This window comes from Paenibacillus sp. TCA20, assembly GCF_000732325.1.
Classification (GTDB): domain Bacteria; phylum Bacillota; class Bacilli; order Paenibacillales; family Paenibacillaceae; genus Paenibacillus; species Paenibacillus urinalis.
The window spans coordinates 115344-173014 of record NZ_BBIW01000006.1 but is presented as its reverse complement, the minus strand read 5'-3'; the positions used below and the strand labels follow the sequence as shown (position 1 = coordinate 173014).

50 protein-coding genes, 6 tRNA genes, 3 pseudogenes and 2 riboswitches (1 of these 61 only partly in view) are annotated in these 57671 nt (G+C 46.6%); of the genes and pseudogenes, 40 read left to right on the top strand and 19 right to left on the bottom strand.

The window, feature by feature from the left end; all coding sequences use genetic code 11:
* On the bottom strand, positions 1–1782 hold the 5' portion of the coding sequence (locus TCA2_RS13690; protein ID WP_152557744.1) for an RICIN domain-containing protein. Its footprint begins 231 nt before the window's first position; the window shows 1782 of its 2013 coding nt (coding positions 1–1782); it begins with the start codon at positions 1780–1782; its stop codon lies beyond the left edge, outside the window.
* 215 nt (positions 1783–1997) lie between these two features.
* On the opposite strand from TCA2_RS13690, the gene TCA2_RS13685 reads away from it, so the two are divergent.
* Positions 1998–2768 carry a hypothetical protein gene (locus TCA2_RS13685; protein WP_047912162.1) on the top strand — a complete coding sequence of 257 codons (771 nt, stop codon included), beginning with the start codon at positions 1998–2000 and terminating at the stop codon, positions 2766–2768.
* 209 nt (positions 2769–2977) lie between these two features.
* Here TCA2_RS13685 and TCA2_RS13680 read toward each other — a convergent pair whose 3' ends face one another.
* Positions 2978–3868 (bottom strand): AraC family transcriptional regulator, encoded by an 891-nt coding sequence (locus TCA2_RS13680; protein WP_047912161.1) that lies wholly within the window; start codon positions 3866–3868, stop codon positions 2978–2980.
* Positions 3869–4161: 293 nt separating this feature from the next.
* Between TCA2_RS13680 and TCA2_RS13675 the strand changes: the two genes are divergently transcribed.
* From TCA2_RS13675 to TCA2_RS13605, 15 genes are all read left to right on the top strand, one after another.
* Positions 4162–5820, top strand: a complete 1659-nt coding sequence (locus TCA2_RS13675) for a family 43 glycosylhydrolase (protein WP_047912160.1) — start codon at positions 4162–4164, stop codon at positions 5818–5820.
* A gap of 22 nt (positions 5821–5842) precedes the next feature.
* Positions 5843–7081 (top strand): MFS transporter, encoded by a 1239-nt coding sequence (locus TCA2_RS13670; RefSeq protein ID WP_047912159.1) that lies wholly within the window; start codon positions 5843–5845, stop codon positions 7079–7081.
* Between the two features lie 206 nt (positions 7082–7287).
* Positions 7288–8205, top strand: a complete 918-nt coding sequence (locus TCA2_RS13665) for an ATP-binding cassette domain-containing protein (RefSeq protein ID WP_047912158.1) — start codon at positions 7288–7290, stop codon at positions 8203–8205.
* Positions 8198–8980, top strand: a complete 783-nt coding sequence (locus TCA2_RS13660; protein WP_047912157.1) for an ABC transporter permease — start codon at positions 8198–8200, stop codon at positions 8978–8980. The genes TCA2_RS13665 and TCA2_RS13660 overlap by 8 nt, the downstream gene beginning before the upstream one ends.
* Positions 8981–8991: 11 nt before the next feature.
* Complete coding sequence (locus TCA2_RS13655) at positions 8992–9669, top strand: response regulator transcription factor (RefSeq protein WP_047912156.1); 678 nt, start codon at positions 8992–8994, stop codon at positions 9667–9669.
* Positions 9662–10615, top strand: a complete 954-nt coding sequence (locus tag TCA2_RS13650) for a sensor histidine kinase KdpD (RefSeq protein WP_238546390.1) — start codon at positions 9662–9664, stop codon at positions 10613–10615. The genes TCA2_RS13655 and TCA2_RS13650 overlap by 8 nt, the downstream gene beginning before the upstream one ends.
* Before the next feature lie 36 nt (positions 10616–10651).
* Positions 10652–12238: a PucR family transcriptional regulator gene (locus TCA2_RS13645; protein WP_047912154.1), complete on the top strand. Its 1587-nt coding sequence runs from the start codon at positions 10652–10654 to the stop codon at positions 12236–12238.
* Positions 12239–12378: 140 nt separating this feature from the next.
* Complete coding sequence (locus TCA2_RS13640) at positions 12379–13641, top strand: cytosine permease (RefSeq protein ID WP_047912153.1); 1263 nt, start codon at positions 12379–12381, stop codon at positions 13639–13641.
* Positions 13642–13645: 4 nt separating this feature from the next.
* The gene (locus tag TCA2_RS13635) at positions 13646–14749 is read left to right on the top strand and encodes a DUF917 domain-containing protein (protein WP_047912152.1); all 1104 of its coding nucleotides are present in this window, start codon (positions 13646–13648) and stop codon (positions 14747–14749) included.
* Entirely contained in the window at positions 14742–16295 is a 1554-nt protein-coding gene (locus TCA2_RS13630) for a hydantoinase/oxoprolinase N-terminal domain-containing protein (protein ID WP_047912151.1), read from the top strand. Before TCA2_RS13635 ends, TCA2_RS13630 begins: the two co-directional genes overlap by 8 nt.
* Positions 16296–16687: 392 nt before the next feature.
* Positions 16688–17419 carry a DUF6081 family protein gene (locus tag TCA2_RS13625; protein ID WP_047912150.1) on the top strand — a complete coding sequence of 244 codons (732 nt, stop codon included), beginning with the start codon at positions 16688–16690 and terminating at the stop codon, positions 17417–17419.
* 166 nt (positions 17420–17585) lie between these two features.
* A complete protein-coding gene (locus tag TCA2_RS13620) occupies positions 17586–18143 on the top strand; it encodes a YdhK family protein (RefSeq protein WP_047912306.1) in 558 nt (185 codons plus the stop codon).
* Between the two features lie 224 nt (positions 18144–18367).
* Positions 18368–18991, top strand: a complete 624-nt coding sequence (cdaS, locus tag TCA2_RS13615; RefSeq protein ID WP_052511990.1) for a sporulation-specific diadenylate cyclase CdaS — start codon at positions 18368–18370, stop codon at positions 18989–18991.
* Between the two features lie 234 nt (positions 18992–19225).
* Entirely contained in the window at positions 19226–20209 is a 984-nt protein-coding gene (locus TCA2_RS13610; protein ID WP_047912149.1) for a ring-cleaving dioxygenase, read from the top strand.
* Positions 20210–20411: 202 nt separating this feature from the next.
* Positions 20412–20693, top strand: coding sequence for a phage holin family protein (locus tag TCA2_RS13605; RefSeq protein WP_047912148.1), 282 nt, complete (start codon positions 20412–20414; stop codon positions 20691–20693).
* Positions 20694–20826: 133 nt separating this feature from the next.
* Here the strand turns inward: TCA2_RS13605 and TCA2_RS27875 are convergent.
* Together TCA2_RS27875 and TCA2_RS13595 are read right to left on the bottom strand one after the other, a co-directional pair.
* Positions 20827–22574, bottom strand: a pseudogene (locus TCA2_RS27875) (glycine betaine ABC transporter substrate-binding protein).
* Positions 22567–23772 (bottom strand): glycine betaine/L-proline ABC transporter ATP-binding protein, encoded by a 1206-nt coding sequence (locus TCA2_RS13595; RefSeq protein ID WP_047912147.1) that lies wholly within the window; start codon positions 23770–23772, stop codon positions 22567–22569. Before TCA2_RS13595 ends, TCA2_RS27875 begins: the two are co-directional and overlap by 8 nt.
* Positions 23773–24145: 373 nt before the next feature.
* Here TCA2_RS13595 and TCA2_RS13590 point away from each other — a divergent pair, with 373 nt between their 5' ends.
* The 7 genes from TCA2_RS13590 (at position 24146) to TCA2_RS13560 (ending at position 33725) form a co-directional block, all read left to right on the top strand.
* Positions 24146–24709, top strand: a complete 564-nt coding sequence (locus tag TCA2_RS13590) for a GbsR/MarR family transcriptional regulator (protein ID WP_047912146.1) — start codon at positions 24146–24148, stop codon at positions 24707–24709.
* A gap of 190 nt (positions 24710–24899) precedes the next feature.
* Positions 24900–26138, top strand: a complete 1239-nt coding sequence (locus TCA2_RS13585) for a DUF4367 domain-containing protein (protein WP_047912145.1) — start codon at positions 24900–24902, stop codon at positions 26136–26138.
* Positions 26139–26476: 338 nt separating this feature from the next.
* Positions 26477–27673 carry an alanine racemase gene (gene alr / locus TCA2_RS13580; RefSeq protein ID WP_047912144.1) on the top strand — a complete coding sequence of 399 codons (1197 nt, stop codon included), beginning with the start codon at positions 26477–26479 and terminating at the stop codon, positions 27671–27673.
* A 227-nt stretch (positions 27674–27900) separates the two neighbouring features.
* On the top strand, positions 27901–28182 hold the full coding sequence (locus tag TCA2_RS13575; protein ID WP_047912143.1) for a CopG family ribbon-helix-helix protein: 282 nt from the start codon (positions 27901–27903) through the stop codon (positions 28180–28182).
* Positions 28183–28185: 3 nt separating this feature from the next.
* The gene (locus TCA2_RS13570; protein ID WP_047912142.1) at positions 28186–28536 is read left to right on the top strand and encodes a type II toxin-antitoxin system PemK/MazF family toxin; all 351 of its coding nucleotides are present in this window, start codon (positions 28186–28188) and stop codon (positions 28534–28536) included.
* Positions 28537–28795: 259 nt separating this feature from the next.
* Positions 28796–30985, top strand: a complete 2190-nt coding sequence (locus TCA2_RS13565) for an alpha-galactosidase (protein ID WP_047912304.1) — start codon at positions 28796–28798, stop codon at positions 30983–30985.
* Positions 30986–31535: 550 nt separating this feature from the next.
* On the top strand, positions 31536–33725 hold the full coding sequence (locus TCA2_RS13560; protein ID WP_047912303.1) for a Tex family protein: 2190 nt from the start codon (positions 31536–31538) through the stop codon (positions 33723–33725).
* Between the two features lie 75 nt (positions 33726–33800).
* Here the strand turns inward: TCA2_RS13560 and cmpA are convergent, their stop codons facing one another.
* Positions 33801–33947, bottom strand: coding sequence for a cortex morphogenetic protein CmpA (cmpA, locus tag TCA2_RS26950; RefSeq protein ID WP_152557743.1), 147 nt, complete (start codon positions 33945–33947; stop codon positions 33801–33803).
* A gap of 179 nt (positions 33948–34126) precedes the next feature.
* A complete protein-coding gene (locus TCA2_RS13555) occupies positions 34127–34483 on the bottom strand; it encodes a hypothetical protein (RefSeq protein WP_047912141.1) in 357 nt (118 codons plus the stop codon).
* A 119-nt stretch (positions 34484–34602) separates the two neighbouring features.
* On the opposite strand from TCA2_RS13555, the gene TCA2_RS13550 reads away from it, so the two are divergent.
* The 3 genes from TCA2_RS13550 (at position 34603) to TCA2_RS13540 (ending at position 35282) form a co-directional block, all read left to right on the top strand.
* Complete coding sequence (locus TCA2_RS13550) at positions 34603–35073, top strand: SprT family protein (protein ID WP_047912140.1); 471 nt, start codon at positions 34603–34605, stop codon at positions 35071–35073.
* A 43-nt stretch (positions 35074–35116) separates the two neighbouring features.
* A tRNA-Asn gene (locus tag TCA2_RS13545) sits at positions 35117–35192 on the top strand.
* Position 35193: 1 nt separating this feature from the next.
* A tRNA-Ser gene (locus TCA2_RS13540) sits at positions 35194–35282 on the top strand.
* 262 nt (positions 35283–35544) lie between these two features.
* Here TCA2_RS13540 and TCA2_RS13530 read toward each other — a convergent pair.
* Both TCA2_RS13530 and TCA2_RS13525 read right to left on the bottom strand, forming a co-directional pair.
* The gene (locus TCA2_RS13530) at positions 35545–36423 is read right to left on the bottom strand and encodes a Cof-type HAD-IIB family hydrolase (protein WP_047912302.1); all 879 of its coding nucleotides are present in this window, start codon (positions 36421–36423) and stop codon (positions 35545–35547) included.
* Positions 36423–37199 (bottom strand): DeoR/GlpR family DNA-binding transcription regulator, encoded by a 777-nt coding sequence (locus tag TCA2_RS13525; protein WP_047912138.1) that lies wholly within the window; start codon positions 37197–37199, stop codon positions 36423–36425. Before TCA2_RS13525 ends, TCA2_RS13530 begins: the two co-directional genes overlap by 1 nt.
* 239 nt (positions 37200–37438) lie before the next feature.
* On the opposite strand from TCA2_RS13525, the gene TCA2_RS13520 reads away from it, so the two are divergent.
* The 3 genes from TCA2_RS13520 to TCA2_RS13510 all read left to right on the top strand — a co-directional run bounded on the left by TCA2_RS13520 (position 37439) and on the right by TCA2_RS13510 (position 37837).
* Positions 37439–37510 (top strand) — tRNA-Glu (locus TCA2_RS13520).
* Between the two features lie 159 nt (positions 37511–37669).
* A tRNA-Lys gene (locus TCA2_RS13515) sits at positions 37670–37745 on the top strand.
* 9 nt (positions 37746–37754) lie between these two features.
* Positions 37755–37837 (top strand) — tRNA-Leu (locus TCA2_RS13510).
* Positions 37838–38004: 167 nt separating this feature from the next.
* On the opposite strand, the gene TCA2_RS13505 is transcribed toward TCA2_RS13510, so the two are convergent.
* The gene (locus TCA2_RS13505; protein WP_047912137.1) at positions 38005–38847 is read right to left on the bottom strand and encodes a DegV family protein; all 843 of its coding nucleotides are present in this window, start codon (positions 38845–38847) and stop codon (positions 38005–38007) included.
* A gap of 215 nt (positions 38848–39062) precedes the next feature.
* Between TCA2_RS13505 and TCA2_RS13500 the strand changes: the two are divergent.
* Positions 39063–39438 (top strand): annotated as a pseudogene (locus TCA2_RS13500) (helix-turn-helix domain-containing protein).
* 81 nt (positions 39439–39519) lie between these two features.
* Here the strand turns inward: TCA2_RS13500 and TCA2_RS13495 are convergent.
* Genes TCA2_RS13495 through TCA2_RS13470 form a run of 6 tightly spaced genes read right to left on the bottom strand, consistent with a single transcriptional unit; the run spans position 39520 to position 44336 of the window.
* Complete coding sequence (locus tag TCA2_RS13495) at positions 39520–40419, bottom strand: urease accessory protein UreD (protein ID WP_047912136.1); 900 nt, start codon at positions 40417–40419, stop codon at positions 39520–39522.
* Entirely contained in the window at positions 40379–41098 is a 720-nt protein-coding gene (gene ureG, locus TCA2_RS13490) for an urease accessory protein UreG (protein ID WP_047912135.1), read from the bottom strand. The genes TCA2_RS13495 and ureG overlap by 41 nt, the downstream gene beginning before the upstream one ends.
* 47 nt (positions 41099–41145) lie before the next feature.
* Positions 41146–41844, bottom strand: coding sequence for an urease accessory protein UreF (locus tag TCA2_RS13485; RefSeq protein WP_047912134.1), 699 nt, complete (start codon positions 41842–41844; stop codon positions 41146–41148).
* A gap of 33 nt (positions 41845–41877) precedes the next feature.
* Entirely contained in the window at positions 41878–43596 is a 1719-nt protein-coding gene (gene ureC, locus TCA2_RS13480) for an urease subunit alpha (protein ID WP_047912133.1), read from the bottom strand.
* The gene (locus TCA2_RS13475; protein WP_047912132.1) at positions 43593–43982 is read right to left on the bottom strand and encodes an urease subunit beta; all 390 of its coding nucleotides are present in this window, start codon (positions 43980–43982) and stop codon (positions 43593–43595) included. The genes ureC and TCA2_RS13475 overlap by 4 nt, the downstream gene beginning before the upstream one ends.
* Before the next feature lie 51 nt (positions 43983–44033).
* A complete protein-coding gene (locus TCA2_RS13470) occupies positions 44034–44336 on the bottom strand; it encodes an urease subunit gamma (protein ID WP_047912301.1) in 303 nt (100 codons plus the stop codon).
* Between the two features lie 404 nt (positions 44337–44740).
* Here TCA2_RS13470 and urtA point away from each other — a divergent pair, with 404 nt between their 5' ends.
* From urtA to urtE, 5 genes are read left to right on the top strand one after another with little or no spacing between them, the layout of a single operon-like run.
* Positions 44741–46006: an urea ABC transporter substrate-binding protein gene (gene urtA, locus TCA2_RS13465; RefSeq protein WP_047912131.1), complete on the top strand. Its 1266-nt coding sequence runs from the start codon at positions 44741–44743 to the stop codon at positions 46004–46006.
* Between the two features lie 41 nt (positions 46007–46047).
* Complete coding sequence (gene urtB, locus TCA2_RS13460) at positions 46048–46953, top strand: urea ABC transporter permease subunit UrtB (protein ID WP_047912130.1); 906 nt, start codon at positions 46048–46050, stop codon at positions 46951–46953.
* Between the two features lie 13 nt (positions 46954–46966).
* Positions 46967–48061, top strand: a complete 1095-nt coding sequence (gene urtC, locus TCA2_RS13455; protein WP_047912129.1) for an urea ABC transporter permease subunit UrtC — start codon at positions 46967–46969, stop codon at positions 48059–48061.
* Positions 48021–48824, top strand: coding sequence for an urea ABC transporter ATP-binding protein UrtD (gene urtD / locus TCA2_RS13450; RefSeq protein WP_047912128.1), 804 nt, complete (start codon positions 48021–48023; stop codon positions 48822–48824). The genes urtC and urtD overlap by 41 nt, the downstream gene beginning before the upstream one ends.
* The gene (urtE, locus tag TCA2_RS13445; protein WP_047912127.1) at positions 48811–49506 is read left to right on the top strand and encodes an urea ABC transporter ATP-binding subunit UrtE; all 696 of its coding nucleotides are present in this window, start codon (positions 48811–48813) and stop codon (positions 49504–49506) included. Before urtD ends, urtE begins: the two co-directional genes overlap by 14 nt.
* A gap of 114 nt (positions 49507–49620) precedes the next feature.
* Here urtE and TCA2_RS26185 read toward each other — a convergent pair whose 3' ends face one another.
* Entirely contained in the window at positions 49621–50244 is a 624-nt protein-coding gene (locus tag TCA2_RS26185; protein ID WP_052511988.1) for a hypothetical protein, read from the bottom strand.
* A gap of 272 nt (positions 50245–50516) precedes the next feature.
* A complete protein-coding gene (locus TCA2_RS13435; protein ID WP_052511986.1) occupies positions 50517–51215 on the bottom strand; it encodes an urease accessory protein UreF in 699 nt (232 codons plus the stop codon).
* Positions 51216–51536: 321 nt separating this feature from the next.
* Here TCA2_RS13435 and TCA2_RS13430 point away from each other — a divergent pair.
* Positions 51537–51619, top strand: a tRNA-Leu gene (locus TCA2_RS13430).
* Positions 51620–51708: 89 nt separating this feature from the next.
* On the opposite strand, the gene TCA2_RS13425 is transcribed toward TCA2_RS13430, so the two are convergent.
* A complete protein-coding gene (locus TCA2_RS13425) occupies positions 51709–52188 on the bottom strand; it encodes a glutathione peroxidase (RefSeq protein ID WP_047912298.1) in 480 nt (159 codons plus the stop codon).
* A 374-nt stretch (positions 52189–52562) separates the two neighbouring features.
* Positions 52563–52786, top strand: a riboswitch (cyclic di-AMP (ydaO/yuaA leader).
* Positions 52787–52924: 138 nt separating this feature from the next.
* A riboswitch (cyclic di-AMP (ydaO/yuaA leader) is annotated at positions 52925–53082 on the top strand.
* Between the two features lie 140 nt (positions 53083–53222).
* Between TCA2_RS13425 and TCA2_RS13415 the strand changes: the two genes are divergently transcribed.
* Complete coding sequence (locus TCA2_RS13415; protein WP_047912125.1) at positions 53223–53636, top strand: hypothetical protein; 414 nt, start codon at positions 53223–53225, stop codon at positions 53634–53636.
* 194 nt (positions 53637–53830) lie between these two features.
* Positions 53831–54502: an HAD family hydrolase gene (locus TCA2_RS13410; protein ID WP_047912124.1), complete on the top strand. Its 672-nt coding sequence runs from the start codon at positions 53831–53833 to the stop codon at positions 54500–54502.
* 137 nt (positions 54503–54639) lie between these two features.
* Here TCA2_RS13410 and TCA2_RS13405 read toward each other — a convergent pair whose 3' ends face one another.
* Complete coding sequence (locus tag TCA2_RS13405) at positions 54640–55554, bottom strand: serine hydrolase (RefSeq protein WP_047912123.1); 915 nt, start codon at positions 55552–55554, stop codon at positions 54640–54642.
* 362 nt (positions 55555–55916) lie between these two features.
* Between TCA2_RS13405 and TCA2_RS13400 the strand changes: the two genes are divergently transcribed.
* Positions 55917–56672: an alpha/beta hydrolase family protein gene (locus TCA2_RS13400; protein WP_047912122.1), complete on the top strand. Its 756-nt coding sequence runs from the start codon at positions 55917–55919 to the stop codon at positions 56670–56672.
* A 35-nt stretch (positions 56673–56707) separates the two neighbouring features.
* Positions 56708–57671, top strand: a pseudogene (locus TCA2_RS28025) (ABC transporter permease).

Sequence of the window (57671 nt, the reverse complement as noted above, 5' to 3'; positions counted from 1 at the left end):
ATTCTCCACATCTACACTGCTGGTATAGCCGGATGCACCGGTTAGAATATGATAGTATCCATTGCCATCCGACACCAATCTGAATTTTTGGGCGTCAAATCCATTGCCTGACCACTGCTGAATGTTTGTTCCATCGGCCGCTAAGCCGTTTAGAACATCTAAGTATTTATTGCTATTCTTGTTTTTGATAAAATAGGTCCCATCTAATCCAGATACGGAACCTCCTCCTGTACTAGATGACGTCTTCGAGCCAAATATCGCTTGATTATTGTTACCGATTAAGGAAAATGTCATAACTTCCTTGTGAGCGGCCGATTCATCGTATTGTTTAAAGAAGACACCTTTATACGTTACGCCGTCGATCACCATATTCACATAATGGGTTCCAGACACCGCACTCCATGTACCTGTTACTCCACCTGTAATCGTTCCATTAGCTTGTAATACGACTGTGCTCGTCGGTAACATCGGTGTAAATGTAGTTTCAGCACTATTGCCATGATTCACAAAATCGTAGGTTCCAACGATCTCACTATTTGAATACCCTGTTGATGAAATTTTGCTTCCCAGATGTTCGTATACGGCTGTGACAGGCCATTTGTCCTGATTCAGGAATTGCTGATGGACTCTAACCTGATGGGCTTCAGTTCCTGTGTTAAATCTTGTGTGATAAACGACGTATCTCTGGCCGTCATCATCAATAAAAGCAGAATTATGTCCTGGAGACATATAACCATTACTACTTAATTCCCCGTTGCCGGTTAAGGAGGATAAGTGGTAATTACCCATTAACTTGACACCTTTGTTCGATTGATCTTGTCCTGCACTCGTCACGATGGCCGAATTGCCCATGGCATCGGTGTAAGGTCCTGTTATATTTGTGGATCGGAATAGACGCATATGATACCCTGCAAAATTATCTGTTGCATTGAGACCATTGTAAGATACATACAGATAGTAATAACCTGCATTCTTATCATATACAACGTAAGACCCTTCACCGGTACCGCCATATCCACCTGATATTTTCTTACCAAAGTATTGATCGGAAGAGTTTGTGGTGGTTGAATAGGTGTAGGAATAATCTCTCAATCCCGTATTCTTATCCAATTTCATCATAAAGAGCCCGCCAAACCAGGAACCATAGGACATCCATAAATCTCCGTTTGCATCATAAAGCACACTAGGGTCTATCGCATTTGGCGCATAAGATGGATTCCATTTCCCAGATGTTAAATATCTGGATGCTACGGTGTTCGTTCCTGTCACTTTGCTATAATCTGTCTTCGCTGCTTGGGTGGAATTCACGAACCCGCTGTAAACAACGGTTCCTTGATACGTATAGGGCCCTGCGATATTATCTGCTGTTGCGAGTGCAATGGAGGAATACCAGTTCTCACCATTCACACTCATATACATACACCATTTTTTCATGTCTTTGTTATAGAAAACAGTCGGGGCCCACAAGTTACCAGCCAGATTATAATTACTGCTGCCTTGTGCAGCCCAAGCTGCACCTACTGAGAAAACGCTTGCATAATTGTTGTTGACATTAGTGGTCATATTACTCCATGATGCCAGGTTAGAAGATTCTGCGTTAACCATATGGGTACCAAAAATATAATATTTCCCATTTCCTTTCACAATAGATGGGTCATGGACGGAAGCTCTCGTTGTACTTAGAGCAGCAGCATCAGCCGTCGGTGCTTGAAACATCCCCAATGTTTGTAATACCATTACCATTACCAATAACCATTTCATAAATGTTTTCCCATTTTTCATAAACGTTCCCCTTCCAATTCATTTCAAATATGGATTTGATATTCTACATTCTATTTCTATTTTATGTAAATATCAATAGATTAACTAAAGCATTAAATAAAAAGTTTGAGATAAATATTTTTCTTGAAAACGGTCATGAGATAATCTATGGTATTACAGCAATTTGTATATGAAGTAGTAACGTTGAATAAAGATTACTAAAATGGAGGTTATACATGTTTACTATTACCAACCCTAAAATTGCTGGATTTACACCGGAGTGGTCCCATTTTAGAGGGTATTCCATCCTATTTGATAATCCATCGGACTGCTTATTACCGCTAGATGCGAATGAAGATTTGAAGTTATTAAGCTGTGATATCGAATCTGAACAATTAGGATTATACAAAAGTCTCAATCAAACACTTACACAATTATCAGAAGTGAAGAATACATATCTGTTTTGTCCTCTGCCTTCTCATTCATATCATGTGACTCTATGGGACGGAATTAATGATGGTAATGTACAGGAGGTATCACGGGAACATCTGTTTAATGCGGAGGATCTGCTCGATAATTTACCTCATTCCCTACGGGGAGGAGAGCGAGACTACTTCAGGATTGATGACCGGCCATTACATATCCATATGGAGGAATCGATTGACTTTCAGTTCGATAAGCTGATTAAATGGGGGAATTCGGTCCTGGTGGCAAGCCTGAAACCTGCTAATTCCCGTTCAAGGGCCGTGTTACATAAGATCGAAGAGGAGAGGAAGTGCCTCATTGAGAAATACAAGGAACGCTTTGGATTAGAAACATGCGGACCTTCCTACACACCTCACGTCTCTCTAGGATATTTCGCCAATAAGGAACGAGCGGAGATGTCTACCTCAAATATAGGGCATTGGAATGAACGATTTCTACAAAGTACGGAGGGGCAGACCGTCACTTTCACAAGTAACAGTCTCTACGGATTTAGTGATATGGCTACTTTTTACAAAAGATGATTTTAAAGAGAACAACCCGCTTCACTTTCATATAAATGAAACATGATGTTATGAAAATAAACAATTCAATTGATGAATTTAGAAATGGTGTTAAGGCCTTGGGGCATTAATTTTGAGAGTTCATTCGTAGGTCCATTCCATAACAAATAGCCGCCAAATAAATAGGCGGCCTTTTTTGCGTTGAAGAATTATGATGATGTTTGCCTTTATTAACGACGGGCTTTTTTTCGAAATTCGGTAGGGTTTGATCCCGTCCATCTTTTGAATTGTCTGCTGAAGTGAGCTAGGTTTTTGTAGCCTAAACGATTTGCGATCTCATTAATGGATATCTCCGGCTGCTGCAGTAACATCTTTGCTTCTTGTAATTTGAGACTCGATAGATATTCACGAGGAGACATACGGTAAATCTTCTGGAATACCTCTAACCCATAGTTGGGACTGATCCCAAGAGAAGCGATAATCGGTTGTATATGGATGGAGGTATCTTCGTCCTTCTGTATACATTTTTGTTTAAAGCTCCACTTGATGGCTTCCGCAATTTCTTTTGCATACTTTGCGGTCGTCATCGATTGATGACTTCGGATCTCCGTATCCAGCGGCTCGATATCGATGAGAACCTCTAATAGCTCAAAGAGTACCACTTGTGCTCGTAATTTGGCTTTGGAGCCTACGATATCTGGGTCATCCAGAATATCCAGCCATTTCTGAATACAAACCCTTAACCTACCATGATTGGGATTAGCAGGCTGATAGATCCAATCACTATTTTTCATGATTTTCATCCGTAAAGCAGGTTCGTCAATATCAAAATGAGCGCAAAAATAGGTCATAGCATCAGCAGTGACACACTTGTTGGTATGCTCAAAACCCGGAGGAATCAGAAGGATATCCTCTTTCTTGATCATATATTGTTTATTTCCAATCCAGGTTTCCTGTTCCCCATCTAAGACGATCAAGATCTCAAAAGCATGGTGATACTCCTTGGTCATGGACCAATTGGAATAAACAGTTTGTTTGTGTGCACCGAATAAACGTATATTCCAGTCAATGCGTGGAAAAATTTGTGTCTTATAACCCATGAGGCTGTTATCATATTCCATTCATCAGGCCACCTTTGATTAGGGTAAATTTAACCCTAGTTGTACTAACGTAATGATCAAATAATTATTATTATAATATAGCTGTGCAGCAGCAAACGCTTTCTTGAATCAGCTTAAACACTTATGTCCTTTGATTATTTTATCATAGTCAAAATAGAAAGCGGAATCATGAAGTCATTGGGAAGTTTGAGTCAGCAAGAAAAAAGGGTAAATAAGGAGGTCATGATCGGGGATGTGCTTATCTTATTGAGCAGCGTTCCCAACATAGCATTAGAGAGAGAGGAAGTAGTAAAATGACAGTCATTCAAAATCCTATTATTCCTGGCATGGCACCAGACCCATCTATTATTCGGGTAGGTGAGGTTTATTATATCGCCACATCCACATTTCATTGGAACCCGGGTATCCAAATTTTTAAATCGACGGATTTAGCCCATTGGCAGCTTATCAGCCATGTATTAAAGAACGGTGAGATCAATTTGCGCGGTACCAATACACCGGCTGGAATCTGGGCGCCGCATTTATCCTATGATTCTTCTACGAACAAATATTGGCTGGCCTTTTCCCACATGCTCAATATGGCAGGTCGTGAGTTCAACTCAGACTCCTATGCCGTGTGGGCTGAAGATATAAATGGACCTTGGTCTGATCCAATTTATTTGACTTCTATCGGCTTTGACCCTGCTATTTTTCATGATGAGGATGGAAGACATTATATCTCTACACTCGAATGGGAAACACGCCAAGGTTATCAAGCACCTGGACATATTGTCATCGCAGAGGCTGATCTGGAGCAAGGGGGAATAATCGGTAAATGGCATCGGGTAACGCAAGGGTTTACCAGTCGCGGCTGTGTAGAAGCCCCGCAAGTATATAAGCACAACGGATATTATTATCTGATCCAAGCTGCGGGTGGAACCGGCTATGCACATGGGGTAGAGATTGGGCGATCGAAGAGCATATTTGGCCCTTATGAGCCGCATCCATCTGCTGAACCGATTATTACGTCTTCACCACGTCATCTGTTCTCATTAGGTGATCCGGATGCGGGACATTTTGAAATGTATAATCCCCAATCGATCATGCAAAAAGCGGGTCACGGCTCATTGGTTCAAACCCAAACAGGGGAATGGTATATTGCACATCTCATGTCGCGTCCACTCGAAGGAACACTTTTAAATCCATTAGGACGTGAAACGTCCATTCAAAAAATGAAGTGGACAGAGGACGGCTGGCTGGAAATGGAGGATGGAACGAATGTAGCCAAGATGGAAGTTCAAGGCATGCAGGGTGTTCCGTTATCGACTAAAATAACGCACGATGTATTTGATCATTTTGACGACAACACCTATGACATCCACTTTATGACGCCTTATCGCGATCAAGGGGCTGCTTGGGTCAATACCACGGAGCGGGCAGGACATTTACGGATCCATGGCGAGAACTCTTTCTTCTCCCAAGTAAATCCGGCGATTATGGCCACTCGCGCAACATCATTTCATTATAAATTTCAAACCAAGCTTGAATTTCATCCCGATCATTACTCCGAAACAGCGGGTATGGGGCTTTACTATGACTCCAACAATTGGCTTTATGCCCATCTAACTCATTCAGAGGCATCCAATTGCACCGTCTTGCAGTTGCTGCAGGCGAAGTTAGGAAAACGCATCGAATTTGTACATCACCATATTTCGGTACCTGAAGGTGTTGTTGAGCTGAAGGCTGTTTACCGTTCAGGTATAGTAGATTTCTATTATCGACTCAGTGATGATATGGATTGGAAAGTATTGGCGGATGGGTTAGATGCTGCTTATTTGTCTGATGAGGGTGTCAACGGGGAACCGGGTGAGATCGGCGGATTTACAGGCTTGTTTAATTTTATTGGCACAGTCGATTCCCATCAGCATGACTCCTTTGCAGATTTTGATTACTACTCAGTGAAAAATGACTAGCCATTAGAGAGGAAGCTCGATCATGAATACCATATCATTGAAACGACTAATACCCGGATTAATTATTGGGCCGGCTTCCTGGCTTGGCCCCTATATTGTAGCTTCGAGCTTGTTCCTCCCAGCTATGATTCAGCATTTGGACGCCGATAACAAAATTGAATTAGTCGCTTTATTTTCGTCCTTAGGAATGGTCACCGCGGCTCTGTCTAATATGGTTGCCGGATATCTCTCGGATCGGACTAGATCTCGTTTTGGTAAACGCACACCATGGGTTGTCTCCGGTGCCTTTGTATTTATGCTGGCCATGATTCTTGCCTCAATGAGTACGACGATTCCCTTCTTGCTGTTAAGCTGGATGCTGGGACAGATTGCGCTGAACTTCATTGTTGCACCGATGATTGCTTGGCTGGATTTGGCTCCTGAAAGTGGCAGAGGAACGGCCTCATCTGCTTATGGCGGATTGGGGATGGCGCTTGGCAACAACGGTTTTTCCATTATAGGAGCTCTCTTCTTAGGACAGTTTCGTTTAGGCTTTATTATATTTGGTATCATAACTTTTGTCGGTACTTTGATTGCTGCATGGATCGTCCGAGAACCATCCAATCTGGGGGAGAAAGTGGATTCATCAGAATCAACAAAAAAGGTGAAGTTTTCTATAAAAGAGCTCAAAACTATTTTTCCATCCTGGTCCGTAGGTCGTGATTATTATTTGGCTCTTACCGGCAAGCTGTTTCAGGGGATTGGAAACTTCGCAATTACAGGTTACCTGTTATATATCATGTCAGATTTCCTGCATAAGGACACAATAGCTACACAACAGTCTGTTCAATTAATTAACACGATCATGCTGATCTTCGGGATTGCAATGGGATTTATAGCCGGACCCCTAGCAGATAAGTTCAAAATATTGAAATTGCCTGTAGGCTTATCTACCATCTTGTTAGGGATCGGTGCATTAAGCATTTTCTTCTTACAAAATGAGACCGGTATCATTATCTATGCCTTTATGGCTGGCCTGGGAATGGGCATCTGGAACTCGCTGGATAACCTATTGAATCTGGAAGTCATTCCGGACAAGAACCGTGTTGGATTTTTCTTAGGATTTTACAATCTCGGGAATACGGTAACTCAAGCGATTGCTCCAGTCATTGCTGCGGTGTTGATCTCATCCGTAGGGTTTTCATCCATTTTTATCATGTCATTTGTATTCTCCATTTTGGGAGGAATCTTGATTCTCTCTATTAAATCTGTGTCTAGATAAAATATAAATGAACCTATAACCACTTCTTATGATCGTATAAGGAGTGGTTTTTTACTATTTAATAGAATAGAGAATCACCCATACCATGCCAAGGAAAGATATATTGTATCTTCGCAAACTTTATACTTTCTTTATACTTATCGGGTCCATTTATTTATATCTGCATTCTATACTTAGCTCATCAACTTCAAAAGGGTGATTCTAAAATGTCCGAAACGATTCTGAAGGCAACTCATATATCCAAAATGTACGGCAAGCATAAAGCGCTTGATAAAGTATCCCTTGAGATTAAACGAGGCATGATCTACGGCTTGATCGGAGAGAACGGCGCAGGCAAATCGACCTTTATGCGTGCGATGATGGGACTGATTACCGTCGATGAGGGAAGCATCCAGCTGTTTGGCGAGACCGGGGCGAAGGGACTGCAGCAAGCAAGGAGGAGAATGGGGCAGTCGATTGAGAATCCGACGCTGTATCCCGATTTGACAGCTCGTGAGAATTTGCGGGTACAGGCAGCAAACGGCGGTGTAAGCGAACGGGAGATCGAGGATCTGCTTCGCCTGATGAATCTGAACAACACAGGCAGGAAGAAGGCCAAAAATTTCTCGCTAGGCATGCGGCAGCGTTTGGCTATTGCCACGGCACTGATTACTCACCCTGAATTTTTAATTCTGGATGAACCGACCAACGGTCTGGATCCTTCAGGTATTGTAGAAATGCGTGAGATTATTAAACGGATGGTGACTGAGCGGGGTATAACCGTATTGCTCTCAAGCCACTTGCTGGATGAGCTATCGCAGATTGCGACTCACTACGGTATTTTGCATGACGGGAAGCTGATCAGGGAGTTCTCCCAAGAGGAGCTGGCTAACGAAACTCGGCAATATATTGAACTCGAAACGACAGAGGCAGAGGCAGCGATTGTAGTGCTGGATGCACTCGGAATCAGAGATTACGAAGTTATTAGCGGAACAGAGATTCACATCTATGACAAGGTAAGCGAGGTTGCGGCAATCAACCGGGCCTTAGTCTTTGCTGAGGTGAATGTACTGCGTATTGGCGCCAGCAGGCAGAAGCTGGAGGATTATTTTTTACAGTTAACAGGAGGTGGCGCGGATGTTTAATCTATTGTCAGCGGAACGAATCAAAATATATCGCAGCAGCAAGCTATGGATCGTTCTTGCCATTCTGTTCCTATTGCCGGTCTGCCAAGCGGCTCTCAGCAAAATGGATATTATAAGCAATGGAGAGGAGCTGGTTCAGGCCATTGATACGGTAGTTAACGGCGCGACAGGGGTTCTCATGATTGAGAAGAATGGACTTGCCGTTTTGCTCGTGATGAGCGCATTTATCAGCTTCTATATTGGAGAAGAGTTTCAGAACGGGACAATTCGCAATGTGTTGTCATTAGGCCGCAGCCGTAAGCATTTTTATCTGTCTAAGCTGCTCATATCCGCACTGCTTACGCTGATGGGTTCGATCCTGCTCGTTTTGATGGGGATGATCAGCTATTCACTTCTGTTCGGCTTCGGAGAGGTTGCCGGCGTTCAGAGATACTTCAGCTACGCGCTTCAAACCTTCGGCACTTTATATTTGTTACTTATATCAAACGTTTCAATCTATGTGATGATTAGCTTTCTGACCAAGAACAGCGGTACTTCGCTCGTGTGGAGCTTTTTGTATACGATCGGAACAGGCTTTGGTGCAGGCATCTTCCAACAGACCGAGCATTTCAAGCACGTTACCTTCTGGTTCTCTGAATCCTTCCTGTTCTATTCGGATTTTGCGAGCTCGGCTGATATTGCCAGATTTCCAGAGATGGCCGTGGTCAGTCTCATTACAATCGTGTTATCATCAGCTATAGGAATGTTTCTGTTTGGACGAACAGACATAAAGTAGGAGAAATAGAGATGGGAAATGTGTTAATCATTGAAGATGATGCGGCTATTCATTCTCTGATTAAGGAGACTCTGGAGCAGAGGGGCTTTTGCACGCTGAGTGCTTATTCAGGGACGGAGGGGAAGCTTCTGTTTGAGCAAAATGAGGTGGATCTCATTCTTCTGGATTTGATGCTTCCAGGGATCAATGGCGAGCAGTTTCTGCAAGAGATCCGAAGCAGCTCATCCGTTCCTGTCATTGTCATCTCAGCCAGAAATGATCAGCAATCCAAGCTGGAGCTGTTGACCAGCGGCGCAGATGATTATATCGTGAAGCCGTTTGACGTGAAGGAGCTGCTCGCGCGCATGGATATTCAGCTGCGACATGCCTCCACAACGAAGGCTGCCGCTCCTCATGATACAGAGATTCGTTATCACAATATTACGGTAAATACAGAAACGCGTGAAGTGAAGCTGAACGACCAGATGCTTCATCTAACCGGACGAGAGTACGCGATCCTTCTGCTATTGCTGGAGCATCCGCATAAAGTGTTCAGCCGTGCAAATATTTATGAGAGTGTCTGGAATGAACCGTTTATGGATAGTGAGAAAACGATCAATACACATATTAGTAATTTGCGAAATAAACTTCATTCGGATGACACAAGCTATATCAAAACCGTATGGGGTATCGGCTTCAAATTTGATTAACGGAAAGGGGCGCTGGCAAGGGATGTGGGGATGGGTATTTGTCTTCCTGGCTATGGCGCTCCTTCTGTATATCATCTTCCTCAGGAGGCAGCTTCGTAAGCTCAAGCATGCGATGAAAGACATTCCGGACCGGGCAGGCTTCGGCAGCAGACTGTCTCTTGATTTTCGTGACAAGGCACTGATCGAGCTGGTCGATGAATGGAATCAAATGATTGATGCTTACGAGCATAAAAATCGGCATGTCCGGCAAATGGAGGAGAACGTTAAGCTGTCCATTGCCGGGCTCTCTCATGATTTGCGAACACCGCTCACTTCGATTAAGGGCTATGTTCAGCTTCTAAGTGAGACACAAGATGAGTCCAAGCGGATTCATTATCTTGGCATTGTGGAAGGTTCTGTAAGCCGATTACTGGAGATGACCGATCACTTTTATGACTTGGCGCGCGTGGAAACCAATCAGAAGGAGATGGAGCTTACATCACTCTCCCTTTCCAGCCTGGTCGAAGAGATCTTCTTAACTTACTATGAGCAGCTGGAGAAGCAGAATATTGAGCTTACTTTTCCTGAGTCGCATAGCCGTGTGGAGATTATTGCCGACGCCTACATGCTGATACGGGTTATACAAAATGTGGTTCAGAACATCCTGCGTTATGCCAAGAGCACAGCGGTCATAGGCTATGAGCTGGAAGATGGGTTCCTCCTCATGACCGTCAAGAATGATATCAAGCCGAACAGCAAGGTTGCTGTAGAAAAAGTGTTTATGCGCTTCTATACCGAGGTCACAAGCCGAACCAATACGGAAGCCAGCGGACTGGGGCTGTATCTCTCCAAAAAGCTGATAGAAAAAATGAACGGTAAGATGGATGCAGCGCTGGAGAATCAGTGGTTCATTCTTAGAATCTATCTGCCGGTCAATCAGATTCAATCCGAATACCCATTGAATTAATTTAGATCAAGCAAATGCATAAGTGTGGTGAGGCTAATGGGGGTAACCGTTAAAGAAATATTGCAATTGCCCTCCTTCCGAGGGGCGAAGGTGCTGACCGGTCACAGTAATGTGGAACGGACCGTTTCCTCCTTGTCTGTACTGGAGGTGTCGAATGCCGACTTCTCCTCACAGATCGTAAATTCCGTTCAGAAGGAATGGTATGCAGAGGAGCTCGTAATTAGCTCCTTATTTTCAATTAAAGACAGTATTGAAAAACAGTGTGAAACGATTCAGTATCTGCATGACCTTGGAGAGGTCGGATTAATCCTATATTATGTCGGCATTGTTATTCCGGAGATATCGGTTGAACTGTTGAAGTTCGCAGAATCCCGTAATTTCATGATTATCTGTATGCCGGAGAACGATTATACATTGCGGTATAACGAAGTCATCTATGAAGTGATGGAAGCGGTTGTACTAAGCCAGCAGACGATCAACGATAATTTTGTGAATGAGTCGCTAGAGAAGGTCTCACTGCTGCCTGAGCATTCCCGCAGTGTAGAAATGACGCTGAAGCTGTTATCCGACCGGCTGAAGGCCAACCTGGTACTGACGAGCAGTAGTTTGGATATGATCAACCGGGTCATGTGGCCCCGTAACTCAACCCTTGACGTCTCGCGAATGATTCGGGAATACGCACCTCAGCTGACCCATGGCAGAATGAAGGCAGAAGAAGTGGAATCTGCCGGCTATATTGAGCATCGAAGTGTTCATCAGAAGAACGGCGAGACACTGTTTCTTTTTGTGATCAAGGAAAATGCCAAATTACCGCCCAAGACGATAGACAAAATTGGTGAGGTCGTGCAGGTGGCGATCAATTTGTGGGGGGACAAGCATAACGAGGTCAGCGAATACGCGCTCGTCAAAGCGATCATTAATGATGAGAGCGAGAAGATGCGCAGACTGGCGCATCAGCTGCATATTGATGTCTCTGCTATTCAAATGATGTGGCTCGTATCGGTACAGGATTTATCGGAGGAAAAAAAGATCCGCGAGGAGCTTGAGGAATATCTCGCCCAATATTATAAGACGGCTGTGATCCAGACGATGGAGCATGGTATTGTCGTTCTCCTTGGAAATTGCTCATATAAATACAATGAATACGAAATTGCAGCGGAATATATGGAGGCAGCACGTTATTCCTCTTCGATCTCCAAGATCATCTACGCACCAAGAATGAAGAACACGACCGATGTGCGCCGGATGTATCAGCTCGTGAATCAGGTCGGCAAGAAGGTACACCTGATCTACAATCATCGCAAGCTGTATACGGCTGCGGAGATCCGCTCGATGAAGCGGGCGATTGACCTCAGCGTGCAGGGAGAAGAGGTAATCGAGGAGTGGCTGTCCGTCATTGCTCCTGTACTGGAGGATTCCGAATCGATCAGAACACTGACGACTTATCTGCTGGATGCGAAGGGGAATCTTGATGACTGTGCCAAGCTGCTCTATGTGCATAAGAATACGGTGAAGTATCGAATCAAGAAGATCAGTGAGCACATCGGGTACGATATTACGATGAACTCTGAATTTTATGATGTGTATCTTGCATGCATGATCTATCGGTTAATCAACAGCTGAACTTCAATCCAATGAATCCGGGTTTTTGTCGAATTAGACAAAAATTCGGATTTTTCTTTTTCTTTCTGAAAAAGACGGCGCATCCCTTCTTCTAATACAATGAGAAAAATCAATTTGAACAAAGAACGGAGGGGGAAGCGATGAAGAACGAAAAAGCAAATCAGTCCTGGTTCACGCTTGGCATCGTGTGGGCGGGTGCCATGATCAGCATTCCGGGACTTCTCGTCGGCAACACCCTGATTACAGGGATGAGCATGTCAAAGACTCTACTGGTGACTCTGGTGGGATATTCAATTATCGTCGCCATTATGATTCTGCAGGGCATTCAGAGCACGGATTTAGGTAAATCAACGGTTCAGGTGGCAAGCCAGGTATTTGGCAAAAGGGGTTCACGAACCGTTCTCTCCATTCTTCTCACCATTGCCTGTCTCGGCTGGTTTGGTATTCAGGCTAATGTGTGTGGGGCAGCACTTGCTAATCTGCTGTCGGAATTTGATGTGAATATGCCGGTTCCTGTCGCCTCCTTGATCAGCGGCCTCGTGATGGTCGTATCCGCGATGTATGGAATTAAGGTGCTGCGTGTACTAAGCTATATTGCTGTTCCTCTACTGGTCGTGTTGTGCGTATATGGCCTCATTGAAGCACTGAATGGGGATACAATGCAGCTGATTGCCGATTACAGACCTGAGCAAAATATGGGCTTTATGGATGGACTGGCTGTAACGATCGGCTCCTTCGCCCTCGGGGCGGTAATTGCAGGGGATTATTCACAGTTCTCGAAGAAGCGTTCTGACGTATGGAAAGCAGCGATCTTCGGCATCATTCCGGCGGGTCTGCTCATGATCGGTGTAGGAGCTGTATTGACGCTGGCTTATCAGACCAATGATGTCACGGCGGTATTTCTCAGCATCGCTACTCCGTTTATCGGCGGAGTTGTCCTAATTCTGGCTGCCTGGAAGACCAATATGGTCAATGCCATTTCCGGCGGATTTGCACTAACCAATGTCTTTAATGTTTCGAAAGAAAAAGAAAAGTGGGCGGTTGGACTGGCCGGATTGATTGGAACACTGCTCGCGGTTATCGGCATCCTGGATTATTTTACGCCTGTCATGTCGGTCTTGTCCGCGATGGTACCGCCTGTAGCCGGGGTGATGATTGCTTCCTACTGGGTGATGAACCGAGGGGATAAGAACAGCTGGAAGGAGACCGAGGGAGTCAATCTCCTCGGCGTATACTCCTGGCTCATTGGCTCGGTAATTGCCTGTATTCCGGTCCTGTTGTCACTCTTCCCGAGCTTGCCGCAGGTATCTAATCAGCCGCTGATCGGCATCGTGATTTCATTTGTTATCTATGTCATTGGATATCGTCTAACCGCTTCAAAGTCTGTCGTACTGGAGGATTAATAAAATGAGATATTTAGATAAAGCTGCGATTGAACATATTGCGATTGGCGCTGCGTTTCTTGGAACGGGCGGCGGGGGTGACCCTTATATCGGCAAACTTATGGCCATATCAGCGATTGAGAAGAATGGACCTGTTCAACTGGTTACGGTTGATGAAATAGAGGATGAAGACTTCTTTATTCCTACGGCAATGATGGGAGCGCCATCGGTCTCGTCCGAAAAGTTCCCCAATGGAGAGGAATTCGTTAAAGTCTTTCAGAAGCTCTCCCAGTACCTGGGCAAGGACAAGATTGCTGGTACTTATCCGATGGAAGCAGGCGGCGTGAACTCGATGATTCCGATTGTCGTTGCAGCCCAGCTGGGATTGCCCCTGGTCGATTGTGACGGAATGGGCAGAGCCTTCCCCGAGCTGCAGATGGTGACCTTCAACCTGGACGGAATATCAGCAACGCCAATGGCGATTACGGATGAGAAGGGAAACATCGGTATTTTTGAAACGATCAACAACCGCTGGACCGAGCGTCTTGCGCGGACGGCCACAGTCGAGATGGGGGCAAGCTCACTCGTGAGCCTCTATCCTACGACGGGCTTGCAGATGAAGCAGAGCGGGGTTCACCATATCGTGACGCTCTCTGAGAAGATTGGACAGATTATAGCTTCTAATCACAAGGATGCCAAGGACAAGCTCAGCGAGCTGCTGGCCCTTGTATCGGGATATGAGCTCTTCCAGGGTAAGATTGTTGACGTCATTCGGGAAACCAAGGGAGGCTTCAACCTCGGACGAATAAATCTGGAGGGCATTGAAGCGCATAAAGGCGGAATGATGAAGGTGCATTTCCAGAATGAGAATCTCATTGCTGAGAAGGATGATGAGGTCATCGCGATGACACCGGATCTTCTGTGCCTGGTGGACTATGAGACGCTGTCTCCGGTAACCACAGAAAGCCTGAAATACGGGAAGCGTGTGCGGGTTATTGGACTTCCTTGCGATCATAAATGGAGAACGAAGAAGGGGATCGAAACAGCAGGACCAAGATACTTTGGCTATGACTACGATTATGTCCCAATTGAGGAACTAGTGAACAAGGCGGTGAAGGACCATGTATAGAATCGGAATTGATGTGGGTGGAACGAATACGGATGCCATTTTGCTGGATGAGCATAATCAGCTTCTTCATGCGGTGAAATCTCCGACAAGCCTCGATATCGGATCAGGGATCGAAGCATCACTCAGAAGCCTGCTTGCAGAGGCGGGGATCGACAAGACCCAAATTACACATGCAATGCTGGGTACGACGCAGTGTACCAATGCGATTGTAGAGCGCAAGAAATTGGCCAAGGTTGGTGTCATCCGCTTGGGTTATCCAGCGACTGCCTCCGTTCCTCCTTATACGGCCTGGCCGCAGGATATGATGGAGGTGTTGTCTGGCCGTTATGCCCTCGTTCAAGGCGGTTATGAATATGACGGTCAGGTGCTAGGCGAGATTAACGAAGCAGAGATTACCGCCATTCTTAAGGAATGGCAGGATCAAGTCGAAGCAATTGCAGTCATTGGCGTATTTTCTTCCATCAAGAATGATCAGGAACTGCAGGTGCGGGACCTCATTCACAAGGCTTATGGCGAAGGCTTCCCGGTATCCTGCTCCTCCTTAATCGGCTCAGTAGGACTCATTGAGCGTGAGAATGCAACGATTCTGAACGCTGCCTTGTGTAAGGTTATTAAGACGACCACAGAAGGGTTTGTCCATGCTCTGGCGGAGGAGGGGATTACTGCTGCACAAGTGTTCTTGTGTCAGAATGACGGCACCCTCATGTCTATTGACTATGCGAAGCAGTTCCCTATTCTTACGATTGCCTGCGGACCGACGAACAGCATAAGAGGCGCTTCTTATTTGGCGCAGATTAAGGACACGATGGTGCTGGATGTAGGAGGTACAACTTCGGATATTGGAGTATTGCAGGATGGGTTTCCAAGAGAATCTTCTGTAGCGGTAGAGGTTGGTGATATTCGGACGAACTTCCGGATGCCGGACATCATCTCTGTAGGACTCGGCGGCGGGAGCATTGTTCGTGTGAATGAGAGCGGTAAGATTACGGTGGGACCGGACAGTGTCGGTTACCGAATCGGTGAAGAGGCGCTTGTCTTTGGCGGCAAGACGCTGACGACGACAGATATTGCAGTCCGGCTGGGGCTGGCCGACGTTGGTGATCCATCGCTTGTCGCTCACCTGGAAGAAGATTTTGCAAGATCCGTTCAGGCGGAAATCTCTCTGATCCTCGAGCAGGCAATTGATAAGATGAAGACCTCCTCTGACGATGTGAGGCTTGTGCTTGTCGGCGGAGGTAGTATTATTGTGCCGGACAGCATCCGCGGTGTAGCGAGTATGATCAAGGTGCCGAATGGCGGTGTTGCCAATGCGATTGGAGCATCGATTGCCCAGATCAGCGGGCAGTATGAACAGATCTATATTTACTCCAGAGAGCCGCGCGAATTCTCGCTTCAGGATGCCCGGGAGAAAGCGGTGAACCAAGCGGTGCTCGCAGGAGCTGCAGCGGACACGATTGAATTGGTCGAAGTGGAAGAAACGCCGCTGGCTTATCACCCGGAGAATGCAACCAGGCTCCGAGTGAAGGTCGTAGGTCAGATGAGATAAAATGAAGGATGAGAGGTTTTTATGTGAAAGTGTAATACTTTCCATAGAAGCCTCTTTTTTATGTAAATATATGCATAAGGAAGTGAGCGTGAGATTTCGATAAATAGAATGGATTCAATACGCTCTCATCGCCGGCATTGGTTATAAATGAATCTATACGGCATTACGTTGGAAGAATTGGTGCTGTTTATATCGTGCCTGGTGATCCGGACCTATTTGCTGTACCGTAAAAATGTCGTTGTCGCTACCATCCCTTATCATCTTAGAAATAGAGTGCAGATTGGAGTTCTTCATGTATTGGACAGGAATTGTTCGAGATAATCCTATATACTAGAAGGGTATGGTCACTTGAGACCCCATTCACATTTATTTATAGAAAGAAGGATCGATCAATGGAGCAGCAGCGTGTATTTGGAGATTTTCACTCCATTTTAGATGAAGGTAAAGTGTGGAAGATTGGAGGATTCGCTCTTCCGGACGGAACGTTCTGGGAGTACAGGGAGCCGGATGCGGTGGTCATCGTACGGAACGGAATATTATATGTACGGGCGCCGCTGAGCCGGCAGCATGACCAAGTTCAGATTCTCGATAATGCGAAGCATATGTATTATTCCGCGGAGGAAGTCGAAGTGCCGGAATCCGGTGAAGTGACCTTCGAGCTGCAGATTCGTGCGCGTACAAGAGGAACCGTTCCCGGAGATTTTTATGATGGCTATGTATCCCTGAATTTACTGGATTTCAGTACCGGAGCCGCGCTCGACTTCTTTGCTAACAATGAGCAGTTCTGCAGTGTGTATGCCATTCTGCCGTTCCCTGGCGTGAAGGTTCCTGAATCGGACAAGACCCGTTACTTCAGCATTTTCAAAGAAGATGACGCTCACTTTAAGCCTCAGGAGTTCAACACGTATACCATTACGTACAACCGTGCTAATGATGAAGCTGTATTCCTCGTCAATGGCCACGAGGTACGCCGTGAAACCGGCATTCCGATCAAAATGAACAAATTTACGATTGCGCTCGGCATTATGACGGAGAAGGACTTGTCTCCGGAAGGCAGCGTATCTGTGCATGGACAGACGGTCATCGCTGAGTATTCACCAGTGACCGTAACGATTAAGGAATAAACAGCGTGAGTTCCATATCGTAACCTCTTTAACAGCCTTTGTTCCTTTGGAACGAAAGGCTGTTTTATTTTTAACGGGCATGACAAGGAGAAATATAATGTTTGAATTATACCCCTATAGGGTATATTATAAATGCATCAAAGACTTTAGACGAGGTGAACGAAATATGAAAAAACAATGGGCACTAATCGGAATGACAGCTATGCTCATCATGAGCGGATGTGGGAATGCTGGCGACAGCAATTCAAACGATGCTGCAGACACAGCGGCGCACGAGGATCATTCGGCCATGAATCATTCTTCGTCAGGAGAGGTTCCTGAAGGTTTGAAGGAAGCGGCAAATCCGAAATATAAGGTCGGAGACACGGCGCAGATGACTACAGACCACATGTCAGGCATGAAGGGAGCAGAAGCTAAGATTACCGGAGCCTATGATACGACCGTTTATACGGTTTCATATACACCTGTTACCGGTGGGGAGGAAGTAACGGATCATAAGTGGGTCATCCATGAAGAAATCCAGGATGCGGGCAGCGAACCGTTTGCACCAGGCAGCGAGGTCGTGCTGCTCGCCGATCATATGGAAGGGATGAAAGGAGCAGAGGCCACGATCGATTCGGCCAAGCCCACAACCGTATATATGGTTGATTTCACTCCAACGACGGGCGGCGAGCCTGTGTCAAACCATAAATGGGTGACGGAAGAAGAGCTGGCAGCACTGTAAATTACCGTTTTAACGAGGATACGACAAATGCTTGCGATGCAGGACTTAGTCCTGAACCGCAGGCATTTTTGTTAGCAGCTCATAAAGTCTTCATATGCCTTAAAATAATGGATAATTGTCAGCGATATATGCAGCATCCTAATATCCTCTACTGTATAGCTTCACAGTTATGCGGGGAATCCTATAAAGGATAAATTTATCTAATGAAGGAGGCATGAAGCAATATGGATACACGTGAACCGGCACTGCCAGAAGCGATGAAAAATCAGTTGAATGATCAGCTGCATCTACTGATGGATGGCATCCATCGTGTACTTGGCACGATAGAGGAGAATCAGTGCTGTATTCTGAATCAATTCGAGCAGATGAATCAGCAGTTCCGGGCTATTCATACCATTGCTGCCTCTTACTACTTACGAACTTATCTTGAGCCGTTTACAGATCATTATACGACGCTGGCAACGACCGTACAGCATTTATCAGAGCGAAGACATGGAGCGCTCATTGCTATTCGAAGAAAGGACGAGATCAAACCGTTTGTCCATTCTGGCATTCCGATCAATGCGATTCTTTCCTTTTCACTGATGGAGTCGATATTTTACCCGGGAAATCCATTGCATGACGGCGGGGTTGTCGTTGATAAGAATGTCATTCGATCCGCGGGCAATATTTATCCTACCGCACAGTTTTATGAAGGCGAGGAGATGCTGGGCACACGGCACCGCGCGGCCATTGGACTAACCGAACGTACAGACTGTCTTGTACTGGTCGTCTCCGAGGAGACGGGACGTGTATCCTTTGCTATTCAGGGCAAGCTGTATCCGGTTCAGCCGAGCGGCTTGCTGTAGCAAGTGGGGAGCAGCGGATGAATGCTGTGCGATCGATGGTATCATAAAGAGCCTTGACAGCCCATCAGTTTAGTTATAAACTAATAATCATAGAAGCAGCATAACAAAACCTCTTGCTTTACGAGAATTTATCTTAATTTTAAAATATTTTAATTAGATCATTTTCATTAAGCTTCATTTTATCAGTAATGATTTTGATCACGGCTTATCCTATTTAACTAAGGAGATGAAATTATGAATCATTTAAAAGGAATCCATCACGTAACGGCAATCACCAGCAATGCGGAGAAGAACTATGAGTTCTTCACCTATGTTCTCGGCATGCGTCTCGTTAAGAAGACGGTTAACCAGGACGATATTCAGACCTATCATTTGTTCTTCGCAGATGACAAGGGGAGTGCGGGAACGGATATGACCTTCTTCGATTTCCCCGGCATTCCGCAAGGCAAGCATGGTAATGATGAAATTTACAAGACTTCATTCCGGGTGCCGAGCGATGCGGCTATTGATTATTGGGTCAAGAGATTTGACCGCCTTGGTGTCAAGCATACCGGGGTAAAAGAACAATTCGGCAAGAAGACATTGTCCTTTGTTGATTTTGATGATCAGCAGTACCAGCTGATCTCGGATGAGCATAACAAAGGAGTGGCTTCGGGGACACCTTGGCAGAATGGACCCATCCCACTGGAATATGCCATTACAGGCCTGGGACCCATCTATATACGTCATGCTCAGTTCGATTACATTAAAGAATTAATGGAGCGGGTACTCTTATTCAAGGAAATTGCTGCTGAAGGCTCGCTTCATTTGTTCGAGGTGGGTGAAGGAGGCAATGGAGCACAGGTTGTCGTTGAACATAATACGATGCTTCCGCCTGCACGCCAAGGGTACGGAACCGTTCATCATGCTGCATTCCGCGTAGAAGACCGTGCCGTGCTAGAAGAATGGATTGAGCGGATGTCGAGCTTCGGATTTACAACCTCAGGCTATGTAGATCGGCATTTCTTCGAATCATTATATGCGAGAGTCACGCCGCAGCTTCTATTTGAATTTGCAACGGACGGCCCTGGTTTCATGGGAGATGAGCCTTACGAGACTTTGGGAGAGAAGCTGTCCTTGCCACCATTCCTTGAGCCGCATCGTGAACAGATTGAGCAGGATGTACGTCCGATTAATACGATGCGAAGCGATCGAGTAATTGACAAGGAATATGAATAACGATCGTTAACGGATACTAGCTATAGAATAATGATGCCTATAGATGCCTCTTTCCTTTATCAAAAGGAAGGAGGCTTTCTTCTAGTTTATATTCACTAATAATTGTCCCCTAAGGGTTCGTTGGCACAGCATGTACATATTTCCTATTTATTCGCATATATAACGAGTAGAGGAATCTTTGAGAGATAGGGGGCGGCCCTTAGTGGAATGGAGCGCAATATGGGAATTGATCGACCCGAGACTGTTCGGCGTCGTGGCGGCATGCTGGGTGGTAGGATATATTCTGAAGTCAACCCCATCCTTTCCGGATTGGACGATTGTGTATGTTGTTGTCGTCGTAGCCGTCGGTTTGAGTGTATGGATACTCGGTCTTTCGCCCGATTCAGTCATACAAGGCATTCTTGCAGGCGCATTTTCGGTATATGGACACCAGGTGGTGAAGCAGACAAGAAGTGCGAGGAGTGGCTCTGGTAAGAATGAGTAGTAAATAGCAGATGGCAAATGTCAGCGGCAAGCAGCAAACAAGGGATATGTAATCTTACTCCAGCTGGACATCAATAGAAAAAGCCGCAGTGATCTAGAATTACCTAGTTCACTGCGGCTTTGTGTTGTTTAATTTACTTCAAATCCTCAATGGAATCAATATCCATGTAAGCAGGTACGGTAAGACCTGTCTTGGCACCTTCAAGGTTGATGCCCAGATCATCAATTTGATCCTTGTATTTCTCCAGGTAAGTCGCGGAGGTAACCGGCAGCCAAGCAGCAAGGGATGCATCTACATCTCCGCTCGCCACACCCTGCCACATCGGTCCCATTTCAACTTGCAGAGAAGTGACATTGTAGCCGAGCTTCTCCGACAGGATGTATGCGACTAGGTTGGTACTCGCAATTTCAGAATCCCAGGCTACATAGCTGAGCTTAATGGAATCACCGCTGACCGGTGATAAACCGCTGATCCATTCCTCTACTTTATCTGGATGAGCTGCAGCCCATTCCGCTGCAGCCTCCTCAGCAGAAGCGCCATCCTGAATGGCAATCATGATTTCGCCCATATCCTCAGGAGTCCACTGGAACCGATCCAGGAACTCATAGGCGGTCGGATGGTCTTCTTGAAGTCCTTTACGCGCTACGGTATGAATTTCCTCCGCTTCACCGTAAGACTTCTTCGGATCTTCTAAGTATTTCAGATCATATTTATTAAACATCCAGTGAGGTGTCCAGCCGGTTACAATAATCGGCTGCTCATTCTGAATGGCTCTTTCCAGCATGGCGGTCATCGCTGAACCGGAGCCTTCGACCAGTGTCCAATCCGTCAGCTCATAATCCTCAATGGCCTTATTGGTAGATGCCATAATCCCGGCACCAGGGTCAATTCCGATAATTTCGTAGTTTACTTCTTCACCTACACCACCGCTGGCTGTTGTCCCGCCTGTAGTTGATCCGCCCACAAAGTATTGGGAGAATCCTGCAATCAGTACAATAGCTGCTGCAGCCGAACCGATCCAGATACGCTGCTTGGAAGTAAGACGGCTCTTCTTCTTTTGCCCTGGCTTGCCGACGAGGTTCTGTGTAAATCGGTCAAGCACAATGGCAAGAACGACGACAACAAGTCCAGCCTCAAAGCCCTTACCGATTTGAAGCTGTCCTACTGCACGGTATACTTCGGCACCAATCCCTTGCGCACCGATCATGGAAGCAATAACGACCATAGACAGTGACAGCATGATGGTTTGATTCACACCGCTCATCAGAGTAGGCATGGCAAGCGGGAGCTGTACCTTGAACAGCTTCTGGCTAGATGTAGATCCGAATGCATCTGCAGCCTCGACCAGTTCTTTTGATACCTGACGAATCCCAAGATGGGTCATCCGAATCGTAGGCGGTATAGAGAAGATAACAGAAGCAATAACACCCGGTACAACGCCTAGACTGAAGAAGGTTACTGCCGGAAGCAGGTATACAAAGGCAGGCATCGTCTGCATCAGGTCCAGAATCGGTGTGACGATACGCTCTATAGAGCGGCTGTATGCAGAAAAAATCCAAGCGGTACGCCGATTACAATCGATATAATACCTGAGGTCACAACAAGCCCGAGCGTATCCATGGACTGCGGCCAGTATCCCAAGTTATAGATAAGCAGGAAGCCCAGTACAGTAAACAGGGTGAGCTTCCATTTACCCAGCAAGTAAGCAAGGACCCCTATAATGATGATAAACAGAATAGGATGTGGGAGCATAAACAGCCCTGAGAAAAATCCAACGACACTTTCAATGACGGTTGAAATGAGACGGAAGAATCCGGCAATGGATACATTCAGCCAATCGACAATGGCATCAATCCACTCCGCAATAGGTAACTTAGGCATTTATAGATTCCTCCTTCGTTGCAGACACTTCTCCGCCGAGCGCTCCGAGGAGTGCGCCTCTTACAATCACGCCTTCCAATCTTCCGTTCTCATTAACGACGGCAAGGGGAACCTTCGCAGAGCTCGTAATTTCGAACAGTTCATTCATTAGCGTTTCCGGCGGTACTTGAGGTCCATCGGTGATCAGAATATCCTGAATGGTTTGTCCATCCTTCGATGCGCGGGAAGCATCCTCAGCTGTGATCACGCCAAGCAGCTTCTTCGAACGGTCAATAACGAATAGGTTGGATATCCCTCTTTCACGCATCAGCTCAAGAGCAACACGAGGTCCGCGGTCCAGCGTAATGGTTTCTGGTCTGCGCATGACATGAGCAGCAGTCAGAACCTTCGACAGATCCACATCCTCCACAAATCGTGCGACGAATGAGTTCGCCGGCTGAATCATGATTTCTTCCGGTGTTCCAATCTGTTCTACTGCACCGTCTTTCATCAGTGCAATGCGGTCTCCGATGCGGAGCGCTTCATCCAGATCATGTGTAATGAAGACAATGGTCTTCTTCATCCGATCCTGCAGCTCGAGCAGCTCGTCCTGCATATCACGGCGAATCAGAGGGTCAAGCGCACTGAAGGCTTCATCCATGAGCATGACTTCAGGATCGTTAGCCAGTGCTCTGGCGAGACCCACACGCTGCTGCATACCACCACTCAGCTCACTTGGTAGCTTGTCCTCCCAGCCTTTGAGACCGACAAGCGCCAAAGCTTCTTTTGCTTTTTCGGTACGAATGGATTTATCCACTTTTTGAATTTCAAGTCCATATTCTACGTTATCCAGCACCGTACGGTGCGGCAGAAGCGCAAAGCTCTGGAACACCATGCTGATCGTTTTTCTTCTCACTTCACGGAGCTGTTCTTTGTTCATCTTGCGAAGATCCTTGCCATGAACAAGAATTTCGCCGGAGGTGGGTTCAATCAAGCGATTTAGCATTCGCACCAGAGTAGACTTTCCGCTTCCGGACAAGCCCATAATCACAAAGATTTCTCCCTGCTTAATTTCCATATTGACTTGGTTCACACCAACCGTGATTCCTTTTTCTGTGGCCAGCCGTTTCTTGTCCCAGCCTTGACTGAGCAGCTTTGCGCCCTCGCTTGCGCCGGGACCAAACAGCTTGCTGACGTTTCTGACTTCCAGAATGGTCATAGGTACACTCCTTTATTTATAGCTTGGCAGAGCGGATGTACACTCTGTGAAGCTTGTATTCTGAACATAAGCCTTTGCCAGTGTAACAAATAAAATGTATAATTTCAAACGAACATTCAGAACGTAAAGTATGTACAGAAAAAACTGTACAAAGTTTAGAGTGCTGTCACATCAAGGTTTAACGTTATTTTTTGATGCCGATCTAGGGCTGTAGTTTCTTTACTTTTGATGATGCTTTTTCTAAAATAGATCATGTTATGTTTAGGTGCCTATATTTTGTCCTGAATGGATTCAGTTTATGTCGGTGTGAGATAAGACCTCTTATCTTGACTTTTTTTTAATACCTGACGATTTAGAATGGGAGGTTGCAAGCATGAGCTTGGACCAATTAAATGAACAGCAGCAAGACAAACTAATGAATATTCGCAAGCGCGTAATCCAAACCGTTGGTAAAAATATGGACTTGTATGGACTCAGCTCCTCTTCCGGACATTTATATGGACTGCTTTTTTTTGCCGATAAGCCGATGACGCTGGATGATATGGGACGAGAGATGGAAATGAGCAAGACCAGCATGAGTACAGGCGTACGTAATCTCCTTGATATGAAGATGGTCAATAAGGTATGGAGCAAGGGGTCCCGCAAAGATCAATATGAAGTTGAATACGACTGGCATCAGACGTTTACGGACTATTTTGCGATCAAATGGAGAAAGGCAGCGGAGAGTAATCTGCTCTCTTTCAAGAAAGCCATTGAAGAGATTGAGCGCATGCTGAGAGCGTATCAGGATGACGAGCCTCTGAAGGAGGTCCTCGTTCAGGATATGGAGAAGATGAAGGCGGCTGTGGCTTATTACAAGTGGCTGAATCGTCTCATTGATACGATGGAATCGGAAAAAATCTTTGAACTGGTCCCCAAGGAAGAAGATCTCGAGTAGCCCTATGCAGCACAGCATTTGTAGAGCCCTAAATGGGCTCTTTTTTATGGAATTATTTCCTTCAAACCACAGATTTCTAGGCCTAAAAAATATGTTTTGTTATGCTTGTCAGGCCAGTCTGCATAAATCGAACAAGTCCCTCATAGACATGTATCAATCAGTTGAAATCAGTGTTAAAGGGGATGATGTCATGCGCCGGATATCATGGGTTCTAGCCATGGTTCTGTGCTTTTCAGGTCTGCTTGCGGCTTGTGGACCAAAGGATGCAGATTCAGTAGTAAAGGATTTGAACGAAGTCGTGGGTGGTCTTGAGAGTTATCAGGGATCAGGTGTAATGACCCTCTATTCAGGAGAGACGCCTCAGGAGTACAAAGTTGAAGTATGGCACCAAAAGCCTTCGTATTACCGTATTGCGCTGACGAATGCCAAGAAGGACATCACTCAGATCGTCCTGCGTAATGATGATGGTGTATTTGTCCTCACTCCTAGTCTGAACAAGAGCTTCCGCTTCCAAAGCGACTGGCCGGATAACCAGGGTCAAGTGTATCTGTATGAAACACTGGTTCGCAGCATTATTGGAGACAACACACGTCAGTTTGTCGATGAGGAAGAGAGCTATGTTTTTGAAGTCGCTGCCAACTACAATACCCATTCCCTTGTGCGCCAAAAAATTTGGCTGAACAAAGCGGACTATGCTCCTAAGCAGGTATCTGTATCCGATGCCAATGCGAAGGTTGTAGTGGATGTGAAGTTTGACAACTTCGAGTTCGGTACGAAGTTCGAGAAAGAAGCCTTTGATATGCAGAAGAATATGTCCGTAAATACAGGTGAAGGCCAAGCACCTGCCGAAGGTACAATTACCGAGCCAAGCGGCAGCGAGAGTGGCGAAACCGTTCCGCAAGTGAATGAGGAGGTTACAACACCGGAAGACAATGCGGGGGAGACAGACCCAGGAACTGAATCAGGAACTCCAGAGGCGAATGCTCCGGGTGCTGAGGTGAACAACGAACAAGCTCCTGCGGATGATGCAGCAGAGTCACCTGAAGCTACAGATGAAACAACAGGTGCCATCGACATTCCTGAGCTTGGAGACTTCGGCGTAATTGAGCCTACCTATCTGCCGGAAGGTGTTGATTTCAAAGGCGAGCCGACCATTATGGAGACAGAGGACGATTACGCGGTTATGCTTCGATTCGAAGGAACATATAATTACACTATTATAGAAGCAAGACCTCAGGACCGTGCATCATCCTATGCGGTAACGAGTCCGGTCGATCTCGGATTCACAATCGGGATGATTACAACCGAGCTGCCGAGAACACTGACCTGGTTTGATGAGGGTATGGAATACAGAATTACAAGCGATGATCTGCCGGAATCCGAAATGGTAAAAATCGCTGCTTCAATGCAGGATCAAACGGGTAAATAATTATGCTGCTTCTGCGTAATTACTGAGAACCAAAACATCTATAGGTAATATAATAAATCAAGCCGTTATTTATGGAAGTCTTCCGTAAAATAACGGCTGTTCTCCTCTTTGTGGACGGAATTGACTGTTACTGGAAGATTGAGTCATGGAAATAATATAACGATGCGAAAATAACTCCAGTATTTTTATCTGCGGAAGTATTGGGTATGTTATGAGTATATCTTCTTTTTTTAAGGTTCCAAAATTAGAAACACCTGTATTTGACAGCGGTCCCCCTGTTTTATACGATAAGACTTATTGCTGTAGTGGATAATGTAAATCAGGGAAGGTGACTGCGGGTGCAAGGACAGTATCGCCCGACCCAAGCTGAAATCAACTTGGATCATTTAAGACATAATGTGGATTGTTTTCGTAAAGCATTGCCAGAAGGTGTGCTCTTCAGTGCATGTGTGAAGGCTAACGCCTATGGCCATGGAGCAGTGGAAATTGCAAAAGAGCTGGAACGGCTGGATGTGGACTATCTGAATGTTGCCTTTCTGGATGAAGCGCTTGAGCTGAGACAGGCAGGTGTTCGCTCTCCGATTCTGGTACTGGGATATACACCGCCGGAAGGTATTGAGGTTGCTTACAAGCATCAAATTACGGTTACAGTGTTTAGTGAAGAGGTGCTGCAGAGTATTGAAGCTCTCGAACCTTTCGCAATGGATGATCATCAGGACATCTCTTTGAAAGTCCATCTTAAGATTGATAGTGGAATGGGACGACTAGGTGTCATCACAGCGAAAGATGCTGAGCATTATGCTCAGCGATTGAAACGATTGTCTTATGTCATGCTTGAAGGGGTATATACCCATTTTGCCAAGGCAGACGAAGAGGATAAAGCCTATACACTTATACAGTACCAACGATTTATGGATGTGGTGAGTGCACTGCGAAATCAGGGCTACAGCATCCCGATCATACATACGGGAAATAGTGCAGCTGCGATTGATACACCGACGCTGAGTCTGGATATGGTTCGGGTGGGCATCAGCCTGTACGGACTATATCCGTCAGCCGAGGTTGATCATGATGCGGTTCACTTGCTCCCAGTGCTGACACTTACGACAAAGATAGTATACGTAAAAGAGGTTCCTGAACATTGGGGTATAAGTTATGGAACAAGATACTACTCGTCAAAGGACGAGAAGATTGGAACCTTGCCTATCGGCTATGCAGACGGTTTCTCACGAATGCTCGGCGGTAAGGTTGAAGTATTAGTACGCGGACGCCGCGTTCCAGTCGTTGGTACGATCTGCATGGATCAGTGTATGGTGTCATTACAATCGTTAAATGAAGAACAGGAAGATATCAAAGCAGGTGAAGAGGTTGTTATCATCGGTCAGCAGATGGGCAGTACCATTAGTGCCGACGAACTGGCCTCCAAGCTGGGTACCATTAACTATGAAGTGATCTGTATGCTGGCGAATCGTATTCCGCGTGTGTACATGAGGTCCGGTCAAGTCATATCTCGAGTAAACTCTCTCTTATCCTAAAATTTTCCGGAAATTTTTCGCTTTTGAAAAGAGGATTTTCGTCTAATGTCCGCGAAAAGTGTAGTTATTCGCAAAATGGATGATGTACGTATGATATCATACCGTTTATAATGAGTAATGCATAGTTGATATACGCGGGGCATATATATCCTCTTGTATAAATTTCCTTAAATAACGTTATACTGTTTCACAGTGGCGTAAGGTTTTGTGTGGGGGTGGAAGAGAACTTGACCAATGTACAGAACACCAAACGGATTATGATTAGTTTGCCGGATCATCTCTTACAGGAAGTAGATGGTATTGTAGCAATGGAGAATTCGAACCGCAGTGAATTCATCAGGCAAGCCATGAAGCTGTACTTAAACGAACGGAAGAAGCGTTATATCCGGGAGTCAATGCAGCGAGGCTACATGGAAATGGCCAAGATTAATTTGACCATGGCTTCTGAAGCTTTTCACGCGGAGGATGATGCAGACAGCACTCTGGGCCGCTTAGTGAGCGGGGTGTAAACATTGATCGTTAAACGCGGCGACGTTTTTTTTGCGGATCTTTCACCCGTTGTCGGTTCCGAGCAAGGGGGAGTCAGACCGGTGCTTGTGATCCAGAATGATATTGGCAACCGTTTCAGTCCTACTTGTATCGTTGCGGCCATCACGGCTCAGATTCAGAAGGCGAAGCTGCCGACCCACGTGGAAATTGATGCAGAACTGCACGGTTTTGATCGGGATTCTGTTGTGTTGCTCGAACAGATTAGAACGATTGACAAACAGCGTCTGACTGACAAGATTACGCATTTAGATGATGATACGATGAAGCTTGTGGGTGAAGCTCTACAGATCAGTCTGGGATTAATTGATTTCTAATTGCTGTTCGAGTAAAGAGAGTGCATGGTCTTATATAGGCCGTGCACTCTCTTTTTTAGGTTATAATAACGGGATTGGTACTTTTTTTGGCTGAAACCGCTAACAAGAGACGAAGATAATTCATTGCATTCCGCTCTAGAGAAATCTATACTGATGAGAGAAAAAAATAAAAAGATGTCTCATGTTGTTGAAAGCGCTGTTATTTATCTTGCGAGTGATCGCGGATAAGCTGGAAACAGAGGAGACCATGGAGGGAAATATGGGGATTTTCTATACCGAGGAAAAGCGATTATTTCATCTGCAAACCGTAGAAGCAAGTTATGTATTTCAAGTCATGCCTACAGGACATTTGACCCATCTGTATTATGGAAAAAAACTAAGACACGGTGACTTAAGCTGGCTTCAGGTGCGTCAGGAGCGCTCCTCCTTCAGCCCAAATCCAGTGCCTGAGGACCGGACGATATCTTTTGATACACTGCCGCAGGAATATCCGGTATATGGTACGAGTGACTTTAGAAATCCGGCACTTCAATTGAAACAAGAAAACGGTTCCACAGTAACCGAGTTCTTATATACAGGCCACAGCATTGTGCGCGGAAAGCCGCAGCTAGAAGGTCTTCCGCAGACTTATATAGAGCAAGAGGATGAAGCAGATACGCTCATTATTCAGCTGGAGGATGCGGTTGCTGGAATCAAGCTTGAGCTTAGCTATACTGCTTATAATCATTATAATGCGATTACCCGATCTGCCCGGATTACCAATACAGGAGCTGCGACCAGTGAAATTTTGCGTGCACTGAGCTCAAGCGTTGATTTTCCTCATGCGGATTATGAGTGGCTTCAATTATCAGGTGCTTGGGTCAGGGAGCGGGAAATGATCCGCAAGCCGCTGACAGTGGGCACACAAAGTGTCGAAAGCCGCCGCGGATCGAGTTCACATCAGCAGAATCCATTTGCAGCGCTTCTTACGCCTGGGGCAACGGAAGTATCCGGTGAAGTGTTTGGCTTCAGCCTTGTGTATAGTGGAAGCTTCGTAGCAGCTGCAGAAGTGGATCAGTTCAAGACGACGAGATTGTCCCTTGGTATCAATCCATTTGAGTTCGGGTGGCAGCTCACACCAGGAGAATCGTTCCAAACACCAGAAGTCGTTATGGTATATTCCGATCAGGGTCTTGGCGGCATGTCACGCAGCTACCATGCCTTGTATCGGGAGAGATTGGCCCGTGGGAAATTCAGAGATCAGCAGCGTCCAATTCTGGTCAACAACTGGGAAGCGACGTATTTCAACTTCAATGCGGACAAGATCGAGAGTATTGCAGCAGCCGGCAAAGAGCTGGGCATTGAACTATTTGTTCTTGATGACGGCTGGTTCGGTCATCGTGACAGCGATAACTCTTCGCTGGGAGACTGGGTTGTCGACAAGAAGAAGCTGCCAGATGGACTTGATAATCTAGTGAAACGTGTGACGGATACCGGAATGCAGTTTGGTCTGTGGTTCGAGCCGGAGATGATCTCACCGGACAGCGAATTGTATAAGGCACATCCGGACTGGTGTCTGCATGTTCCGGACAGACGCCGGACAGAGGGCAGACAGCAGCTCGTGCTCGATATGTCACGCAAGGATGTACAGGATGAAATCGTTCGTATGATTACAGACATTTTATCAAGTGCACCAATTACTTATGTGAAGTGGGATATGAACCGGAATATGACCGAGATTGGTTCTGCACAGCTGCCTGCGGAGAGACAGAAGGAGACGGCACATCGTTATATGCTGGGTCTGTATGATGTGATGGAACGCATCACCTCTCAATTCCCTGACATTCTGTTTGAGAGCTGCTCCGGCGGCGGCGGGCGTTTCGATCCAGGGATGCTGTACTACATGCCTCAGACCTGGACGAGCGACAATACGGATGCGGTGTCTCGCCTTCGCATTCAATATGGTACAAGCCTTGTTTATCCGGTCAGTGCGATGGCTTCACACATCTCGGCAGTACCTAACCACCAGGTAGAACGTACAACTTCCCTTGAGACTCGCGGTAATGTCGCAATGTCCGGGAATTTTGGTTATGAGCTGGATCTGACCAAGTTCACAGATGAGGAGAAGTCCGTTGTAGCTGCGCAGGTTGAACTCTATAAGGAAATCCGTGAGCTTGTGCAATTCGGTGTATTCTACCGGCTCTTAAGTCCGTTTGAAGGCAATGAAACCGCTTGGATGTTCGTATCACCAGACGGCGTGGATGTCGCTGTTTTCTACTTCCGTGTTCTTGCAGAGCCTAATGCTCCGCTCGCCCGTCTCAAGCTGACCGGTTTGGATCCAGATCGTGACTATGCCCTCGTTAATGGAGATGGTGTATACAGTGGAGACGCGCTGATGTATGCAGGTATTTCGGTGGGAAGCAAGAAGGGTGACTTCCACAGCGAGCTTCATCGGTTCAAGAGAGTGTAAAACTTAATATTAAGTCAGACCGTTTTGGCCCTCACTGAAGTGGCCGAAACGGTCTTTTTTTGTATTGAAAAGGGGTGGAAAGCAGGTCAGATGTGGAAATTAAGGTCAAGTTCTGTGATAATAAAGTATCATCATTCTTTAACGGATGATAAAATAATCATTTTAAACCGAAAAATATAGAGAATGAAGCGGTGCACAAACCGACTTCTACTAACCACAGGATTTATACAAAATCCTTAACCTAAAAAATATGTGCAGTTTACAAATAAAAATTGGACGGTGCGATATTTTTTGGAGGATGCATCAGCATTAACGGAGCGCTGCGGAGCAGGTGAGAATGGACTGGAGAAGCGAATGCGTTCGCCTTTGTTCTTAGAGTTGAACCTTGTCAGGTCTTATTAAATCGTATAACTCTAAGAACAACAGCGATTGGAAGACCATACTCACAGGCGCAGCATTAAGCTTCGTAGTTTGCTCTAGCGCCTCCAATTCAAGATCGCCCCAGGTAATCCTACAGGAAAGAGGGATTTTTTTGACGGAACCAACGACGATGGAAGTAAATGAAGAACAAGTAAGGCAAGAGCGTGAAGAGCGAATTGTGAAGCAGGTAGCGAAGGAGCTATCGCTTACAATCAAGCAGGTTAGAACGACGGTCGGACTCCTGAACGAAGGGAATACGATTCCCTTCATCGCGCGTTACCGTAAGGAAATGACCGGTGAACTGGATGAGAACGTATTGCGTCTTATTGAAGAGCGTACCCTTTATTTGCGCAACCTGGAGGACCGCAAGGTAGAAGTTATCCGGATTATTGATGAGCAGGGTAAGCTTACGCCAGAACTTACAGCAGCCATTACTGAAGCGGTGAAGCTTCAAGAAGTAGAGGATCTGTACCGGCCTTATCGTCAAAAAAGAAAAACTCGTGCCAGCGTTGCCAAGGAGAGAGGTCTTGAGCCCTTGTCCGAATGGATCTGGAATCAGCCTAAGAACGGAAATGTGCTTGATGAGGCAGCGGGCTATGTGAATGAGGAGCTGGGCGTAGAGAGTGCAGAAGCTGCACTGGCAGGAGCCCTGGATATTCTCGCGGAAAATATTGCAGACGATGCAGAGATCCGCAAATGGGTTCGCCGTTATACGCTGGACCATGGAGTGCTCACTTCCGAGGCGAAGGATGCCGAAGTGGAATCCGTGTATGAGAACTATTACAGCTACCGCGAGCTTGCTAAAAAAATGCCGCCACACCGTATCCTTGCGATCAATCGGGGAGAGCGGGAGAATATTCTCAAGATCGGGCTCGATGTGAATGCAGAACCGGTCCATAACTATATTGGACGCCAGATTTTGAAGCCTTCTTCGGTTGTAGAGGAACAAATGAAATTCGTTATTGAGGATGCCTACAAGCGTCTGATTGCGCCTTCTATTGAGCGGGAGGTTAGAGCCGAGCTTACCGAAAAAGGGGAGAACCAGGCGATCTCGATCTTCTCTGGTAACCTGCGCAGTCTGCTTCTGCAGCCGCCGATCAAGGGTAAGCGTGTGCTGGGAGTCGATCCTGCATACCGTACAGGCTGTAAGCTGGCAGTTGTGGATGATACGGGTAAATTGCTGGAGGTGGCAGTTACTTACCCCACACCGCCTAACAATAAGAAGCAGGCAGCAAAAGAGAAATTTAACGAGCTGATCCACAAGTATGAGATTGAGCTGATTGTGATTGGTAACGGAACGGCTTCGCGCGAGACGGAACAGTTCGTGGCCGAGGTCATTCAAGAGCTTGAAGCCAAATCACTCGCATATCTGATCGTTAACGAGGCAGGTGCCAGTGTGTATTCTGCTTCCAAGCTGGCTCAAGAGGAATTCCCTGACCTGGATGTAGCAGAGCGGAGTGCTGCCTCAATTGCCCGCCGTGTACAGGATCCGCTTGCAGAGCTCGTCAAGATCGATCCCAAAGCCATCGGAGTAGGGCAGTATCAGCATGACGTCTCTCAGAAGCATTTGGAGGACAGCTTGAAGGCTGTTGTTGAATCCGCGGTTAACCATGTAGGCGTAGATGTGAATACGGCATCTCCTTCCTTGCTGTCGTATGTGGCAGGCGTCAATGCAACGATTGCCAAGAACATTGTGAAGTATCGTGAGGAGAACGGCAAATTCACTTCACGCAAGGAGCTGCAGAAAGTGCCGCGCCTAGGAGCGAAGACCTTCGAGCAATGTGCAGGCTTCATGCGTATCTCTGAAGGAGTGAATCCGCTGGACCGCACTGCAATCCACCCGGAATCCTATACGGTTGTGGATCGGCTCTTCCAAGAGCTGAAGGTGGATCTGGACAAGCTCGGCAGCCAAGAGCTTGCGCAGATCCTCGATGAGCAGCGGATCGAAGAGCTGGCAGGCAAGTTAGAGGTAGGTGTGCCTACACTGCGTGATATCATAGATAGTCTACAGCGTCCGGGCCGTGATCCGCGGGACGAGCTGCCACTGCCAATCTTCCGTACGGATGTGCTTAAGATTGAAGATCTGGAAGCGGGAATGGAGCTGCAGGGAACGGTTCGGAACGTCATCGACTTCGGTGCTTTTGTGGATATTGGAATTAAGAGCGATGGGCTTGTCCACATTTCACAGATGAGTGAAGGCTTTGTGAAGCACCCGATGGACGTCGTTTCTGTAGGGGATAATGTGACGGTGTGGGTACTTAGTGTCGAGCTGAAGAAAGGCCGAGTTGCCCTGACAATGAAGAACCCGAATAAAGCTTAAACGACCATTTCGATATAAAAAAGCAGCCGATGCGCTGAGAAGCAAAGACAAGCGCTATCGGCTGTATATGGATTACTATAGTCTGGAATCATTGGTCTCTATTCCGCCAGTATTGCCTGGACGATTGCGATAGAAGAACCAGCATTCATTCAAGAGCTTGATTTGACGACTGTCCTTTTTGTGAAATGCACGCATAAGTTGGTTACTCAGCCACTGTGGCAAGGGAATCCCTCCTAACACCCGTTAACATCTGTACGTTAGCATATGGGGGAAATGCCCGATTAGTGCAGGTCTACATCAAATAACCGTTCTGGACAGATCAGCTAAAGAAGACATGGGTCTTTACTTTGGTTTGATCTGCAGAACGGTTATTTTGTCATTTCTAGTTCAGGAGGAGCTGATTAGATGAGTTCTTCTTCCTCATACCATTGTTCGAGCTGAGCCTGAAGGGCGCGAATCTCTGTTAACAGGGCAATCAGTGGGTAGTGCTCCTCTTTGACAGAAGCAAAGGATTGTTCCAGCTGGTTAATATAATCAAGACCGCCTGTGATGGCGTATTGCTCTTCGAGCAAATCCAGCTGATCGCATTCAGCAATGGCCCTTGGTAAAGCAGGAACCGCATCTGCTGTAAGCTTACTGATCTCCTTGTGGAGACGCAGATTCAGAGCACTGAGCTGATAGGCATAATCAGATGGCATTTCTACAAATTCGAGCTGACCAGCAGCATGCTGTAAAATGATGTAGCGCATCTTGGACATAACGATGATTCTCCCCTTTTGGTCGTCGTTCTTAAACGTTCCTTGACAGTGTATCCCAAGGTATAGTTACAATCAAGTAGAAACGATGCACGGAAGTGAGCTGAATAAGGGTGAATTTAATGACAAACGAAGAATTACAGGCTTGGATTGAGCGAATATCCATGGATAGCTTCGGTGTGCCTTTTCGTCATGAGGCTGTCTTTAACAAACGTTTGACGACAACAGGCGGCAGATATATGCTTCGCACCCATCGTATTGAGATTAATCCGCATCAGTTAGCGGTGCACGGGGCAGATGAGGTAGAGAAGATTATTAAACATGAGCTATGCCATTATCATTTGCATATACGTGGAAGAGGCTATAAGCATCGTGATCCCGAATTTAAGCAGCTGTTAGCTCAGGTAGGAGGGAGCAGGTACTGCCAGGGCTTGCCGGGCGGAAAAGCTCGCAGATCACTCCCCTATAAATATGAGCTGATCTGTCAGAGCTGCTCACAGGTGTACAAGCGTAAGCGTAAAGTAGATGTGCGCAAATATCGCTGTGGACGCTGCAGCGGCAGACTCCAAATATCTGAGCTGACGAAGGCTTGACTCTTGTCTAAACTTTTGCTAAATTATTAATTACAGCTAATGTTCCCTGATAGCTCAGTTGGTAGAGCACTCGACTGTTAATCGAGTTGTCACAGGTTCGAGTCCTGTTCGGGGAGCCATGGAGAGATACCCAAGTGGCTATAAGGGGACCCTCTGCTAAGGGGTTAGACTGCGTAAGCGGTGCGAGGGTTCGAATCCCTCTCTCTCCGTTCCATTGAGCAAAGAAAGCCCGCGAGGGCTTTTTTTTGCGTTATGGAACATAAAAGATGGGATGAGAACCCATAGGGGTTCGTCGGAGCATAAGCTTCGAAAGGATTACATCGCAGTCTCGACCGAAGGGAGAGTATCCCTCTCTCTCCGTTCCATTAAGCAAAGAAAGCCCGTGAGGGCTTTTTTTGTTATAAAGGACATACAAAGATAGAATGGCGAACCCAGGGGTTCGCCATTTTGTATTTACAGCATTCTCAAAAATTAAGTTAAGGACGGCTCCATATTCATGCCTGCCAGCTTACGTTCAATCGCGTACGCAACGCCGTTCTCAATATTGGTAAGCGTAACTTCTTTCGCAATAGCCTGAATATCTGGATGTGCATTGCCCATCGCGACAGAGGTTCCGGCAATGGTAAGCATGGATACATCATTATTGCTGTCTCCAATCGCCATCGTATGCTCCAGTGATATGCCGAGCCTTGCAGCCAGTTTACTCAGCGCATTTCCTTTAGAAGCATCCGGATGCTCAACTTCAAAATTGTGATCTGCAGAAATGACCATGGTTACCTCCGGATTGTTCCGGAATCTTGCACGTCCGAGCTCAAGCTTCTGCTTATCAAAGGATAGAGACAAGATATTGTAAATTTCGGCATCCTCCGGAATACTGAGATAAGAAGGGATTCGCACGATCCCGGTTTGTTCATACTGCTTCTCTGCCATACGAAGCAGGCGGTCCAGGCTTTCTTCCGGATTCGCGCTTAAGGCACGGTCAATCTCTATAGACATGAGCTGATGGCCTTCATTCGGCGAATAAATCGCCCGGTCGGTAAGGACTTCATAATAAAATTGGTTTTGATCAAGCCATTCCAGAACGGACATAGCCGTATTTCTATCCATTGGAATGGACTCCACTCGGTTCGAATCCTCATCATGCGTTGTCGCTCCGTTTGCCCCGATCACCGGCGTATTAATCCCGGCTTCTGCACATATCGCCTTAACGTCAGCATGAGCTCGCCCTGTAGCAATCGTAACGTGTACACCCAGGCTTTGGGCTTTGCGGATGGCATTTGCATTTTCTTCACTAATCTTACTGTCACTGTTTAGCAGTGTTCCGTCCAAATCTATAGCAATGAGCTTAATCATAGGGTAACCTCCTGATCGTCGTCGGGAATTAACACTTCGACCTGATTTTTATTGAGAAAATCCAGCATTTCTTTATCTGGAGAACGATCTGTAATCATGATGTCGACCATACTCCAATCTGCAAATCGGTAAAAATAGTTGCGCCCAAACTTCGAGTGATCCGCGAGCACAATGACGGTATCGGCTTGTTCCATCATCTTGAACTTTACCTTGCCTTCTTCATCACCAGAGCTAAGCCCATCGGTCGTCACACCACCTACACCAATAAAAGCCTTCTCGACATGATAGTTGGATAAGGTGTCAATAACGGAAGCACCATAGACGTAGCGATGCTCCTTGTGCAACATTCCTCCCAAGAGCCTGATTTGAATCAAATCTTTCTCTGACAGCAGGTCTGCCGAGTTAATGGAGTTCGTAATCACCGTGCAATCCTGTGGATGTAAATATTCGGCGCAGGCCTGAACGGTGGTTGAAGAGTCCAGAATAATGCGATCTCCCTTGCGAACGAGAGCAGCTGCGAGACGACCGATCGCCTTTTTCTCATCCGAGACGGTAGTCAAACGATCTTTATAATTTTTGAATTCCTGAATGGGGGAGGGGAGCAGTGCGCCTCCTCTGGTGCGTACAATGAGATTCTGATCTTCAAGCTTGATCAAATCTCGTCTTGCTGTATCCCGGGACACGTCGAAGATGGAGCATAACTCTTCTATAGAGATTCGACCTGACTTGGCCAGATGGTCCATGATAAGCTGCATGCGTTCTTCCTGATACAAGCGGATACCTCCTTACGTTGATGCATCAATATAAGTAATCATAAGCCAAAATAAGCAATGATGCAACATGAATGGATTGAAAAGCATGTAATTGTGCATCAATCTACGTCATTAAGGTGAAATATGGTGATGAATTAGGGTTTAATATTTTTTTATCATTTTTTTAAAAAAAGGGCTTGTCAAATACTTATTATATTTGATATACTCTAAAAGTCGTCAATGAGCGAACGAAAAAATAAGGCCCGTTGGTCAAGGGGTTAAGACACCTCCCTTTCACGGAGGTAACAGGGGTTCGAATCCCCTACGGGTCACTTTTATAACCAGCAACCCATAAGGGTTCGTCGGAGAATAAACTTCGGAAGGACTGCATCGCGGTCTCGAACGAAGTGAGAGTCTCCCTACTGGTCACTTTATCCAACCTTGCTTTATGTACCTAGCATAGTGGCATACATCATTGGATTACTCAGCAAGAGCCATTAGCTCAGTTGGTAGAGCACCTGACTTTTAATCAGGGTGTCGAAGGTTCGAGTCCTTCATGGCTCACCAGTTTAATATGCGGTCGTGGTGGAATGGCAGACACGCTATCTTGAGGGGGTAGTGGGTGTATACCCGTGGAGGTTCGAGTCCTCTCGACCGCATCCTAATAACTAGTGAAAGAGTCTTACGTGCTTAAACGTAAGGCTTTTTTTATGTCTGGTTGAATCGTACATGGCAAAAGGGACTATATACTTGATGCGTGAGCTGCCTCAAGTAGTAGTCCCTGTCTTATCTCATTTTCAAATATATAGATTAGTTCCGGTTGAGCTTATCCGCAATAATAGACAAAGCCGATTGCTCCTACACCGGTATGCGTACTAATAATAGGAGAAGTATAGCTGATATCGACATCGCTGTGACCTGTCAGATCCGAGATCGCTTGCTTCAGCTGCTCTGCTAACTTATGACCTTCTGCATGGGCAATTCCCACTTTATGAATTGTCTTGCCTTTTACATCTTCTGCAAACTGTTTGGCCAAATGTCTGACGATTTGGGCGTGACTGCGCAGATTGACGACAGGTGTATATTTACCCTCTGATAATGTAGCGATCGGTTTAATATGAAGCAGAGAGCCGATCAGACCCTTACTCTTGCCGATGCGCCCGCCCTTTACAAGGTTCTCAAGGGTGTCGACCGCGACGAACAGCTTCGTCTGACTGCGGATTTCGGTAATCCGATCGACAATCTCAGAAGTCGTCTTACCCTCTGCTGCCCATTCTGCAGCTTCCAGCACTTGAAACGCGAGACCCTTTGAAATGTATTGGGAATCAATGACGGTTACCTCAGCACTGGACATCTCAGCAGCCATTTCTGCCGAGCGTACCGTGCCGCTTAAGCTGCCTGTCATGTGAATAGATATAATCTCATAGCCTTCTTCATGAAGTCTGTTGTAGCGCTCCAAGAACTCACCAGCTGACGGCTGAGAGCTCTTTGGCAGCTCGCTGCTTTGCTTCATTTTTTGAATAAATTGCTCTGGGGTGATATCGATCCCATCGATATAATTGACACCATCGATAGAAAAAGTAAGAGGAACCACTTCGATGTCATGCTTCTGAATGACGGATTGAGGTATATCTACTGTAGAGTCCGTCACAATCTTAATTTTCTTCATTCATTCACTCCTTATGCCAAATCCAGACAGGTAGGAGGAGCTGTATAGCGCTGTGGCTCAATCTATCTGGACATTTATATTAGTATATACGAGCAGGCATATCAGGTTCAAATGGAAGGCTGAGGATGGGATGGGTGTATGATATAATATGGAATTATTGTGAAGTTTATTTGCATAATGAACTACATAATGACATAACTGGAAGGCGGTATTATATGAATTCGAATTCGATCTATTTACGAATTGAGGAATTGATTAATAAACGAGGGATGACAAAAAAAAGCCTTCTGTGAGGAACTGAAGATCAGCACCGGGAATCTGGGTGACTGGAAACGAGGGAAGTCCATACCAAGTACGGCCAAGTTGATTGAAATTGCTGCTTTTTTTGATGTCAGTCTGGACTGGATTATGGTCGGAAGAAGTGAAATGATGATTAATGAGCAGAGCATCTCTTATGAGGCGGAAGATCATTCAGAACGGCAAGCTGAGCGTGCAATATCTGAATTAACGGTGAAGGAGCAGGAATTCATTAAAGAATATATCGAATTTACCCGTTATCGGAAGCAGAAACGAGCGGACAAGCATCACTGATGAACCTTCTTGATCATATTAATAGATTATACATAACAGGCCATGATTTGCTGTACAGCAGATCATGGCCTTTATTTGACTCTATTTTCTGAATTGCAGAGGGACCTTACCTATTACTGCAGGTCTGATCTGATTCCACAATTCAATACAAAACTCCTGGAGCTCGAAGGCGGCTCTCCCGAGCATGCGTACAGCGATCCCTTGTCCACCTGCGAGAAGGGTTGCACCTGCTAGGATACGACCGGTTTGAGGGAGCGCTTCTCGTATGGCTGTAAGCTCCTTCGCGCTGATGTTCTCTCCTGCGATCCATAATGCGGCCATATGCGTATAGTCGAGCATCCCAGACAGGTTGTTCGCTTGCTCAAGCCCCGGCTCTAGGGAGAATCGATCCCAGACAAGGAGTTCATTTTCCTTCCATACCTCGGTGTGTCCTTGAAATTGAATGAAGTCAAATTGCTCCCCGCGATGTACCCTGCCAGCGGACCACACATCCGCATAGACTAGAGTGGAGTTCTTACCGAGATGGAATGCCGTTGTCAAGACAGAACGACTTCCGGCAAAAGGGATCACGCATTCCGGAAAGTACTCGAGTATTGCACCCTGCTCCAAATGAAAAGTGTGGCTTACAGAGGAAGGAAGGGTGGGTGTCGGATGCAGTCTCGTAGCTGAAGTACTGGTGAGGACTACATGAGCTCCTTCCTTGAGCAGCCATTTAGAATCATACTCATCTCCATTCATTACCCCCGGTGATACATCTGAGGTGTATACACATAGCTCTCCGTCACTGCCGGGAAGGCGAAAGGTCCGGCTGATTCTTAGCGGTACAGTATGATACCGATCCGTAATATAAGTGAGGCCACCTTTGCGTTCAAAGGTGGCGTACAGCTCACTTCGTTTCATACCGGACGGATACAGATCTGTGCGCTCTTCTGACCGGAGATTAATGGGAGTGGTGATGGCCGTGTTCATGATCATGCTCATGGGCAGCGGCTGCCTCATCATCCATGAGCTGGTGCTCAAGCCAATGGATAATTTCGGATACGCCTTCGCCGCTCATCAGATTGGACATCACATAAGGGCGGCCTTCGCGCACTTTTTGCGTATCTGACTCCATGACACTAAGGTCTGCGCCAACGAATGGGGCGAGGTCGGTCTTGTTGATGAGCAGGAGGTCCGAGCGTGTAATACCAGGACCGCCTTTACGAGGGAGCTTCTCGCCTTGGGCTACGTCAATAATGTAGATAAATACATCCGCCAGCTCCGGACTGAAGGCAGCGGACAGATTATCTCCACCACTCTCGATAAAGATCATCTGCAGATCATCAAAGCGCTCCTGCAGCTCCTCTACGGCTTCGAAGTTCATGGAAGCATCCTCGCGAATCGCAGTATGCGGGCAGCCTCCGGTCTCAACGCCGATAATGCGGCTGCTATCGAGAGCATTTTGGCGAAGAAGAATTTCAGCATCCTCTTTGGTATAAATGTCGTTGGTAATGACTGCTATGCTGTAGCGTGTGCGTAATGCCTTGGACAGCTTCTCCACAAGGGCGGTCTTGCCGGAGCCCACCGGGCCACCGATACCGATACGCATTGGGCGACTGTGATCAAACGGAATTCTCTCCCAGTTCGCGTGATGATGATGATTTGAGCCTGTTCCACACATATGAATCATCCTCCTGAATTTAAGAAATATATCGTTCGTTGTTACTTTCAAGACATAAACAATCTGGCTGGCAGTGTTTCGTGCCTCATGGCGTAAATTTCTTGAGCAAAGCTATAGCTGCTCATCCCCATAGGATCGGTGTCTTTGACTGTGTTCCAGGCTGCCTCGATATCAAGAATGAGCTCCTGAATCAATCGCTGCGCTTCAGTCTGGCCTATCGGCATTAGCCGTAAGGCGCTGTTTACATAACCTGTAACTGCGGTATACAAATGCCCGGTTACTGCTTCATCGAGACCAATCTCCAGCTGAAAGGCGATATAGGCATGCACGGTCGGCAGACAGCATAGAGCGCCATAGTCCGAAACAGAGATATCGAGCAAATCGAGCTCCAGGTCGGAGTATATGCTTCGCGCCAGCTTCACCAGTCGCTTTCCCATTTTGTGAGAGCTCTCTCGCAGTTCTCTAGGAGAGCGCTGGGCAAACAGGCGTTTGTCATAAAAGGCGATTCCCGCAGGGTTGTTATTCGCCGCTGCCTCGTACACACCCTTCATGGCAAGTCCATCTAACCGGGTGAGACTCCCGGTCAGCTGGCTGCGAATGAAGGAAGCGAGCTCTTCGCTTGTCCGGATTACCCCTTCGGCGGTATAGGTTTCGAGCCCTGAAGAATGGGAGAAGCCTCCTATGGGAAGTGCCGAATCCAGCAGCTGTGCGTATCTTAGTAATTTAATTGTAGAGCTGGTCTGCAATCTGTAACCACTTCCTTAAGTCTGATGAGCGGATCAGAACATGAAATATCGCTGTGTCATAGGAAGACTCTCGGCAGGCTCGCAGGTGAGCGGCTCTCCGTCAGCTTTGACTTCATAAGTTTCGGGATCGACTTCTATGACTGGTGTAACATTGTTGTGAATCATGTCCTTCTTGGTCACGCTTCGGCAGCCTTTAACGGCCTCAATACGTTTAGTCAAGCCAAGCAGCTCGCCTATGCCTGCTTCTTTGGCAGCTTGGGAAACGAAAGTAATGGAGCCTTTCTGCAGCGCTTTACCGAACGAACCAAACATGGGACGGTTAAATACGGGCTGCGGTGTCGGTATAGAGGCGTTGGGGTCACCCATCTGGGCCTGAGTTATAATACCGCCCTTCAGCACCATTTCTGGCTTAACTCCAAAATACGCAGGGCTCCACAGCACAAGATCTGCCCATTTGCCAACTTCAACCGATCCGACAATATGACTGATTCCGTGAGCGATTGCAGGATTGATCGTGTATTTGGCGACATAACGTTTAATCCGGTCATTGTCCGATGGCGAATTCTCGGTGATCGAGAGCTTGCCGCGCTGCTTCTTCATCTTGTCAGCGGTTTGCCAGGTGCGGATAATGACTTCGCCTACCCGGCCCATAGCCTGGGAATCCGAGCTGATAATACTGAATACACCAAGATCGTGAAGAATATCTTCAGCTGCAATAGTCTCCGGACGAATCCGTGAATCTGCAAAAGCGACGTCCTCTGGTATGGATGGATCCAGATGGTGGCACACCATGAGCATGTCCAGGTGCTCTTCGACCGTATTTCGAGTGTAAGGTCTGGTCGGATTCGTGGAAGAGGGAATAACGTAGTTCTCTCCTGCAGCACGAATGATATCAGGGGCATGTCCCCCGCCAGCCCCCTCTGTATGATAGGTATGGATGGTGCGGCCGTTAATCGCGGCAAGTGTGCTCTCCAAGAAGCCGGTCTCATTCAATGTATCCGTATGAATGGCTACTTGTACGTCTTGCTGCTCGGCTGCAGTAAGACAAGCGTCGATAGCAGCGGGCGTTGTACCCCAGTCTTCATGCAGCTTCAGTCCGATTGCCCCAGCCTTAATCTGTTCGATCAGTGGCTCTGTTGTTGAGCTGTTTCCTTTACCCAGGAACCCGAGATTCATCGGAAAGCCTTCCGCGGACTGCAGCATCGTATGTATATGCCATTCGCCCGGAGTGCAGGTTGTGGCCTTGGTGCCTGTAGCGGGCCCGGTTCCGCCGCCGATCATCGTCGTGATACCTGAATTGATGGCAGTACGTATCTGCTGTGGTGCGATAAAGTGGATATGTGTGTCTATTCCTCCGGCAGTAATGATATGCCCTTCGCCGGCTATAATTTCGGTTGCTGCGCCAATAATGAGAGCAGGATCAACGCCGTCCATCGTATCCGGGTTACCGGATTTGCCTATGCCGCAAATGAACCCATCCCTAATTCCGATATCCGCCTTTACAATACCCCAATGGTCTATGATGACAACGTTCGTAATGACCGTATCCGGTGTTCCTTGACTTCGCAGGGCAGAAGCCGATTGACCCATGCCATCTCGGATGACCTTGCCTCCGCCAAACTTGCTCTCATCACCATATACGGCGTAATCCTTCTCGATCTCTGCCCACAGCTCTGTATCTGCGAGCCGGATGGCATCACCGGTTGTGGGTCCAAACATAGACGCATACTGCTCACGTGTCATTTTCTTCATGATGGATCACCTTCGTTATTCGCTGCGGGAGCACCGAACCTTTCGATAAATGTCTTAAGCTTGACCTCATCAGCAGGCTGATCCAGTGATCCGTTCGTCAGATTGTTGAATCCCTGAATTCGGCGTTGTCCGCCAAATGTAGTAAGATCGACCGGCTTCTCTTCACCGGGCTCAAAGCGTACGGCAGTTCCTGCTGGAATATGCAGTCTGCGTCCGTAGGCACTCTTGCGATCGAAATCAAGCTGGGCATTCACCTCGTAGAAGTGGACGTGTGAACCGATCTGCACCGGCCGGTCTCCCCGGTTGATCACGGTGAGCTGAATCGTGTCACGATCAGGATGACAGATGATGTCGTCCTTCTTTAACCTGTATTCTCCTGGGATCAAGATGAATTCCCTGCCTTTCTATGCGTGTATTCTGTTGCTAGCGCGTAAGAATCAGCGAATCGGCTCATGAATGGTTACAAGCTTCGTCCCGTCAGGAAAAGTAGCTTCTACCTGTACCTCCGGAATCATATCCGGCACACCCTCCATACAGTCCTCCTTCGTCAATACCGTTCCCCCATAGCGCATCAGCTCTGCAACCGTCATGCCGTCACGAGCTCGCTCCAGCACTTCAGAGGTGAGGATGGCGATGGCTTCGGGTACGTTCAATTTGAGTCCGCGCGCCTTGCGCTCCCTGGCCAAGTTGGCAGCTACGGTAACAAGCAGTTTGTCTTTTTCTTCCTCAGTCCAGTGCACATGAATCCAACCTTTCTGCACTACAATCTATTTCTAGATTTTTCAAGTTTGATATCTAACATCATAATACAACCGATGGCTTGAGCAAAAGCGTTCATTTTATCCGTTGTGTGATTAATACCATTCTAACATCCGTTGAGGTTTGAAATATCTACCTTTGCTAGAAACGATAGAATTGAAATAGATCATTTTATGTTAAATATACTCACACAGATAAGAATGCTTTGTCAATGATAATCATATCATTTTGTGAAGATGCATGATCCGGTTAGGCGAAAAATAAAATTATGTAAGGAATATTGACATACCAAAATAGATGCATCTATAATGTGATCACCAAACATTGTTGGAAAAATTTATGTGAATGTTCGGTCTGAGGGAAAAAACAAAGGGGAGTGGAGTCTATGTTAAAGAAAAAGTTCGGCAAATGGTTTCCTGTCATGATCGCTGGTGTTCTGATGCTGTCTGGATGTGTATCATCCGGTGGAGAAACGGCTACACAGCAAACGACGGGGACGGAAGGAGCAGAAACGGCAGCTGCTTCAGACGGGGATACGATTAAAGTTGGCGTACTGCATTCTCTTAGCGGGACGATGTCCATAAGTGAGGTATCGGTTAAGGATGCGGAGATGCTGGCGATTGAGGAAATTAATGCAGCCGGCGGCGTGCTTGGCAAACAGATCGAGCCTGTCATTGAAGATGGTGCCTCTGATCCAGCGATCTTTGCAGAGAAGGCAGGGAAGCTGCTCCAGCAGGATAAAGTGGCGGCAGTGTTTGGAGGATGGACTTCCGCAAGTCGTAAAGCCATGCTGCCTGTCGTTGAATCGAACAATGGACTTCTCTTCTATCCTGTTCAATATGAGGGCTTGGAAGCTTCGCCTAACATCTTCTATACCGGCGCGACGACGAATCAGCAGATCGTACCCTCGGTCAGCTGGCTTCTGGAGAATCGGGGCAAGAAGTTCTTTCTGCTAGGCTCAGACTATGTTTTCCCTAAGACAGCGAACAAGATTATAACCGCTCAGCTGCAGGCTGAGGGCGGAGAGGTCGTAGGAGAAGAGTATACACCATTAGGACATACGGACTACAGTACGATTATCAGCAAGATCAAAGCAGCTGACCCTGATGTTGTATACAACACGTTGAATGGGGACAGTAACGTTGCGTTTTTTAAACAATTAAAGGATGCGGGCATCACCTCTGAGGATATAACGACTCTCTCTGTCAGTGTAGCGGAGGAAGAGATTCGAGGCATTGGTGCTGATGTGCTGACAGGTCACCTTGCAGCGTGGAATTATTATCAAACGACAGAAACACCTGAGAATACCAAGTTCACAGAAGCCTACAGAGCAAAATATGGTGAAGACCGTGTAACGGCAGATCCGATTGAAGCAGGATATACGGCGGTTTATTTATGGAAGGCTGCGGTTGAGAAGGCAGGATCGACAGAAGTGGAGAAGGTGAAGGAAGCGGCAAAAGGGATCGAGTTTGATGCACCTAGCGGAAAAGTAACGATTGATGGCGACAACCAGCATATTTACAAAACCGTTCGGATCGGTGAAGTGCAGTCAGATGGACAATTCAAAGAGCTGTGGAATTCAGGTGAGCCTGTGAAGCCGGACCCATATCTTGAAACCTATGAATGGGGCAAATCACTGAGCGCTGAATAAATCGCTTATCTTCTATACTAAGGAAAGGAGGCAGAACTCGGATGGATATGTTTATACTGCAAGCCTTTAATGGACTTAGTGTAAGTTCGATTCTGCTCTTGATTGCACTGGGTCTTGCTGTTACCTTCGGGCTCATGAACGTCATTAATATGGCGCATGGGGAGATGATCATGATTGGAGCTTATGCGACATTCGTCACGCAAAATCTGTTTATTTCCTATATGCCAGACTCTTGGTTTAATACTTATTTCCTAGTGGCGCTGCCGGTTTCTTTTCTGATTGCTGCAGCTGTAGGGTGGCTGCTTGAAGTGCTGCTCATTCGTCATTTATACGGACGTCCTCTGGATAGCCTTCTGGCTACTTGGGGCGTCGGGATGATATTGCAGCAGCTGGCAAGGACGATTTTTGGTGCCCCGAATGTCGGGGTAACCAGTCCTTCGTGGCTCAGCGGGGGATTCGCAGTGACGGATTCTATCGTTCTTCCGTATACAAGACTGTTTATCATCCTGCTGGTCGTTGTAGTGCTGCTTCTGATGTATATCTACATCTATAAGACGGCTCAGGGACGGCGTATGCGAGCGGTAATGCAGAACCGCAACATGGCGGGATGTCTCGGGATTTCCACAAGACAAGTAGATGGACTTACCTTTGCTATTGGTTCTGGAATTGCCGGAATTGCAGGCTGTGCACTGACGCTGCTCGGACCGATTGGTCCATCTCTTGGAACTTATTATATCGTGGATGCATTTATGGTTGTCGTGCTTGGTGGTGTTGGGAAGCTGGTAGGCACCGTTGCGGGTGCAATGGGTATTGGCGTATTCAATACATTGTTTGAAACATACACAAGTGCATCGATTGGCAAGGTACTTGTATTTGCTTGTATTGTTGCATTCCTGCAATGGAAACCAAGGGGACTCGTGGCACTGCGCTCACGCAGTTTAGACTAGAGGAGGGATACCGATGCCGATTGTTAACAAACTTGGAGTTCGTGGACAGCGTATCGCCTGGGGGATCGTCCTCATTCTAATGAGTCTTGCGCCGCTTGTTTCCACGGAGTTCCGACTAAGTCTGCTGGCGAAATTTCTGGCTATGGCTATTCTGGCTATAGGGCTGGATCTTATATGGGGATATGGCGGTGTACTCAGCTTGGGACATGGGGTATTCTTCGGTCTTGGAGCTTACGCAATGGCAATGTATTTGAAGCTGCAGGCAAGTGGTGCTTCGCTGCCTGATTTTATGGTGTGGAACAGTGTGGAGAAGCTCCCCTGGTTCTGGGAGCCCTTTCGATCGTTTCCGATCGCGATGCTGCTAGGGATCTTACTGCCGGCACTGCTGGCATTTCTACTCGGTTTCTTCACCTTTAAAAATCGGATCGCGGGTGTGTATTTTACAATTCTGACACAAGCGCTTGTGATGATCGTCGTTACCTTGTTTGTCGGTAAACAGGAGTGGACAGGTGGAACGAACGGTCTAACGGGCTATAACCATATTTTTGGAATGCAGCTGCACCATCCCACCACCACAATTATGCTGTATTATGTAACGCTGGTGGTTCTGGTTCTTGCTTATATTTTGTGCAGACGTATCGTTCGCAGCCGGTTTGGTCAAGTGCTGGAAGCGGCTCGAGATGGAGAGAATCGTGTGCGCTTCCTGGGGTATGATCCCGCTTGGTACAAAACACTGGCTTTTACCTTGTCAGGAGCGCTTGCTGGTCTAGCTGGAATGCTCTATGTGCTTCAAGTAGGGATTATATCTCCATCGATGATGGGTATTGTTCCTTCTATTGAAATGGTGCTGTGGGTTGCGCTTGGAGGCAGAGGGACATTAATTGGTGCGGTGATTGGTGCTGTCATTCTGAATGCGGCGAAGACAGGGATTAGTGAGGCGTATCCAGAGGGCTGGCTGTTCGTTATGGGTGGTTTATTTGTAGCTATCGTCTTGTTTATGCCTCGTGGACTTGTCGGGGTGTATCATAATCTGTCCAGATGGTGGAGACGAAAGGGAGGTGCTCGAGATGCCAAGTCCGTTGTTGAAGCCGAACGAGCTACATCCTAAAAGGGAGACGGTCCTGTCCGTTCAGGACATAACGGTATCTTTTTCAGGCTTCGTCGCTGTGAACGGGATGAATCTTAACCTCATGCCTAATGAGCTTCACTTTCTGATCGGCCCCAACGGGGCAGGTAAGACCACGATGCTTGATGTCATTTGTGGGAAAACGAAGCCTGTGTCCGGTAAGGTGCTGCTTCCTGATGGAACGGACCTGACTCGTAAAAAAGAGCATCAGATCGCAAGGCTTGGGATCGGGCGGAAATTTCAGGCGCCCTCTGTATTCGGTGGTCTGACCGTCAAGGAGAATCTGGAGCTTGCTGATGATCAGAACAAAGGGGCTTTTCATTCACTGCGAGGTCTTCGTGGAGGTGAGATAAGCCAAGCGATGGAAGAAGTGCTCACACAGATCGGTCTCACCGATCGCCTCCTGGTAAGGGCAGGGGCGCTGTCTCACGGAGAGAAGCAGTGGCTGGAGATCGGCATGCTGCTGCTGCAAGAGCCTCATGTACTTCTGCTAGATGAGCCGGTGGCCGGGATGACAGATGATGAAACACTGAAGACAGGTGAACTGCTTCGAAGTATTGCCAAGAAACGCTCTGTTGTCGTTGTCGAGCATGATATGGAGTTTGTCAGACAATATGCAGAGAAGGTCACGGTGATGCATGAGGGTAAGCTGCTGACGGAAGGGACGATGCTTGAGGTTCAGCAGAATCCTGTTGTCGCCGAGGTCTATTTGGGCAAAAGGAGGAAGCAGGATGCTGTCACTTAAAAATATTGAATCTGGCTATGGCGAGAGTATGGTGCTCCGTCGTGTTCATCTGGATATTCAACCGGGGCAGGTCGTTTGCCTGATGGGCAGAAATGGGGTCGGTAAATCTACTCTGCTTCGTACGCTTATGGGTGTTATCAAGATGAGTCAAGGTGAAATACACTGGGAAGGAAAGAATATCTCGGACTGGAATTCAGCGAAAAGAGCCCGTGCGGGCATCGGATATGTTCCGCAGGGCCGGGATATTTTTCCACAGTTGTCCGTGAAGGAGAACCTGATGCTGGGTCTAGAAACAGCTTCCAATAGAAGTAAGGTATTCCCTGAGGATGTGCTTGCTATGTTCCCGGTCCTTCCTACGATGTACAAGCGGCAAGGAGGAGATCTAAGTGGAGGGCAGCAGCAACAGCTCGCCTTTGCCAGAGCGCTGGCCGCGAGGCCTAAGTTGCTGCTGCTGGATGAGCCGACAGAAGGGATTCAGCCGTCGATTGTAGATGATATTCGCGATGTCATTATTCGGATCAAGAATCAGAAGGATACGGCCATTCTGCTCGTAGAGCAAAGCGAGGAATTTGTTCGCAGTGTGGCAGACTATATTTATGTCATGGATAAGGGTAGTATTGCGATGCATGGCAAGCCGGAGGATCTGGATCTGGCAGCATTTGAGCATTATCTCACGGTCTAGGTTTAAACAAAAAAATACGGCGTTACCAAAAACACTCTCCCTGATTCGAAAGGAATCCAGGTGAGTGTTTTTTTTGACGCTGCATGAGCTATGTGTACACTGGTGTTAACTAGCTCATGGGCGATCCAGAATCCTTGCATATTGCGGATACAGCTTGCGAATACACTCAGGGCATATATCATGGGTGAATTCGGCATGTGTATGCTTCTCAACAAAGCTCTCGACGGTATTCCATTCATCTTCTTCATCTCTAATACGCTTACATACCGCGCAGATCGGCAGCATTCCTCGCAGTGTACGTATTTGAGAAGAGGCGTCCTGAAGATGGTGCTCAAGGTGTTTCAGGTGTGTGATATCAATGTGTGTAACGATAAGTCCTTTGAAGTCGGATTGGAGAGAGGTTTCATATAGAGACGCTTCTAAACGAAGCCAAACATAACTGTTGTCTCGCAGTATCCTGACTTCGCATACATAACCTGCCATGTCGTTGTTTAGTACTTCCTTGAGGTGACTGATGATGTTGTTCATGCTGTGGGGACACGTTCCTGGAAATGAAGCCAGTATATTGAAGTAATTAGAACCCAGCCAATTGGTGCTGGTAATACATTCATAACGGGACAACTTCTCGGGAAGAGGGTGGTTATACGAGCGTATCGTTCCGTAAGCGTCAATAATGACAATGGTTGACTTGAAATCTTCGGACGAGGTCTTTATAAAGAAGGGTTCGGCTTCGGGCAATAGTAGTCTCTCCCTATACTTATATTGACATTTTTAATGGATCAGAGATGTAATATTGAGATGGAGTTTCTTCCAAAAAAAGGTTGATGTTATTATATACGTTCTTGCGTCATCTAACAATCATTAATCACTTACATGCGTCGTTCTTTTGCGACAGCATAAGGTGGAATTATGACGAAAAAAAGCACGCTGGCAGAGGAGGGAGCCAGGCGTGCTTTAGATAGGGAGAGGCTTGGGGGGGCCTGAAGAGGTGAGCTGGAGGGGCACTAGGCTTAAGCTCTTGTATGTTCAATACCGGGTTCGTGGAAGGGGAAGCCCGGTATGAGGGATTGCATTGACAGAATCGAGTTCTGGAAGGGCTGAAGGCTTGCGGTTCTGGCTCTGTTCCATTCTTCTTCGAGGTCGCTGTCCAGTAAGCTGGACAAGGCATTAAGATCGCAGGTCTCGATATTTAAGAGTCGTCTTGCGTGAATCAGGCACACATCCTTGGCGGCATGAAGATAACCGGAAGCTGCATCGTCGGCGGTAACCTCAAGCTGAGTATTGATCCAGGCGTGAACGACGGGGAGTGAGCCGACAGCATCATATCGGTGGATAAGAGCTTCGAAATGCTCAAAGTCCATCCATGGATGCAGCGCTTTAGATAGTTTAATGAGACGTTTTCCCATGGCTCTGGAGGATTCACGTTTATAAACAGGGGTTCGCTTGACGTGAAGCATCTTATCAATAAGGGCGATTCTCCACTCATCCTTCTGCTCTACTGCTGTGTAGATGGCCTTGATTGCCATACCTTCCAATTGCACAAGACTTGGATGCAGCTCACATCGCATGAATGTCTCCAGGTCGGTAGTTGTTTGGATTGTACCTTCCTCGATGTATGACTTGAGTCCGAAGGAATGAGAGAATCCTCCGACTTGAAGTGAGGAATCAAGCAGTTTTACATAATCAAGAAGCTTATTTCCTCTGTTCACCAGATTCGCCCCCTTATTGTGTTAAACATCGTGATAACCATCTTGGGTGGAATTATATGTTATGTATATGTCAATTTATTATCGAATATCGCTATGTTTGATATGTATTTTTACATAAATATCCTTACACTGTCAATGAAAAACTGATTAACAACATTAAAATGGATGAAAGTCTGATTTTAATGTAACTTATAATAACATATAGTTTACATATTGTTCTCCTTTGAAGGTCAATTAATAAAATTCAAAATAATTACTTTACTTATGATCAATAGGTGTGTATAATATATTTTGTTGGCACGAAAATGCTGAACAAGATGCGCGGTCGTGGTGGAATGGCAGACACGCTATCTTGAGGGGGTAGTGGGTGTATACCCGTGGAGGTTCGAGTCCTCTCGACCGCATCATACGAAAGAGCTTGAAGCAATTGCTTCAAGCTCTTTTTTTTCGCTCAATGTAGGTGAGGCGTCAACAGGGGTATCCTGCAAAATTCTCATTTTAACAGCTTGGCGATATCCGCTTCAATCTTGTCCGGTGTCGTTTGCGGACTGTATCTTTTTACAATATTTCCGTTCTGATCGATAAGAAACTTGGTGAAATTCCACTTAATCGCCTTCGAGCCAAGTATACCTGGTGCACTGTCCTTTAAGTGCTTGAACAGCGGATGTGCCTCATCTCCATTGACTTTAATCTTCTCAAACATCGGGAAGCTCACACCATAGTTCATTTGGCAGAACTCTGCGATTTCATCATTTGAGCCCGGTTCTTGTTCGGCAAATTGGTTGCTGGGGAAACCGAGAATTTCAAAGGATTGGTCATTGAATTTGTCATATAGCTCCTGCAGTCCTTTGTATTGAGGGGTTAGTCCGCACTTGCTCGCTGTATTTACGATCAAGAGTACTTTTCCTTTGTACTCCTCCATACTTAACTTCTGGCCTTTGAGTGTGTTCACTTGGTATTGATAAATCGACATGCCTTCATCCATCCCTTCTATTGAAACTTATATACTCTTGATTGAAGCAGCTAAAGGTATTATGAAATTGATTCGTATTGATAACAATTTAATTTTAAACAATATATGGAGAAAGTCAAACAAAGCTTCTGTAAAGAGTGGATCTACTGTCGAAGGCAAATTTGGTCATTTGAAATAAGCGAGAAAACGAGATAAACTGAGAACAGATAAGCTGAATGCACAGAGGGGAATATTTTATTCTTATTCTATCCCAAAACAGCGCTAAATCGTCGTAATGAGCCCCTGAAGGAGCTTTACATCGATTTTCAACGGGTGTATGATTCATATCGTAAATCTTGAGCAACCGAAAACCTTATATTTGAGTAATTTCTCATTGCTATAAGTCGCTTAATTTCTGCCTAATATGGCGGAGAGCGGGGGAACCACAGTAAGGCAGCGTGCTTGATTCGGTGTGAGAGCCGAATGATACACGATGCATGGGGTGAATTCTGATCCGAAGATTCATATGAAATGTCATATGGAATCATGAGGAACAGATAGGACGACTCTCACCGTCCGAATCCGACAGCTAACCTCGTAAGCTGTACAGAGTTACACTAGAGATGTGGAAGATATGCAATACGCTTCCTTCACTTCCTTATCGTGAACATTCTTTAGTTATCTTCTGTGCTAACGTTTGAGAGAGGAATGATAAATCTTGTGAGCGATCAGCCACAGAGGTTTAATCCTCTGTGGTTTTATTTATGCGCTGAATTTTTGTTGATCCAAAAAGCGGGGGACCCAGATGTGGATGCATTGATCCATGGGGTGAATTTCATGGCTATTGTCATGAATAGGGCAATCTCTCTTGTCCGAATCCGACAGCTAACCTCGTAAGCGTAACAAAGGGAGAGGCAGCAAGCCGAGTAGTGCCTATGTAACAGGTCATGTTTTGCCATGTTCTGAGATATAGGTGGGAGAGCACCGGGCATGCCTTTGATCGTCGGTGTTCTTTTTTTGTTGTCTTTTTCTATAACAGGGAGGAAATGATTGTAATGAGTGATGAAGTTATTTTAGTTACGGCACCAAATGAAGCGGCCAGAAATTTTATTCGATTATTAATGTACAAGAAGCTTTCTTTTGCTGTACTGACGAACAGTGCACAGGAAGAGAAGCAGGTCAAACGGCTTGGAGTAGAGCACATTATACGTATGGATACGGCGTTTACAAGTAAATGGCTGCTGCCTAATGCGGCGGTAGGACGTATTTTTATTTTTGAGAACAGCTTGAATCTGACCTGCCGGTTTTTGCAAATATGCAGACCCTGGACACGTAAGCCGATTACCATTATTACACAGCTGAATCATCCTCGCGGAGTATACCGCGGTATGGGCGCAGACCACGTTATTTTTACAATCAAGGGCGAAGTAGGATTTCTGTTAAATGGAGAACGGGCTGCTGTTAATTAATTGATCTGCACGCACACAGCGATAGAAGCAGGAGACTGCGGCTAATGGCTAGTGTAGGTGCTTACTATACAGTTTGCGTAATTAGATGCAGGATTGATATACTGGAGTTAAAGGAAACATAGCATGTGAGACTCGTGATATAAGCATGGGTCTCTTTTTCTATATTTACAGATGGAAAGGTAGAGAATGGCATTATGGGGAAGTTTGATCATGTGAAATGGCTCTTTTTTGATATAGGAGATACACTCGTAAATGAATGGGTTCCCGTTGATCACATTATCGGCCAATTTGTGAGAGAAGCAAATGGACTCGGGTATAACATTACAATGGAGGACGTACGCAGCAAATTTATTCAGAGCTATTCCAATTACATCGCTTCTCCCATGCAGTACGCGATTTCGGAGCTTGTGCCTTCGGAGGAGGACAGAGCGTATATCAAGACTAGGCTTAAGTTTCAAAAGGAGCTCGAAGAGCCGTATGCCGAAGCTCGGACTGTTCTTGAGCAGCTGGGTGAGCGCTACAGAATCGGTATCGTGGCTAATCAAAGTCCGGGTACGGAAGAGCGTCTGGTGAAATATGGACTTCGTTCATTTGTGGATGTTATCGCTTGTTCTGCTGAACAAGGCATGTCCAAACCGGATGTGCGCTTATACCAATATGCGCTGAAAACAGCCGGAGCGGAGCCCTCGGAGTCCATTATGATCGGAGATCGTATTGATAATGACATTATCCCAGCCAAATCGCTTGGAATGCTTACGATTCGAATTATGCAGGGGTACGGGCGTTATCAGCCTTCCACTGGTGCTCAGGATACGCCGGACTATACAGTGAATGATCTAAATGCACTGACGGCACTGCTGCTATAAACATAATATCAGACCCTGATTATTACAGATGAAATGGCTGTGGTGTAGGAACTGCACTCCAATCGTTAGGACAAACTAACAGCTGGGGTGCAGTTTTTCTGCATTCAAGCGGCTGGATTATGAATGAGTCAGGCGGTTTATTCTAAAATAGGCAGGACTTCTTCCCACACCGCGTCAAGGATAGACTGTATACGATCTTCCTCACTGTTAACAGCAATCACGGCTCTCCGGTCCGGTATGATCACGAGCAGCTGGCCGTGTGCGCCATCCCCTCGATATGCTCCGTGAGAACACATCCAAAACTGACAGCCATAGCCGAGCGACCAGTCTCCTTCACCGACAGAATCAATATGCCTGCGAGTCGCAAATTGAATCCATTCTGCAGGCACCAGTTGTCTGCCCTCATAAGCCCCCTCATCCAGCAGCATTTGGCCGAATCTGCTTAATTCTTCGGTACTGATCACGAGACCTGCGCATCCGAGTGTGACTCCGAGAGGCGAGGTTTCCCATTCTACGTGATGAATACCCAGAGGCTCAAACAAACGGGAATTCAAATAGTGGTGGACCGTCTCACCGACGGCTGCTTGAATCAACGCCGAGATCATGAAGGTATCGCCGCTGCTGTAGGTAAACTGCTTGCCGGGAGGGCGGTCCAGCGGCAGGGACAAATAGTATTTTGCCCAGTCCTTCTCCGTCAGTGACTGTCGCTCCGGCAGCCAGAGTGGTGGAGCGTCATGCCCTGAAGACATCCGTAACAAATCATAAAGGGTAAGCTCATCAGGAGAGGGAAGCTGTGGATCCTGAGAGCGATAAGTGGTGTTATAGTTGAAAAATTCACCGAGCTTCGTATCCAGTGTGAGCTTTCCTTCCTCAATGGCAAGACCAGCAGCCATGCAAGTAAATGATTTGCTGATAGAATGCTGCTGACGACGTATGTCCTGATCCCAGTTCCATTCTCCAACCAGCCCGCCATCCTGCAGCACACGAATCGAAAAGACGTTTAAGTCTTGTGCTCTAATCTTCTTCTCAAAGCCGTTCAACGTACTTATCATAGGTTCCTCCATTCCTGCCCCGCCAGCAGTTATCTGACACAGGTTTCAGTGCAAGTCATAGCTTCGAAACGTTTAGAACGGTGAATCATTTTCCTAAATTAGCTTAAGTCCAGTACTCTGAATTTCGTGAAATATGGTATTACAGGCTCATTTGAAAGTCAATATCTGGAGCAGTGCTTTTTAGAATCAGCAAAAAAACCATGTAAACTGCATTGACAATCTTCTGGAGAAGAGCTTATGATAGTTATAGAAACGATTCGAAGCAAGCGCTTCCAAATGACTGTATTATCGAATAAACAGAGGAATAACCGTAGAATAGTGTAGTGAAACGATTCGAATATTGAATCAGAAAGGGGGTTTTTATGGCCTATATAGCAATAGAGACAGGTTCGCCGACGCTCCGTATGACGACAAGCATCCATGTGATCTCTCCCACAGAATACGGGGAACGACCGAAGTACACGCTTTATTTGCTGCATGGTGCAGGAGATAATGCGAGCACATGGCATCGTATGACCACAATTGAGACGTATGCGCAGAAATATGGGTGCACAGTCATTATGCCGGAGGCCAATCGAAGCTACTACACCGATATGGCGCATGGCCTCGAATATTTTTATTACATCACCGAGGAGCTGCCCAGGACTTGTGCCAATCTCATCCACATGAACGAGGATCCCGAACGGACTTATGTCGCTGGATTGTCGATGGGAGGATACGGAGCACTCAAATGCGCACTGACTTATCCAGAGCGTTACCGTAAAGTCGTTTCATTTTCAGGGGTGACGGATATCGAGCAGAGGCTGCACAGAAGTGATATGACTACTGACTTGATCAAGGAGATGCAAGGGGTATTCGGCACAAATCTAGAGGTACAGCCACATGAGGATTTGTATGCGCTTGCCCGGGCAAGGTCTGACGAAGGGGCCCGTCTTCCATCCATACTTTGCTGCTGCGGGAGTGAGGATCCTTTTGTAGACATGAATCGTGAATTCGCCGCTTATATGCATCATTCACTTTATAAATTCAAGTATGTAGAGAGCCCGGGAGCGCATGACTGGTCTTTCTGGGAGAGACATTTGAGCACTGCTTTTGAATTTCTTTGTGAGGAAGCTTAAGAAGATTAGATTTATGAAGAGTGAGGAGATGCAAATTGAAACCAGCTGCTCTAGGATCTGGCCAAAAAGTAAAGCCGAATCCAACCCGAAGCCGAAGACTTTTCGCGGAAATCTGGAAACACCGTATGACGTATACCCTGCTCATCCCAGGGTTAATCTGGCTTATCCTGTTTGCTTATCTGCCGATGGGCGGATTATCGCTCGCGTTCAAGGAATATAAAGCGAACCTGGGCATATGGGGAAGTCCTTGGGTCGGATTTGAGAATTTTAAATATGTGTTCAGAGATCCTACCTTTATTGATGCGGTATGGCGAACGTTATATATCAACATTTTGAAGCTGATTGTCCAGTTCCCGTTTCCGATATTGCTTGCACTGATGCTGAATGAGCTTCGGATGCGAAGAACGAAAAAAATATTCCAGACCGTATTTACGTTTCCGCACTTCCTGTCCTGGATTATCGTCTCGGGGATTGTCATCAATGTCCTCGCTTACGATGGACTGGTGAACAGTGCGCTTGCATTAGTCGGCCTGCCAACAATTAATTTCCTCGGTTCAGAGGATACCTTCGTGCCGATGCTCCTGCTCACTGATATTTGGAAATCAACAGGCTGGGGGGTCCATCATCTATCTGGCGGCCATATCAGGAATTGATCAGGACCAGTACGAGTCAGCTCAGATTGACGGTGCATCAAGACTGCAGCAGATGTTCCGGATTACGCTGCCGAATATTCTTCCGACGATTACAGTCATGTTCATCTTGAATGTCGGGGGACTGATGTCTTCCGGTTTTGATCAAATCTTCAACCTTGCGAATGCAGCGACACAGAATGTGTCCGAAGTACTTGATGTCTATATTTATCGGATTACCTTCCAGTCCTCAACGGACTTTTCATTCTCGACTGCCGTCAGCTTGTTCCGCTCTCTAGTGAACATGTTCCTATTGCTGGCAGCGGACCGGGTAGCCAAGAAGCTGGGTGGAGACGGGTTGTTCCGATAG

Bases quoted from the DNA above. Each gene is read 5' to 3' on its own strand.
- TCA2_RS13685 (WP_047912162.1), top strand. From the start codon at position 1,998: ATGTTTACTATTACCAACCCTAAAATTGCTGGATTTACACCGGAGTGG.
- TCA2_RS13680 (WP_047912161.1), bottom strand. From the start codon at position 3,868: ATGGAATATGATAACAGCCTCATGGGTTATAAGACACAAATTTTTCCA.
- TCA2_RS13675 (WP_047912160.1), top strand. From the start codon at position 4,162: ATGACAGTCATTCAAAATCCTATTATTCCTGGCATGGCACCAGACCCA.
- TCA2_RS13670 (WP_047912159.1), top strand. From the start codon at position 5,843: ATGAATACCATATCATTGAAACGACTAATACCCGGATTAATTATTGGG.
- TCA2_RS13665 (WP_047912158.1), top strand. From the start codon at position 7,288: ATGTCCGAAACGATTCTGAAGGCAACTCATATATCCAAAATGTACGGC.
- TCA2_RS13660 (WP_047912157.1), top strand. From the start codon at position 8,198: ATGTTTAATCTATTGTCAGCGGAACGAATCAAAATATATCGCAGCAGC.
- TCA2_RS13655 (WP_047912156.1), top strand. From the start codon at position 8,992: ATGGGAAATGTGTTAATCATTGAAGATGATGCGGCTATTCATTCTCTG.
- TCA2_RS13645 (WP_047912154.1), top strand. From the start codon at position 10,652: ATGGGGGTAACCGTTAAAGAAATATTGCAATTGCCCTCCTTCCGAGGG.
- TCA2_RS13640 (WP_047912153.1), top strand. From the start codon at position 12,379: ATGAAGAACGAAAAAGCAAATCAGTCCTGGTTCACGCTTGGCATCGTG.
- TCA2_RS13635 (WP_047912152.1), top strand. From the start codon at position 13,646: ATGAGATATTTAGATAAAGCTGCGATTGAACATATTGCGATTGGCGCT.
- TCA2_RS13630 (WP_047912151.1), top strand. From the start codon at position 14,742: ATGTATAGAATCGGAATTGATGTGGGTGGAACGAATACGGATGCCATT.
- TCA2_RS13625 (WP_047912150.1), top strand. From the start codon at position 16,688: ATGGAGCAGCAGCGTGTATTTGGAGATTTTCACTCCATTTTAGATGAA.
- TCA2_RS13620 (WP_047912306.1), top strand. From the start codon at position 17,586: ATGAAAAAACAATGGGCACTAATCGGAATGACAGCTATGCTCATCATG.
- cdaS (WP_052511990.1), top strand. From the start codon at position 18,368: ATGGATACACGTGAACCGGCACTGCCAGAAGCGATGAAAAATCAGTTG.
- TCA2_RS13610 (WP_047912149.1), top strand. From the start codon at position 19,226: ATGAATCATTTAAAAGGAATCCATCACGTAACGGCAATCACCAGCAAT.
- TCA2_RS13595 (WP_047912147.1), bottom strand. From the start codon at position 23,772: ATGACCATTCTGGAAGTCAGAAACGTCAGCAAGCTGTTTGGTCCCGGC.
- TCA2_RS13590 (WP_047912146.1), top strand. From the start codon at position 24,146: ATGAGCTTGGACCAATTAAATGAACAGCAGCAAGACAAACTAATGAAT.
- TCA2_RS13585 (WP_047912145.1), top strand. From the start codon at position 24,900: ATGCGCCGGATATCATGGGTTCTAGCCATGGTTCTGTGCTTTTCAGGT.
- TCA2_RS13565 (WP_047912304.1), top strand. From the start codon at position 28,796: ATGGGGATTTTCTATACCGAGGAAAAGCGATTATTTCATCTGCAAACC.
- TCA2_RS13560 (WP_047912303.1), top strand. From the start codon at position 31,536: ATGGAAGTAAATGAAGAACAAGTAAGGCAAGAGCGTGAAGAGCGAATT.
- TCA2_RS13555 (WP_047912141.1), bottom strand. From the start codon at position 34,483: ATGTCCAAGATGCGCTACATCATTTTACAGCATGCTGCTGGTCAGCTC.
- TCA2_RS13550 (WP_047912140.1), top strand. From the start codon at position 34,603: ATGACAAACGAAGAATTACAGGCTTGGATTGAGCGAATATCCATGGAT.
- TCA2_RS13505 (WP_047912137.1), bottom strand. From the start codon at position 38,847: ATGAAGAAAATTAAGATTGTGACGGACTCTACAGTAGATATACCTCAA.
- TCA2_RS13495 (WP_047912136.1), bottom strand. From the start codon at position 40,419: ATGAGCATGATCATGAACACGGCCATCACCACTCCCATTAATCTCCGG.
- ureG (WP_047912135.1), bottom strand. From the start codon at position 41,098: ATGTGTGGAACAGGCTCAAATCATCATCATCACGCGAACTGGGAGAGA.
- ureC (WP_047912133.1), bottom strand. From the start codon at position 43,596: ATGAAGAAAATGACACGTGAGCAGTATGCGTCTATGTTTGGACCCACA.
- urtA (WP_047912131.1), top strand. From the start codon at position 44,741: ATGTTAAAGAAAAAGTTCGGCAAATGGTTTCCTGTCATGATCGCTGGT.
- urtB (WP_047912130.1), top strand. From the start codon at position 46,048: ATGGATATGTTTATACTGCAAGCCTTTAATGGACTTAGTGTAAGTTCG.
- urtC (WP_047912129.1), top strand. From the start codon at position 46,967: ATGCCGATTGTTAACAAACTTGGAGTTCGTGGACAGCGTATCGCCTGG.
- urtD (WP_047912128.1), top strand. From the start codon at position 48,021: ATGCCAAGTCCGTTGTTGAAGCCGAACGAGCTACATCCTAAAAGGGAG.
- urtE (WP_047912127.1), top strand. From the start codon at position 48,811: ATGCTGTCACTTAAAAATATTGAATCTGGCTATGGCGAGAGTATGGTG.
- TCA2_RS13425 (WP_047912298.1), bottom strand. From the start codon at position 52,188: ATGTCGATTTATCAATACCAAGTGAACACACTCAAAGGCCAGAAGTTA.
- TCA2_RS13415 (WP_047912125.1), top strand. From the start codon at position 53,223: ATGAGTGATGAAGTTATTTTAGTTACGGCACCAAATGAAGCGGCCAGA.
- TCA2_RS13410 (WP_047912124.1), top strand. From the start codon at position 53,831: ATGGGGAAGTTTGATCATGTGAAATGGCTCTTTTTTGATATAGGAGAT.
- TCA2_RS13405 (WP_047912123.1), bottom strand. From the start codon at position 55,554: ATGATAAGTACGTTGAACGGCTTTGAGAAGAAGATTAGAGCACAAGAC.
- TCA2_RS13400 (WP_047912122.1), top strand. From the start codon at position 55,917: ATGGCCTATATAGCAATAGAGACAGGTTCGCCGACGCTCCGTATGACG.